57 protein-coding genes, 2 tRNA genes, 2 rRNA genes and 1 pseudogene (2 of these 62 running past the window's edge) are annotated in these 57,671 nt (G+C 41.3%); 59 read left to right on the forward strand and 3 right to left on the reverse strand.

Annotation, left to right across the window (positions count from 1 at the left end; genetic code table 11):
• The 13 genes from ABIE66_RS00020 to rsmI all read left to right on the forward strand — a co-directional run.
• Positions 1-2,468, forward strand: a 23S ribosomal RNA gene (locus ABIE66_RS00020); it begins 465 nt to the left of the window's first position.
• Positions 2,469-2,532: 64 nt separating this feature from the next.
• Positions 2,533-2,648: ribosomal RNA gene (rrf, locus tag ABIE66_RS00025) — 5S ribosomal RNA — on the forward strand.
• Positions 2,649-2,856: 208 nt separating this feature from the next.
• On the forward strand, positions 2,857-3,075 hold the full coding sequence (locus tag ABIE66_RS00030; RefSeq protein WP_289327205.1) for a sigma factor G inhibitor Gin: 219 nt from the start codon (positions 2,857-2,859) through the stop codon (positions 3,073-3,075).
• Between the two features lie 240 nt (positions 3,076-3,315).
• Positions 3,316-4,770, forward strand: a complete 1,455-nt coding sequence (locus ABIE66_RS00035) for an aminotransferase class I/II-fold pyridoxal phosphate-dependent enzyme (protein ID WP_289323275.1) — start codon at positions 3,316-3,318, stop codon at positions 4,768-4,770.
• A 39-nt stretch (positions 4,771-4,809) separates the two neighbouring features.
• Positions 4,810-5,451, forward strand: coding sequence for a dTMP kinase (tmk, locus tag ABIE66_RS00040; protein WP_370013546.1), 642 nt, complete (start codon positions 4,810-4,812; stop codon positions 5,449-5,451).
• 100 nt (positions 5,452-5,551) lie between these two features.
• On the forward strand, positions 5,552-5,881 hold the full coding sequence (locus tag ABIE66_RS00045) for a cyclic-di-AMP receptor (protein WP_061440312.1): 330 nt from the start codon (positions 5,552-5,554) through the stop codon (positions 5,879-5,881).
• Between the two features lie 24 nt (positions 5,882-5,905).
• Positions 5,906-6,346 (forward strand): YaaR family protein, encoded by a 441-nt coding sequence (locus tag ABIE66_RS00050; RefSeq protein ID WP_289323278.1) that lies wholly within the window; start codon positions 5,906-5,908, stop codon positions 6,344-6,346.
• Between the two features lie 8 nt (positions 6,347-6,354).
• Complete coding sequence (gene holB, locus ABIE66_RS00055; RefSeq protein ID WP_370013548.1) at positions 6,355-7,359, forward strand: DNA polymerase III subunit delta'; 1,005 nt, start codon at positions 6,355-6,357, stop codon at positions 7,357-7,359.
• Between the two features lies 1 nt (position 7,360).
• Positions 7,361-8,191, forward strand: coding sequence for a PSP1 domain-containing protein (locus ABIE66_RS00060; protein WP_289323280.1), 831 nt, complete (start codon positions 7,361-7,363; stop codon positions 8,189-8,191).
• A 14-nt stretch (positions 8,192-8,205) separates the two neighbouring features.
• Positions 8,206-8,580, forward strand: coding sequence for a DNA replication initiation control protein YabA (gene yabA / locus ABIE66_RS00065; protein ID WP_289323281.1), 375 nt, complete (start codon positions 8,206-8,208; stop codon positions 8,578-8,580).
• 177 nt (positions 8,581-8,757) lie between these two features.
• Complete coding sequence (locus ABIE66_RS00070; RefSeq protein WP_289323282.1) at positions 8,758-9,501, forward strand: tRNA1(Val) (adenine(37)-N6)-methyltransferase; 744 nt, start codon at positions 8,758-8,760, stop codon at positions 9,499-9,501.
• Positions 9,488-9,748, forward strand: a complete 261-nt coding sequence (locus ABIE66_RS00075) for a GIY-YIG nuclease family protein (protein WP_289323283.1) — start codon at positions 9,488-9,490, stop codon at positions 9,746-9,748. The genes ABIE66_RS00070 and ABIE66_RS00075 overlap by 14 nt, the downstream gene beginning before the upstream one ends.
• Before the next feature lies 1 nt (position 9,749).
• The gene (gene rsmI / locus ABIE66_RS00080) at positions 9,750-10,628 is read left to right on the forward strand and encodes a 16S rRNA (cytidine(1402)-2'-O)-methyltransferase (RefSeq protein ID WP_370013549.1); all 879 of its coding nucleotides are present in this window, start codon (positions 9,750-9,752) and stop codon (positions 10,626-10,628) included.
• Between the two features lie 55 nt (positions 10,629-10,683).
• Here rsmI and ABIE66_RS00085 read toward each other — a convergent pair whose 3' ends face one another.
• The gene (locus ABIE66_RS00085; RefSeq protein ID WP_057915383.1) at positions 10,684-10,968 is read right to left on the reverse strand and encodes a transition state genes transcriptional regulator AbrB; all 285 of its coding nucleotides are present in this window, start codon (positions 10,966-10,968) and stop codon (positions 10,684-10,686) included.
• A 637-nt stretch (positions 10,969-11,605) separates the two neighbouring features.
• Here ABIE66_RS00085 and metG point away from each other — a divergent pair.
• The 31 genes from metG to ABIE66_RS00240 all read left to right on the forward strand — a co-directional run bounded on the left by metG (position 11,606) and on the right by ABIE66_RS00240 (position 42,167).
• On the forward strand, positions 11,606-13,567 hold the full coding sequence (gene metG / locus ABIE66_RS00090; RefSeq protein ID WP_289323285.1) for a methionine--tRNA ligase: 1,962 nt from the start codon (positions 11,606-11,608) through the stop codon (positions 13,565-13,567).
• A gap of 205 nt (positions 13,568-13,772) precedes the next feature.
• The gene (locus ABIE66_RS00095) at positions 13,773-14,540 is read left to right on the forward strand and encodes a TatD family hydrolase (protein WP_370013550.1); all 768 of its coding nucleotides are present in this window, start codon (positions 13,773-13,775) and stop codon (positions 14,538-14,540) included.
• A 239-nt stretch (positions 14,541-14,779) separates the two neighbouring features.
• On the forward strand, positions 14,780-15,973 hold the full coding sequence (locus ABIE66_RS00100; protein WP_289323287.1) for a resuscitation-promoting factor: 1,194 nt from the start codon (positions 14,780-14,782) through the stop codon (positions 15,971-15,973).
• Between the two features lie 257 nt (positions 15,974-16,230).
• Positions 16,231-16,794, forward strand: coding sequence for a ribonuclease M5 (gene rnmV, locus ABIE66_RS00105; protein ID WP_289323288.1), 564 nt, complete (start codon positions 16,231-16,233; stop codon positions 16,792-16,794).
• Positions 16,787-17,665 (forward strand): 16S rRNA (adenine(1518)-N(6)/adenine(1519)-N(6))-dimethyltransferase RsmA, encoded by an 879-nt coding sequence (rsmA, locus tag ABIE66_RS00110; RefSeq protein WP_289314099.1) that lies wholly within the window; start codon positions 16,787-16,789, stop codon positions 17,663-17,665. Before rnmV ends, rsmA begins: the two co-directional genes overlap by 8 nt.
• A 199-nt stretch (positions 17,666-17,864) precedes the next feature.
• Positions 17,865-18,743: a sporulation peptidase YabG gene (gene yabG / locus ABIE66_RS00115; protein WP_289314098.1), complete on the forward strand. Its 879-nt coding sequence runs from the start codon at positions 17,865-17,867 to the stop codon at positions 18,741-18,743.
• Between the two features lie 313 nt (positions 18,744-19,056).
• On the forward strand, positions 19,057-19,308 hold the full coding sequence (gene veg, locus ABIE66_RS00120; protein WP_034316343.1) for a biofilm formation stimulator Veg: 252 nt from the start codon (positions 19,057-19,059) through the stop codon (positions 19,306-19,308).
• Positions 19,309-19,459: 151 nt separating this feature from the next.
• Positions 19,460-19,636 (forward strand): small, acid-soluble spore protein, alpha/beta type, encoded by a 177-nt coding sequence (locus ABIE66_RS00125; RefSeq protein WP_089364277.1) that lies wholly within the window; start codon positions 19,460-19,462, stop codon positions 19,634-19,636.
• A gap of 331 nt (positions 19,637-19,967) precedes the next feature.
• Positions 19,968-20,837, forward strand: a complete 870-nt coding sequence (gene ispE / locus ABIE66_RS00130) for a 4-(cytidine 5'-diphospho)-2-C-methyl-D-erythritol kinase (protein WP_289314097.1) — start codon at positions 19,968-19,970, stop codon at positions 20,835-20,837.
• Between the two features lie 61 nt (positions 20,838-20,898).
• Entirely contained in the window at positions 20,899-21,723 is an 825-nt protein-coding gene (purR, locus tag ABIE66_RS00135) for a pur operon repressor (protein WP_370013551.1), read from the forward strand.
• A 13-nt stretch (positions 21,724-21,736) separates the two neighbouring features.
• Positions 21,737-22,111 (forward strand): RidA family protein, encoded by a 375-nt coding sequence (locus tag ABIE66_RS00140; RefSeq protein WP_289314095.1) that lies wholly within the window; start codon positions 21,737-21,739, stop codon positions 22,109-22,111.
• A gap of 101 nt (positions 22,112-22,212) precedes the next feature.
• Complete coding sequence (locus tag ABIE66_RS00145; RefSeq protein ID WP_289323292.1) at positions 22,213-22,644, forward strand: hypothetical protein; 432 nt, start codon at positions 22,213-22,215, stop codon at positions 22,642-22,644.
• Positions 22,645-22,941: 297 nt separating this feature from the next.
• Entirely contained in the window at positions 22,942-23,238 is a 297-nt protein-coding gene (gene spoVG / locus ABIE66_RS00150; protein WP_034316332.1) for a septation regulator SpoVG, read from the forward strand.
• A 664-nt stretch (positions 23,239-23,902) separates the two neighbouring features.
• Complete coding sequence (glmU, locus tag ABIE66_RS00155; protein WP_370013552.1) at positions 23,903-25,276, forward strand: bifunctional UDP-N-acetylglucosamine diphosphorylase/glucosamine-1-phosphate N-acetyltransferase GlmU; 1,374 nt, start codon at positions 23,903-23,905, stop codon at positions 25,274-25,276.
• A 15-nt stretch (positions 25,277-25,291) separates the two neighbouring features.
• Positions 25,292-26,245, forward strand: coding sequence for a ribose-phosphate diphosphokinase (locus ABIE66_RS00160; RefSeq protein ID WP_289314093.1), 954 nt, complete (start codon positions 25,292-25,294; stop codon positions 26,243-26,245).
• A 314-nt stretch (positions 26,246-26,559) separates the two neighbouring features.
• Complete coding sequence (locus ABIE66_RS00165; protein WP_370013553.1) at positions 26,560-27,540, forward strand: sulfonate ABC transporter substrate-binding protein; 981 nt, start codon at positions 26,560-26,562, stop codon at positions 27,538-27,540.
• Between the two features lie 12 nt (positions 27,541-27,552).
• Positions 27,553-28,725, forward strand: a complete 1,173-nt coding sequence (ssuD, locus tag ABIE66_RS00170; protein ID WP_370013554.1) for an FMNH2-dependent alkanesulfonate monooxygenase — start codon at positions 27,553-27,555, stop codon at positions 28,723-28,725.
• Positions 28,688-29,473, forward strand: a complete 786-nt coding sequence (gene ssuC / locus ABIE66_RS00175; RefSeq protein WP_370013555.1) for an aliphatic sulfonate ABC transporter permease SsuC — start codon at positions 28,688-28,690, stop codon at positions 29,471-29,473. The genes ssuD and ssuC overlap by 38 nt, the downstream gene beginning before the upstream one ends.
• Before the next feature lie 13 nt (positions 29,474-29,486).
• Complete coding sequence (locus ABIE66_RS00180; protein WP_370013556.1) at positions 29,487-30,239, forward strand: ATP-binding cassette domain-containing protein; 753 nt, start codon at positions 29,487-29,489, stop codon at positions 30,237-30,239.
• A gap of 161 nt (positions 30,240-30,400) precedes the next feature.
• A complete protein-coding gene (locus ABIE66_RS00185; RefSeq protein WP_370013557.1) occupies positions 30,401-31,039 on the forward strand; it encodes a 50S ribosomal protein L25/general stress protein Ctc in 639 nt (212 codons plus the stop codon).
• A gap of 260 nt (positions 31,040-31,299) precedes the next feature.
• The gene (gene pth / locus ABIE66_RS00190) at positions 31,300-31,860 is read left to right on the forward strand and encodes an aminoacyl-tRNA hydrolase (RefSeq protein ID WP_370013558.1); all 561 of its coding nucleotides are present in this window, start codon (positions 31,300-31,302) and stop codon (positions 31,858-31,860) included.
• A 103-nt stretch (positions 31,861-31,963) separates the two neighbouring features.
• Entirely contained in the window at positions 31,964-32,194 is a 231-nt protein-coding gene (gene fin / locus ABIE66_RS00195) for an anti-sigma-F factor Fin (protein ID WP_061440335.1), read from the forward strand.
• Positions 32,195-32,364: 170 nt separating this feature from the next.
• Positions 32,365-35,901 (forward strand): transcription-repair coupling factor, encoded by a 3,537-nt coding sequence (mfd, locus tag ABIE66_RS00200; protein WP_370013559.1) that lies wholly within the window; start codon positions 32,365-32,367, stop codon positions 35,899-35,901.
• Between the two features lie 191 nt (positions 35,902-36,092).
• Positions 36,093-36,629 carry a stage V sporulation protein T gene (spoVT, locus tag ABIE66_RS00205; RefSeq protein ID WP_289314085.1) on the forward strand — a complete coding sequence of 179 codons (537 nt, stop codon included), beginning with the start codon at positions 36,093-36,095 and terminating at the stop codon, positions 36,627-36,629.
• A 213-nt stretch (positions 36,630-36,842) separates the two neighbouring features.
• Entirely contained in the window at positions 36,843-38,465 is a 1,623-nt protein-coding gene (locus tag ABIE66_RS00210) for a putative polysaccharide biosynthesis protein (protein WP_370013560.1), read from the forward strand.
• The gene (gene yabN / locus ABIE66_RS00215) at positions 38,458-39,930 is read left to right on the forward strand and encodes a bifunctional methyltransferase/pyrophosphohydrolase YabN (RefSeq protein ID WP_370013561.1); all 1,473 of its coding nucleotides are present in this window, start codon (positions 38,458-38,460) and stop codon (positions 39,928-39,930) included. The genes ABIE66_RS00210 and yabN overlap by 8 nt, the downstream gene beginning before the upstream one ends.
• Positions 39,931-39,953: 23 nt before the next feature.
• On the forward strand, positions 39,954-40,217 hold the full coding sequence (locus ABIE66_RS00220; protein ID WP_034316386.1) for an RNA-binding S4 domain-containing protein: 264 nt from the start codon (positions 39,954-39,956) through the stop codon (positions 40,215-40,217).
• A gap of 76 nt (positions 40,218-40,293) precedes the next feature.
• A complete protein-coding gene (gene yabP, locus ABIE66_RS00225) occupies positions 40,294-40,602 on the forward strand; it encodes a sporulation protein YabP (protein ID WP_289323303.1) in 309 nt (102 codons plus the stop codon).
• Positions 40,599-41,231: a spore cortex biosynthesis protein YabQ gene (gene yabQ / locus ABIE66_RS00230; RefSeq protein WP_289323304.1), complete on the forward strand. Its 633-nt coding sequence runs from the start codon at positions 40,599-40,601 to the stop codon at positions 41,229-41,231. Before yabP ends, yabQ begins: the two co-directional genes overlap by 4 nt.
• Before the next feature lie 13 nt (positions 41,232-41,244).
• Positions 41,245-41,631 carry an FtsB family cell division protein gene (locus tag ABIE66_RS00235; RefSeq protein WP_289323305.1) on the forward strand — a complete coding sequence of 129 codons (387 nt, stop codon included), beginning with the start codon at positions 41,245-41,247 and terminating at the stop codon, positions 41,629-41,631.
• 80 nt (positions 41,632-41,711) lie between these two features.
• A complete protein-coding gene (locus ABIE66_RS00240; protein WP_289314079.1) occupies positions 41,712-42,167 on the forward strand; it encodes a S1 domain-containing RNA-binding protein in 456 nt (151 codons plus the stop codon).
• A gap of 197 nt (positions 42,168-42,364) precedes the next feature.
• Here the strand turns inward: ABIE66_RS00240 and ABIE66_RS00245 are convergent.
• Together ABIE66_RS00245 and ABIE66_RS00250 are read right to left on the reverse strand one after the other, a co-directional pair.
• A tRNA-Glu gene (locus ABIE66_RS00245) sits at positions 42,365-42,436 on the reverse strand.
• Positions 42,437-42,456: 20 nt separating this feature from the next.
• Positions 42,457-42,530, reverse strand: a tRNA-Met gene (locus tag ABIE66_RS00250).
• A 326-nt stretch (positions 42,531-42,856) separates the two neighbouring features.
• On the opposite strand from ABIE66_RS00250, the pseudogene spoIIE reads away from it, so the two are divergent.
• The 15 genes and pseudogenes from spoIIE to dusB form a co-directional block, all read left to right on the forward strand.
• Positions 42,857-45,332 (forward strand): annotated as a pseudogene (spoIIE, locus tag ABIE66_RS00255) (stage II sporulation protein E).
• Positions 45,333-45,515: 183 nt separating this feature from the next.
• Complete coding sequence (locus ABIE66_RS00260; protein ID WP_353957883.1) at positions 45,516-46,253, forward strand: VWA domain-containing protein; 738 nt, start codon at positions 45,516-45,518, stop codon at positions 46,251-46,253.
• Positions 46,219-47,217 carry a protein kinase domain-containing protein gene (locus tag ABIE66_RS00265; RefSeq protein ID WP_370013562.1) on the forward strand — a complete coding sequence of 333 codons (999 nt, stop codon included), beginning with the start codon at positions 46,219-46,221 and terminating at the stop codon, positions 47,215-47,217. The genes ABIE66_RS00260 and ABIE66_RS00265 overlap by 35 nt, the downstream gene beginning before the upstream one ends.
• A gap of 90 nt (positions 47,218-47,307) precedes the next feature.
• Positions 47,308-48,702, forward strand: coding sequence for a tRNA lysidine(34) synthetase TilS (gene tilS, locus ABIE66_RS00270; protein WP_370013563.1), 1,395 nt, complete (start codon positions 47,308-47,310; stop codon positions 48,700-48,702).
• A 32-nt stretch (positions 48,703-48,734) separates the two neighbouring features.
• Positions 48,735-49,274 (forward strand): hypoxanthine phosphoribosyltransferase, encoded by a 540-nt coding sequence (gene hpt / locus ABIE66_RS00275; RefSeq protein WP_137018539.1) that lies wholly within the window; start codon positions 48,735-48,737, stop codon positions 49,272-49,274.
• A 117-nt stretch (positions 49,275-49,391) separates the two neighbouring features.
• Positions 49,392-51,452, forward strand: coding sequence for an ATP-dependent zinc metalloprotease FtsH (ftsH, locus tag ABIE66_RS00280; RefSeq protein WP_289314076.1), 2,061 nt, complete (start codon positions 49,392-49,394; stop codon positions 51,450-51,452).
• Positions 51,453-51,627: 175 nt separating this feature from the next.
• Entirely contained in the window at positions 51,628-52,407 is a 780-nt protein-coding gene (locus tag ABIE66_RS00285) for a type III pantothenate kinase (RefSeq protein ID WP_289314075.1), read from the forward strand.
• A gap of 26 nt (positions 52,408-52,433) precedes the next feature.
• Positions 52,434-53,315, forward strand: coding sequence for an Hsp33 family molecular chaperone HslO (gene hslO, locus ABIE66_RS00290; RefSeq protein WP_289314074.1), 882 nt, complete (start codon positions 52,434-52,436; stop codon positions 53,313-53,315).
• Positions 53,316-53,334: 19 nt separating this feature from the next.
• Positions 53,335-54,231 carry a peptidyl-prolyl cis-trans isomerase gene (locus ABIE66_RS00295; protein WP_289323309.1) on the forward strand — a complete coding sequence of 299 codons (897 nt, stop codon included), beginning with the start codon at positions 53,335-53,337 and terminating at the stop codon, positions 54,229-54,231.
• A gap of 129 nt (positions 54,232-54,360) precedes the next feature.
• The gene (gene cysK / locus ABIE66_RS00300; protein ID WP_289314072.1) at positions 54,361-55,287 is read left to right on the forward strand and encodes a cysteine synthase A; all 927 of its coding nucleotides are present in this window, start codon (positions 54,361-54,363) and stop codon (positions 55,285-55,287) included.
• Positions 55,288-55,449: 162 nt separating this feature from the next.
• Positions 55,450-56,286, forward strand: a complete 837-nt coding sequence (gene folP, locus ABIE66_RS00305; RefSeq protein WP_370013564.1) for a dihydropteroate synthase — start codon at positions 55,450-55,452, stop codon at positions 56,284-56,286.
• Position 56,287: 1 nt separating this feature from the next.
• Positions 56,288-56,647 carry a dihydroneopterin aldolase gene (gene folB, locus ABIE66_RS00310; RefSeq protein ID WP_076372983.1) on the forward strand — a complete coding sequence of 120 codons (360 nt, stop codon included), beginning with the start codon at positions 56,288-56,290 and terminating at the stop codon, positions 56,645-56,647.
• Between the two features lie 2 nt (positions 56,648-56,649).
• Entirely contained in the window at positions 56,650-57,177 is a 528-nt protein-coding gene (gene folK, locus ABIE66_RS00315; protein WP_289323311.1) for a 2-amino-4-hydroxy-6-hydroxymethyldihydropteridine diphosphokinase, read from the forward strand.
• Complete coding sequence (locus tag ABIE66_RS00320; RefSeq protein ID WP_289323312.1) at positions 57,129-57,341, forward strand: helix-turn-helix domain-containing protein; 213 nt, start codon at positions 57,129-57,131, stop codon at positions 57,339-57,341. Before folK ends, ABIE66_RS00320 begins: the two co-directional genes overlap by 49 nt.
• A gap of 24 nt (positions 57,342-57,365) precedes the next feature.
• On the forward strand, positions 57,366-57,671 hold the 5' portion of the coding sequence (gene dusB, locus ABIE66_RS00325) for a tRNA dihydrouridine synthase DusB (protein ID WP_370013565.1). Its footprint extends 693 nt past the window's final position; only the first 306 of its 999 coding nucleotides appear in the window; it begins with the start codon at positions 57,366-57,368; its stop codon lies beyond the right edge, outside the window.

Consider the following 57,671-nt stretch of genomic DNA (forward strand, 5'->3'; position numbering starts at 1 on the left):
CCAAGGCTAAATACTCCCTAGTGACCGATAGTGAACCAGTACCGTGAGGGAAAGGTGAAAAGCACCCCGGAAGGGGAGTGAAATAGATCCTGAAACCGTGTGCCTACAAGTAGTCAAAGCCCGTTAATGGGTAATGGCGTGCCTTTTGTAGAATGAACCGGCGAGTTACGATTTCATGCGAGGTTAAGTTGATAAGACGGAGCCGCAGCGAAAGCGAGTCTGAATAGGGCGAATGAGTATGAGGTCGTAGACCCGAAACCAGGTGATCTACCCATGTCCAGGGTGAAGTTCAGGTAACACTGAATGGAGGCCCGAACCCACGCACGTTGAAAAGTGCGGGGATGAGGTGTGGGTAGCGGAGAAATTCCAATCGAACCTGGAGATAGCTGGTTCTCTCCGAAATAGCTTTAGGGCTAGCCTCAAGATGAGAGTATTGGAGGTAGAGCACTGATTGGACTAGGGGCCCCCAACGGGTTACCGAATTCAGTCAAACTCCGAATGCCAAATACTTATTCTTGGGAGTCAGACTGCGAGTGATAAGATCCGTAGTCGAAAGGGAAACAGCCCAGACCACCAGCTAAGGTCCCAAAGTATACGTTAAGTGGAAAAGGATGTGGAGTTGCTTAGACAACCAGGATGTTGGCTCAGAAGCAGCCACCATTTAAAGAGTGCGTAATAGCTCACTGGTCGAGTGACTCCGCGCCGAAAATGTACCGGGGCTAAACGTATCACCGAAGCTGTGGATTGACACCATTAGGTGTCGATGGTAGGAGAGCGTTCTAAGGGCGTTGAAGTCAGACCGGAAGGACTGGTGGAGCGCTTAGAAGTGAGAATGCCGGTATGAGTAGCGAAAGAAGGGTGAGAATCCCTTCCACCGAATGCCTAAGGTTTCCTGAGGAAGGCTCGTCCGCTCAGGGTTAGTCGGGACCTAAGCCGAGGCCGAAAGGCGTAGGCGATGGACAACAGGTTGATATTCCTGTACCACCTATACATCGTTTGAACGATGGGGGGACGCAGAAGGATAGGGTAAGCGCGCTGTTGGATATGCGCGTCCAAGCAGTTAGGCCGGAAACGAGGCAAATCCCGTTTCCATTAAGGCGGAGCTGTGATGGCGAGGGAAATATAGTACCGAAGTTCCTGATTCCACGCTGCCAAGAAAAGCCTCTAGTGAGATGTAAGGTGCCCGTACCGCAAACCGACACAGGTAGGCGAGGAGAGAATCCTAAGGTGTGCGAGAGAACTCTCGTTAAGGAACTCGGCAAAATGACCCCGTAACTTCGGGAGAAGGGGTGCTTTTTAGGGTGAATAGCCCGGAAAAGCCGCAGTGAATAGGCCCAGGCGACTGTTTAGCAAAAACACAGGTCTCTGCGAAGCCGCAAGGCGAAGTATAGGGGCTGACACCTGCCCGGTGCTGGAAGGTTAAGGGGAGAGGTTAGCGCAAGCGAAGCTTTGAACCGAAGCCCCAGTAAACGGCGGCCGTAACTATAACGGTCCTAAGGTAGCGAAATTCCTTGTCGGGTAAGTTCCGACCCGCACGAAAGGTGTAACGATCTGGGCACTGTCTCAACGAGAGACTCGGTGAAATTATAGTACCTGTGAAGATGCAGGTTACCCGCGACAGGACGGAAAGACCCCGTGGAGCTTTACTGCAGCCTGATATTGAATTTTGGTACAGCTTGTACAGGATAGGTAGGAGCCTGAGAAGCCGGAGCGCTAGCTTCGGTGGAGGCGTTGGTGGGATACTACCCTGGCTGTATTGAAATTCTAACCCGCGCCCCTTATCGGGGTGGGAGACAGTGTCAGGTGGGCAGTTTGACTGGGGCGGTCGCCTCCTAAAGAGTAACGGAGGCGCCCAAAGGTTCCCTCAGAATGGTTGGAAATCATTCGTAGAGTGTAAAGGCACAAGGGAGCTTGACTGCGAGACCTACAAGTCGAGCAGGGACGAAAGTCGGGCTTAGTGATCCGGTGGTTCCGCATGGAAGGGCCATCGCTCAACGGATAAAAGCTACCCCGGGGATAACAGGCTTATCTCCCCCAAGAGTCCACATCGACGGGGAGGTTTGGCACCTCGATGTCGGCTCATCGCATCCTGGGGCTGTAGTCGGTCCCAAGGGTTGGGCTGTTCGCCCATTAAAGCGGTACGCGAGCTGGGTTCAGAACGTCGTGAGACAGTTCGGTCCCTATCCGTCGCGGGCGCAGGAAATTTGAGAGGAGCTGTCCTTAGTACGAGAGGACCGGGATGGACGCACCGCTGGTGTACCAGTTGTCTTGCCAAAGGCATAGCTGGGTAGCTACGTGCGGACGGGATAAGTGCTGAAAGCATCTAAGCATGAAGCCCCCCTCAAGATGAGATTTCCCATGGCGCAAGCTAGTAAGATCCCTGAAAGATGATCAGGTTGATAGGTCAGAGGTGGAAGCGTGGCGACATGTGGAGCTGACTGATACTAATAGATCGAGGACTTAACCAACGCTTTTTAAAAAATGAAATACCTTCTTATTATCTAGTTTTGAAGGAACAACGTTCCTGATATGTTTGGTGGCGATAGCGAAGAGGTCACACCCGTTCCCATTCCGAACACGGCAGTTAAGCTCTTCAGCGCCGATGGTAGTTGGGGGTTTCCCCCTGTGAGAGTAGGACGCCGCCAAGCCATTTCTAAGATCAGCCATCTGGCTGGTCTTTTTTTGCTTAATGAAAAGAAAAACCATTGGATATGAAGGGTTTATCAATTATGGAAACTTTTATAAAGACATACACGTAATGAAAATCTTCATCATACATTGTTAAAAGCATCCCGGGTTCTCTTAAACTATTTAAATTAATGTATGCGAACAATGGTTTTTGGGGAGAATGCAGGTATGGAGGTGGAGATGTTGGGAACAACAACAACCAAAACAACGGCAGGGGAATCGTGCGTGGTTTGTGAACAAATAAAAGGGCTGGGAATACATCTATATACGACTTTTATTTGTGAGGAATGCGAAAGGGATATGATCGGGACGGATACGAACGATCCCAAGTACAAATATTACTTAAAGCAATTAAGAAAAATCACTAATCCTGAAATATTTTCATGAAAAAATAGTTTATGGAAAGTTGAAGAGTCAGAGAATAAAGAAATGGATTGTTTTCTTTATTCTCTGACTCTTTTTTTAGTACTTTAGAAGAATGCTTGGCAACAAGCTGCATGTTTCTGTAGGTTCCCTCCAAACAGACTGTTGGGAGATATATAATTGCCTTTCTGTCGAAGCAATATGAGATAAATTTGAACTTATTTGATAAAATGAAGGAATACTATGATTTGAGGGAAGAGATAAATGAATCAATCACAGACACCATTGTTCGATGCAATGAGTGCTTTTTATAAAAAAAGGCCAATATCCCTGCACGTCCCAGGACATAAAAATGGTTGGGTATTTAGTGAAAAGGGCCAAGCGCTGTATAACCCACTGCTTGGTATAGATGCCACGGAGCTAAGCGGTTTAGATGACCTGCATGCTCCAGAGGGAGCGATTTTAAAGTCCGAGCAACTACTCGCTGAATTATATGGAGTAAAGAGGAGTTATTTTCTGATTAACGGGTCAACCGTAGGTAACATAGCGATGATTCTTGCTACTTGCCGCGAAGGTGATAAGGTGCTTGTCCAAAGAAATTGCCATAAATCAATTTTACATGGATTGATGTTAGCGAATGTACAACCGATTTTTTTACAACCGGTTTTTTATGAGAAATGGGGCATAGCTGGCGGTGTAGGATCAAAATTAATTGAAAAAGCCTTGAGTGCCCATCCAGATGTAAAAGCCATCGTTGTAACCTATCCGAATTATTATGGTCTTGGTGAAGACTTGACGGAAATGGTTAGACTTGCACATCAAAAGGGAATCCCGGTGCTGGTGGACGAGGCACATGGCGCTCACTTTCAGTTAGGGAGTCCGTTTCCTAAAACAGCCATCTTGGCAGGGGCAGATGCCGTTGTCCATTCAGCGCATAAAACACTGCCGGCTATGACGATGGGGTCGTATCTTCATGTCAATTCATCCTTAGTTGATGTGGATCAAGTATCATTCTATTTACAAATGCTTCAGTCGAGCAGTCCATCCTACCCGATTATGGGATCGCTCGACTTAGCCAGGGCCTACTTAGCCGCTTTTACATCAGAAGATAAAAAATCCCTTATTAAAAAGATATCAGATTTCAGAGGGGAATTAGGTTCCCTTCAAACAGTAAGGGTGCTGGAGGCACCACTAGGTACTTCAGCAGACCCATTGAAAGTAGTCATTCAATCAACAAGCCGTTTAAGCGGGTTTGAGTTACAGCAGCTATGTGAAACAAAAGGCATTTTTACAGAATTAGCTGATCCTAATAATTTATTGATGATTTTACCCTTATTAAATATGAGTACCGATTTTCCTTTTCATGAAATCGTTCAAAATATAAAAAGTGCCACTAAAGACAGAACCGGAAACGGGGAAGCAGATCTTGGGGTTAGCTGGCCTGAAGGAAGGTCAATGACAGGTCTAGAAATGCCATATTCCGTCATGAAGCATAGTAAGTCGAGACCTGTTTTATTAAGGAAAGCAATAGGAAAGGTCTCAGCGGAGATGGTCATTCCTTATCCGCCGGGAATCCCTTTAATTATGTCCGGGGAAATGATTACTCCGGAGCATATAACCAATTTAAGGAGACTGCTTGAACTGGGATCAAGGTTTCATGGCGGTTCCTCCCTTTCAAACGGAGAGTTGATCGTTTATGAAAGCGGTCAGGCTGGTTAAAATGATATACTACAAACAAAGAACCTTGGAGGTACATCGATGAAACGCGGTATTTTTATAACAATGGAAGGGCCCGAGGGTGCTGGGAAAACAACAATTACCCAAATGCTTGGCAAGGCTCTGCAACAAGAAGGCTACCAAGTGCTATTAACGCGTGAGCCAGGAGGAGTCCCCATTTCAGAACAAATTAGGGAAGTGATCCTTAATAAGGATAATACAGCTATGGATTCGAGAACAGAGGCTTTATTATACGCAGCAGCAAGACGTCAGCATTTAGTGGAAGTGGTCATGCCGGAGTTGGAACGAGGGGGAGTTGTCCTCTGTGATCGATTTATAGATAGTTCTCTAGCCTATCAGGGCCATGCAAGGGGCTTGGATATTGAAGAGGTTTATAATATCAATAAATTCGCAATTGGAGATATGATGCCGGATGCCACGTTCTTTTTTGATATCGACCCAGAAGAAGGATTGAGGCGTATCCAGTCCAATGGAGAACGGGAAGTAAACCGGCTGGATCTTGAAGCCCTGGATTTTCATAAAAAAGTTTGTGACGGCTATCAGTTAATTATAAATAGATGGAAAGACCGTTTCATTATCGTGGATGCAGGCGGGACAATTGATGAAGTTTTTGAAGAAACGAAAGCAGGTTTGTTAGATTTTTTAGAAAAATCCGGAAAATGAATACAGGTTTCCATATTATTCAACCGAATACTATTCCAGGCAAAGACTAGTTGCTATAATGGAGTTAGGAAAAATTCAGAGTAACCGGAGGATGATGAGAATGAAAATGATCATTGCTGTCGTTCAAGACAAGGATAGTCATCGCCTGCTGAATGAATTAGTGGAAAATAATTTCGGAACAACCAAGCTAGCCAGCACTGGCGGGTTTTTAAAATCAGGTAATACGACCTTTATGATTGGCACCGAGGATGAACGTGTTGATCAAGCCATCCAGATCATCAAACAGAATTGTCAGTCACGATCCCAGTTAGTATCACCGGTTTCACCGATGGGCGGGAATGCCGAGTCCTATGTACCTTATCCAGTGGAGATTCAAGTAGGCGGTGCGACCATTTTTGTTCTGCCGGTCGAAAACTTTTTACAATTTTAACGGTTAGTTGCAGGGAGGTTCATTATGAAAATCAACCATGATATCCCTATTAAGCTTGATAAATCCCGACAGGATGCCAAACAGTTTCAAACCGGAAATGGGGGATTTCAGCAAATGGTCCAAACACAGGATCAAAAGATGCAAATCCAAACATTAAACCGTTTGATAAGCGATATTGAAGGTGCGGGCCAGCGTTTGGTAAGGTCACGTACTTTTAGGGAATTGGCAAAATATAAAGCATTGGTGAAACGGTTTGTAAAAGAAGCTGTTGAATATGGACTGGAACTGAAGCAATCCACGAGCTGGAACCAATTTGGACAGAGCCGGCCGTTGAAAACCGTGGAAACGATAGATGCAAGACTAGTTCAGTTAAGCGAGGAAATTCTTAATAAAGAAAAAAGCTCGCTTGAAATATTGGAAATGATAGGTGAAATTAAAGGGCTTCTGATTAATTTATATACTTAAGTGAGTTGATGGTTTTGGATAAAACATGGCAGGACATGAGTCAAATTCAGCCACAGGTAATGACGATGCTGCAAAATAGCATAACGAAGAACAGAGTGGCTCATGCGTATTTATTTGAAGGGGAAAAAGGTACAGGTAAGCAAGATATAAGCAAGACCTTTGCCAAAAGCTTACTATGTGAAGCCCCGACAGCAGGTTATAAGCCATGCGAACTTTGCCGGAATTGCAAACGGATTTCAAGCGGGAATCATCCGGATGTCCATTTGATTGAGAGAGACGGTCTCTCGATAAAGAAAGAACAAATTAAGGGGCTCCAAGAAGAATTTTCGAAAAAAAGCGTAGAGGCCGATCGAAAGGTTTATATGATTGCCGATGCAGACAAAATGTCGGTGGGGGCCGCCAACAGTCTATTGAAATTTTTAGAAGAACCTTCGGCCGATACCGTTGCGATATTGATGACTGAACAGATTCAGAGGATTCTACCGACCATATTATCAAGATGCCAAGTGATTTCATTCAAGCCATTATCCCCGGAGAATGTGAAACGGAAGCTGATGGAACATGATTTAGAACCACAGCTTGCCTCGGTAATCTCGCATATAACACAGAATGTGGAAGCCGGAATCGAGCTTAGCCATGATGAATGGTTTGTACAAGCTCAAAAAATAGTGGTAAAATTATATGAAGTGTTAAAACTTAATTCCTTGAAGGCATTGTTGTACCTTCAGACGGATTGGTTTGCACACTTTAAAGAAAGAGAACAGGTTGACAGAGGTCTTGATTTGTTACTTCTTATATATAAGGATTTATTATACATTCAGTTGGACAAAAAGGACTTCGTTGTTTTCCAAAATAAACTGAAGGAATTTGAAACTCACGCTCTTCATCTTTCCCCAAGACGCCTTGCTGAACATATGGGTTGTATTTTGGAAGCAAAAAGGAAGCTGATGTCCAACACGAATCCACAGCTGTTGATGGAACAGCTTGTGCTGAATTTGCAGGAGGGATCATGATTTGTATGATGTTGTAGGTGTCCGTTTTAAAAAGGCGGGCAAAATATACTACTTTGATCCGGGCGAATTCGCTATTCCTAAGGACGATTTTGTAATAGTGGAGACTGTCCGCGGTGTTGAATTCGGTAAAGTTGTTACAGCCCGTAAACAAGTAGATGAAAACGATGTTGTCCTGCCATTGAAAAAAGTGCTTCGGGTCGCTGATGCAAAAGATAAGATTATAGTTGACGAGAACAAGGCGGCTGCAGAAGAGGCTTACTCTATATGTTGTCAAAAGGTTGTTGAGCATAAGCTGGATATGAAGCTGGTTGATGTGTCATATACTTTCGACAGAAATAAAGTCGTGTTTTATTTTACAGCGGATGGTCGCGTGGATTTCCGTGATTTAGTCAAAGATTTAGCTGCCATATTCAGAACTCGTATAGAACTGCGCCAAATTGGGGTCAGGGATGAGGCAAAGATGCTTGGTGGCATCGGGCCTTGTGGCAGAATGCTTTGTTGCTCCACATTTCTTGGTGATTTTGAACCGGTTTCCATCAAAATGGCGAAGGATCAGAATTTATCACTAAACCCTACAAAAATCTCAGGATTATGCGGTCGATTGATGTGCTGTCTGAAATATGAAAATGATGAGTATGAAAGTGCGAAGGAAATGCTTCCTGATTTAGGTGAAATGATTAATACGCCTGGTGGCAAAGGCAAGGTAGTGGGGCTTAATATTCTAGAACGCGTACTTCAGATTGAACTAATCGAGCAGGAAAGAGTATTAGAGTATACTCTAGATGAGATTCTAAAAGAGGGAGCCGTTTCTATTCAAGCCACAGATTATTAAGGTGGTGGGAGAGCGTGGATAAGAAAGATATTTTTGAGTCGGTGACCAATATGGAAACCCAGATAGGCCAATTATATAAGCAGCTTGGAGAATTGAAGCAGAACTTAGCTGAAATACTAGAGGAAAACCAGTCGCTCAAGCTGGAGAACGAGCACTTGCGCCAACGGTTAGGCCTTGTGGAAGTAGAAAGCGCGCCTGCTGCAGTAAAGGTTAAGCAAAAAGTGAAAAACCGTACTGCTAGTGCGGACAAGGTTATGGATATCGGGGAAGGCTATGATAATTTAGCCCGTATCTATCAAGAAGGCTTTCATATTTGCAATCTGCATTTCGGCAGTTTGCGAAAAGAAGGGGATTGCCTGTTCTGTTTATCTTTTTTAAACAAGAAGTGATAATGGAATAATATAAAAGATGTTCCATCTCTTTTACGTGATAGTGGACCGTTTACAATATATAGTGATTCGGGGTCTGACGCATACTATGAGTCAGGCCCCTTTTTGTTCGATATGAATGTCGTAGCATGGACCCTAAACATGCTTTTTCGCTACATAATTAGGAGGGTAACAGCAATGGTAGAACTTAAAGGAGATGAACGCCTGGATTATCTATTGGCTGAGAATTTAAGGATCATCCAGAGCCCGTCGGTTTTCTCTTTTTCATTAGATGCGGTTTTATTATCAAGGTTCGTAAATGTTCCGATTCAAAAGGGGAAAATCGTAGATCTTTGCTCAGGGAATGGGGTCATACCTTTGCTGCTGAGTACAAGAACTAAGGGGGAAATTACGGGTGTGGAGATTCAAGAGCGGTTATATGACATGGCCCAGAGGAGCATGGACTATAATGGCGTATCCTCCCGGATCGAGATGATTCATGGGGATATAAAAGAGATTCCAAAACAGATAGGGTATAGCAAATATGACGTTGTTACTTGCAATCCACCCTATTTCCCGACGCCATCTATCGAGGAAATAAATAAAAATGAGCATTTTGCAATTGCCCGACATGAAATAATGTGTAATCTTGAGGACGTCATACGTGTTTCAAGTCAGTTGCTGCGTCAAGGTGGGAAAGCGGCATTCGTTCATAGACCGGGCCGTCTTATGGATATCCTCCATTTAATGAGGATGTACAGAATTGAACCGAAGCGGCTGCAGTTCGTTTATCCAAAAAGTTCAAAGGAAGCGAATACGATTCTTATTGAAGGGATAAAGGACGGTAACCCCGATTTGAAGATTCTTCCTCCGCTCGTTGTGTATAATGATCAAAATGATTATAATCCTGAAATCAGAAGGATTTTATATGGAGAGGAATAAGCATTATTTTTATGTTTTAAAATGCAGGGACGGCAGCTATTATGCTGGGTATACAAATAATCTGGATCGCAGGATTGATGCTCATAATCAAGGCAGGGGGGCAAAGTATACGCGAGGGCGGACCCCGGTTGAATTGATTTACCATGAAATTTTTGAAACACAGACAATGGCCATGCAGGCTGAATACCAGTTTAAGCAATTAACAAGAAAACAAAAGCAAAAGTGGATGGCAAAGGAGGATACATGATATGTGGCAGCAAAAGAGTTTTGAAAAAGAAGGGTTGGAGCCAGCTCTTTATCTGGTTCCTACACCGATAGGAAACCTTGAGGATATGAGCTTTCGGGCTCTAAGAATCTTAAAGGAAGCTGATGTCATTGCTGCTGAGGACACGCGAAATACGAAGAAATTATGTAACTACTTTGAAATTTCGACACCTATCGTCAGCTACCATGAACATAATAAGGAATATAGCGGGAAGCAGATGCTTGAGAGGCTTCGAGCAGGAGAGGTCATCGCATTGGTAAGTGATGCTGGATTGCCGACGATATCCGACCCGGGATATGAACTGGTCAAAGATGCCATTGTCGAAAAGTTTAAAGTCATACCGTTGCCGGGGGCCAATGCTGCATTAACTGCATTGATTGCATCTGGACTCATTCCGCAGCCTTTTTACTTTTATGGCTTTTTACAACGGGGAGCAAAAGAAAAAAAGCAGGAGCTGGAAAAATTAAAAAAAATGGAAACGACTTGGATCGTTTATGAATCGCCACATCGATTGAAAGAAACGTTGAAACATATGCATGAAATTTTAGGTGACCGCCGTATAGTTTTATGCCGCGAATTAACTAAGAAATTTGAAGAGTTCATTCGGGGGACGGTGAGTGAAGCGTTGACTTGGGCAATGGAATCCGAGATTCGCGGTGAGTTCTGTTTAATAATAGAAGGTGGGCAATGGTCGGATGATGAACCTGAAGAAGCTTGGTGGATGGCCCTTGATATAGTCGGTCATGTTAATCATTATATGGAAGCCAAGCAGTTCACTTCCAAGGACGCAATCAAGCAGGTCGCAAAAGACCGCAATATACAAAAACGTGATGTATATCAAGCGTATCACATTGATATATAATGATAAATAAGCATAAAAAAACTTCCGAAGATCGGAAGTTTTTTATTTATATCAATTATTTAGAAGTAGTGAAATTTTGTTGAATTTCTTGGATAAGTAATTCTGCACCTTCACGACTAAGAATCAATTTACCATTAGCAAGTGTAAGGTTGTTATCGGAAACTTCACCTGTAACTTGGCAAGTCATGTTTGGTTTGTATTTTTTCAGGATGATGCGCTCGTCATCAACATAGATTTCAAGAGCGTCTTTCTCAGCGATACCCAATGTACGACGAAGTTCGATTGGAATTACCACCCGGCCTAACTCATCAACTTTACGAACAATACCTGTAGATTTCATTTTTAAAAATTCTCCTCTCAGTTACAATCTAGTACCCTATTTCTATTTTTTTCGCCAATATTCGACAAATTTTTTTATAAATTTATAATACCAGCCATTCCCAAATTCGTCAATGATTTATTTTCATTTTTTTGTAAGAAATAGTGTGGCTGCATTCCGCTGAAACAAACGGCTTTAATGAGAAAAAACTGGTTATGTCTTTATAATTCAAGAAATGATAGGCTACAAAGAACTACTCACTTCATCACAATTCGACAAAGTGTGCATATAAGAACATACCTCTCCTCTTTTATTATATGATTAATTACAATTTAGTTTCAAAACAAAAGTTCTGAATTAAGGATAATTTTCCGAAAAAGTTCGAATATGTGAGTTGTTGCACAAAAAAAGAATTTTAGGTATATTTTGTTGAGGTAAGAGGTAATGCTGAAATAAGGGAATTTTACATCATGATCCCTTAGTTTAAAATGACATTTACTTATAATATTTTCTATTCTATTAACATGATGATTTGATTAGTGATTATTGTCGCGTAGAATGGTATATAGCGTTAAAATAGAGATAATAGCTTAAATATAGTCTAATGGCTTTGGCCTAGACCCAAAGCCGGTTTTCCAAAAGATGAGGAGGGAACGAAGTGCAAGATAAATTAAAAACATTCTATATCACGACACCCATATATTATCCGAGTGGTAATTTACATATAGGGCACGCGTATACGACAGTGGCAGGGGATGCCATGGCTCGTTATAAAAGGATGCGTGGCTTTGATGTCATGTATTTAACAGGCACTGATGAACATGGTCAAAAAATTCAGCGTAAAGCGGCTGAAGAAGGAATCACTCCACAGCAATATGTAGATAATATCGTATCAGGGATTAAAGAGCTCTGGGAAAAGCTTGATATATCTTATGATGATTTCATTAGGACGACGGAAGATCGCCATAAAGAGGTTGTAGCCAAGATCTTCAAAAGGCTTTTGGACCAGGGTGATATATACTTGGACCAATATGAAGGGTTATATTGTACACCTTGTGAATCTTTCTTCACGGAACGTCAGGTTGAAGAAAGCAATGGTAACTGTCCAGATTGCGGCAGACCAGTTGAAAAGGTGAAAGAAGAGTCTTATTTCTTCAAGATGAGTAAATATGCGGACCGATTACTGAAGTTTTACGAGGAAAATCCTGATTTCATTCAACCGGAATCCCGAAAAAACGAAATGATCAATAACTTCATCAAACCTGGATTGGAAGATCTGGCCGTTTCACGTACTACTTTCGATTGGGGCATTAAGGTACCTGGAGATCCAAAGCATGTTATTTATGTATGGATTGATGCATTGACCAATTACATAACGGCATTAGGGTATGGAACTGATAATGATTCTAAATACTTGAATTATTGGCCTGCCGATGTACATCTGGTCGGAAAGGAAATTGTTCGTTTCCATACAATCTATTGGCCGATTATGTTAATGGCTCTGGACATACCGCTTCCAAAGAAAGTCTTTGCACACGGCTGGCTTCTAATGAAAGATGGTAAAATGTCCAAATCAAAAGGGAATGTAGTGGATCCCGTTACATTGATTGATCGATACGGTTTGGATTCTTTACGTTACTACTTATTGCGTGAAGTCCCATTTGGTTCTGATGGTGTATTTACACCGGAAGGCTTTGTGGAACGGATCAATTTTGACCTGGCAAATGATTTAGGTAATTTATTAAATCGGACAGTAGCAATGGTCAATAAATATTTTGATGGTGTGATTCCAAGTTACGAAGGATCCAATGGCGAATTTGAAAAGGCTTTGCTTGAAATGAACCAAGACACGGTAGGCAAGTATGAGGAAGCCATGGAAAACATGGAATTTTCAGTTGCACTAACATCCATTTGGCAACTCGTGAGCAGAACTAACAAATTCATTGACGAAACCCAGCCTTGGACTCTTGCTAAAGATGAATCAAGGAAGGAAGACCTTGGTAGTGTCATGGTTCATTTGGCGGAATCATTACGCAGGACGGCCATTCTTTTGAAACCTTTCTTGACGCAAACACCGGAAAAAATCTTTGCTCAACTTAACATCACGGATAGTGTTTTAAAATCCTGGGACAGTTTAGCGGAGTTCGGTCAAATTCCTGCTGAAACAAAAGTTTTGAAGGGTGACCCGATTTTCCCTCGTTTGGATATGGAAGAGGAAGTTTCATATATAAAAGAACAAATGCAGGGTGGAGCCCCTAAGGCCGAGGAAAAAGTGGTGGAGACGATTCCAGAGGTTGATGAAATCACTATTGATGACTTTACAAAAGTGGAACTTCGTGTTGCCCAGGTCTTGGAAGTCGAACCGGTAAAGAAAGCGGATAAGCTTCTTAAACTGCAGCTTGATTTAGGTTATGAGAAACGGCAAGTCGTATCAGGCATTGCACAGCACTATAAACCTGAAGATTTAGTAGGCAAAAAAGTGATATGCGTAACTAATTTGAAACCTGTTAAACTTCGTGGCGAGCTCTCTCAAGGAATGATTTTGGCGGGCAGCCAGGATGGTGTGCTCTCAGTCGCTACAATAGATTCATCGATTCCAAATGGTTCAAAGGTGAAATAAACCCTCGAAAACATAAAGGTGTTTCATATGAAACATTTTTATGTTTTTTTCTTTATGCTTTTGGAAACAGTAAATTATAAAGGTTTTATTAGTTCTATATTTACTTGTTGGGCATATAGGCTCCTTTGTAATCTTTTTGTTACCTAAATGTGAAACATAAAACTTTCATTTTTTAATAAAATAGTGCTAGAAAGGAAGAAAAATAATGTTATTTGATACACACGTACATGTTAATGCGGAACAATTCAACGAGGATCTAGAGGACGTCATAGAAAGAGCTAAGGAAGCAGGAGTGAACAATATGGTAGTCGTTGGTTTTGACCGGCCTACTATTATAAGGGCAATGGAATTAATAGAAGCTTATGATTTCATGTATGCCGCAGTCGGATGGCATCCTGTTGATGCTATCGATATGACCGAGGAGGACTTACTATGGATCGAGGAATTATCCAATCATCCAAAGGTTGTGGCTATAGGTGAGATGGGCCTCGATTATCATTGGGATAAATCACCGAAAGATGTTCAAATGGAGGTGTTCCGGAAGCAAATCCGTTTGGCGAAAAAAGTGGGTCTGCCCATTATCATCCATAATCGGGAAGCGACTGCGGATATCGTGAAGATATTAAAGGAAGAAGAGGCCTCAGAGGTAGGAGGAATCATGCATTGCTTTAGCGGAAGTGCAGAAACTGCCTTGGAATGCATTAATATGAATTTTTATATTTCATTGGGCGGCCCTGTGACCTTCAAGAATGCAAAAAAACCAAAAGAGGTGGCAGCAGCCGTACCTTTAGACCGTTTATTGATTGAAACCGATTGTCCATATTTAGCTCCCCATCCTTATAGAGGGAAGCGTAATGAACCTTCGTATGTGAAGTTTGTTGCTGAACAAATCGCAGAAATCAAACAGCTCACAATAGAGGAAGTTTCCAAGGCAACAACGGAAAATGCCAAGAAATTATTCGGCATTAACTGACAGTTTTTTTTACAATATCTCCCGGGATTCGCTAGCTAAAATCGCATTTTTTTAGGATTCTACAAATCTCACTCCAATTATAGGCTTATTATGTCGAGAATTCGCCCTTTCCTTTTTAATGTGGAATATGCATAATAGGTATTAATTTCCTTAATGAGAAGTGAATGGGTTGACAGCTTGATAACTATGTCTATATAATCACCGGGAGGAAGGAGGAGTTTTTCATTCTATTAAAAACTATGAAAAACCTTATTCCCAAACCTTTTGGGAAGAAGAGAATGGCAATTGCCATATGCAGTGCGATTCTTGTTTCTACAGCATTGGGAATACTTATCTATCAAGGAACAAAGCATACAGTCACAATTATGCTAGATGGAAAAAAAGAGGTAGTGCGGACACACGCGGCTACTGTAAATGATATGTTGAAAGATTTAGAGATTACCGTTCAAGCAGCAGACTATGTCCACCCATCAAGAAACACAGAGGTTGATGGTGATTTAGAGGTGGTTTGGAAGCCTGCACAAAAAATCGTCATGGTACAAGACGGTAAACCGAAGGAAGTTTGGTCCACTGCCGATACGGTAGACGAACTTTTAAAAGAACAAGATCTTAGTGTGAAGGAACATGATAAGATCACGCCTTCAAAAAATACGAAGCTGAAAGCGGATATGGAAGTTGCCATAGACAAAGCCTTTTCACTGAAATTAGTTGTAGGTGGGGAAGAAAAGCAGGTATGGTCAACTTCGACTACTGTCGCTGACTTTTTAAAGCAACAAGGAGTAAAGCTCAATGATTTGGACCGAGTTGAGCCAGAATTAGCCGGAAAAGTTGAAGCTGAGAATACGGTAAACGTAATTCGAATTGAAAAAGTCACCGATGTAGTGGAAGAACCAGTTGACTTTGCTGTCATAACTAAAAAAGATGACTCTTTATCAAAAGGGAAAGAGAAAGTTGTCAAAGCAGGAAAAGACGGACTGATTTCCAAAAAATATGAAGTTATTAAAGAAAATGGCAAAGAGGTCAAAAGAGAATTACTATCAGAAAAAGTAGTTAATAAAAAGCAGGATAAAGTTGTCACGGTTGGAACTCAAACGACGGTTGCCCAGGCATCACGCGGAGTAACTAACGTTAGTTCTTCAAGTGGAAAAGAAATATACGTATCATCAACGGCTTATACTGCCAGTTGTAAGGGCTGTTCCGGTGTCACGTCTACAGGCGTGGATCTAAAAAGTAATCCGGGGGCGAAAATCATAGCTGTCGATCCAAGTGTGATTCCTATGGGATCGAAAGTATATGTAGAGGGCTATGGCTATGCAGTGGCTGCTGACAAAGGCGGAGCAATAAAGGGAAATAGGATTGATGTCTTCTTTTCCTCAAAAGATGATGCCTATCGCTGGGGTGTAAAGAAAGTTAAGATTCGCGTATTGAACTAATAAGGTTTCTCTCGCAGGAGATGAATTCGTCTCCTGTTTTTTGACGTTTTATTTTCCATTTGTTGAAAAACCCTATATAAAACTGTTTTAATAAGATAGACGTCTCAATATTCCATAAGATTTCATAATCGTTTAAACTTTCATAAATGATGTTGACTGGTTTCATTCCTATGAAAATGGGTGGGTGTCTTACGGGGACCAGTTACGTTTATAAAGAGCCAATCAAAGCGCTTGCGCTTTTCTGTATGGAGGAAAACATGAAAAAGATTAAAGAAATTATTGTTGTAGAAGGTAAAGACGATACGGTAGCGATAAAAAGGGCTGTTAATGCTGATACAATAGAAACGAACGGTTCCGCGGTGAATGATTCCTGTATTGAGCAGGTGAGGCTTGCACAAAAGACACGTGGAGCCATCATTTTCACAGACCCTGATTTTCCTGGCCAAAAAATCAGGAATGCAATTTCAGAACAAGTAAAAGGCTGCAAACACGCCTTTTTAACGAAGAAGGAAGCCCTTCCTAAGTCAGGTAGAGGGATAGGAGTTGAACATGCTTCTCCTGAGGCAATTCGTAATGCTTTAAAGGATGCCCAACTAATGGATGAAGAGGCTTCAGAAGAGATTTCACAGCAGGATTTAATAGATGCAGGTTTAATTGGAGGATCCGGTGCCAAGGAACGAAGGGAAAAACTTGGATCCATTTTGAAAATCGGGTTTACCAATGGTAAACAGTTATATAAGAGACTAAAAATGTTCCAAATATCAACTGAGGCTTTTGCTGAAGCGATGGTACAGATAAATCAGGAGGAAAAAAATGAATAAGGATATTGCAACCCCTGTCAGAACGAAAGATATATTAAAGAAGTACGGATTCTCTTTTAAAAAGAGCTTAGGTCAAAACTTTTTAATCGATACGAATATCTTGAAACGTATTGTCGAACATGCAAATTTGACAGAGGAAAGCGGTGCCATTGAAATTGGGCCGGGGATCGGCGCGCTGACGGAACAATTAGCGAAAAGTAGCAAAAAGGTTACGGCCTTTGAGATTGATCAGCGACTACTGCCCATCTTATCGGATACACTGTCTCCTTATAACAATGTAAACATCATTCATGGCGATGTTCTAAAAGCTGATGTTAAGAAGGTCATCGAGGAAGAATTTGCTGGCTTCTCGGACCTGATGGTTGTTGCAAACCTGCCTTACTATGTCACGACGCCCATCATTTTAAAGCTATTGTCCGAGGATCTGCCCATTAGAGGCATCGTGTGCATGCTGCAAAAGGAAGTGGCTGATCGAATTGCCGCTAAACCTGGGACAAAGGAATACGGTTCTTTATCCATTGCCATTCAATATTATACCGAAGCTGAAACAGTGATGATCGTACCCAAAACGGTATTCATGCCTCAACCTAATGTTGATTCAGCTGTAATCCGCCTTACTAGGCGGGTTAAGCCAATCGTCGAGGTCCTGGATGAGGATTTCCTCTTCATTGTGACCAGGGCGAGTTTTGCGCAGCGTCGGAAAACGATTTTAAACAACTTAACCAGTCAGCTGCCAGATGGTAAATCGAAAAAAGAACTTATACTTGCCGCTCTCGAAGCCGCGGAAGTGGATCCTTCCAGACGTGGTGAAACACTGAGCATCAAAGAATTTGGACGCTTGAGTGATGCGTTATTGCCAAATTTTAAATAAAGGATATGTGAAAATTCAAAGTCGGAACGGGGTCACTCCCAGCTTCCGGCTTTTTTATTTTTAAATTGGCCTACCATGAATGGAACGTAACCAAAATGAAGTCAATCCCACCTTTCACCATTCAAGAATGGTTCGCATAACTTAAGAATGAAAATAAACTGAGGCGGGCTGAAAATAAGTCTTCTCATGGGGTGGGGCCATGAATATTCAAATAAACGATATTGTTGGTCGGGTTTCTTATAAATGTGACGTGTTGTTCCGGGTAATCGATATCCATGATATTGACGGAAGACGACAAGCTGTTCTTTATGGGGAAGATATCCGATTGATTGCAGATGCACCTTTTCAGGATTTAATAATCATAAATGATAATGAAAGACATGATCGGCAAAGGTCGAATGAGGTACTTCAAGAACAATCTTACCGCTTATTAACACAAGATTTAGAGTTACAACAACAAAAAAACGGCTATCAATCCAGTAATGGATATCGTTATAGCGGTGAATATTTTCAGATACCAGGCAGGGTCCTCCATGTTGATGGGGATGCATCATACTTAAGGAAATGCATGGATCTATATCAGAAATTCGGTATTCCGGTCAATGGTATCTATTGCAATGAAAAGGAAATGCCCCAAAGAATCGGGGGGTTATTGGACCACTATCGGCCGGATATCCTTGTTGTCACCGGTCATGATGCCTATTCAAAATCAAAAGGACCAATGTCCGATATCAACGCCTACCGTCACTCAAAGGATTTTGTACAGACAGTAAGAGAAGCGAGAAGGAAGGTTTCTCATTTAGACCAACTGATTATATTTGCCGGAGCTTGTCAATCGCATTTTGAATCGCTAATACAAGCGGGGGCAAACTTTGCAAGTTCCCCTTCCCGTGTTAATATACATGCTCTTGATCCAGTGTATATTGTCGGAAAGATAAGCTTTACGCCTTTTTCTGAGCATATTCATGTATGGGATGTCCTTCGGAATACATTAACGGGAGAGAAGGGGTTAGGGGGAATTGAGACAAAAGGAGTGCTCCGGACCGGGTTGCCTTTCAAGCCATTTCAGGAAGAATGAACGAGCTGCATTTTGAAAGAATGCAGCTTGCTTTCATCGTGCTAGAATTCGGATATTATCACAAAATACCAGGGTTTTTGTTAAGAAATGACACTAGGTGAGGATTTAATTACGAAAATTCGGCTTAATGAATAATGAAATAGTTCGTTTACATAATTTTTCATTTCCCAGGATATAATAAAAATGTTCGCGATTTTGCCGAATTTCAGATAAAAATATATTGACTACATTTTTAAGTGCTGATATAATTTATTATTTTGTTTGCGTATATTTATAAATTGTGATATACTTAACTTAGTGAGGTGGACCGAAAATGCCAAAAACTCTAGCTGACATTAAAACTGCACTTGATTCAAACCTAGGTAAAAGATTGCTCTTAAAAGCAAACGGTGGAAGAAGAAAGACTGTAGAACGTTTTGGAACTTTGGCGGAAACTTATCCGGCTGTTTTTGTAATTGAGCTCGACCAAGATGAAAATGCGTTTGAAAGAGTATCTTACAGCTATGCGGATGTTTTAACGGAAACCGTAGAACTAACATTTTTAAACAAACAACAAGAGATGTAACTTAGAGGAGGCGGCGAACAATTATGTTTGCTGCTTTTTGTTTTGTATAAAATATCCTGTGAACTCCAATAAAGGCTTAAAAAGGATGTAATGAAATAGCGTATGATGCAAACACTAGGCATGTGACAGCATGTGAAAGGGGTTGTTTCGCTTGGGCAGGAAAAAAGGGATTATGTCAAATGATCTTAAAGAAGAATTGGCAAAAGAACTTGGATTTTACGATGTTGTCCAGAAAGAAGGCTGGGGAGGAATCCGGGCCAAGGACGCAGGGAACATGGTAAAACTTGCTATCGAAAAAGCACAACGTCAATTGGTGAACAAGGAGTAAGATAAAACACTTAATTGCATCATGCTGTCCTATTGAAGAAGCCAGACTCTTTATACAATGTATAGCTATATTCATTTTTGCTTACATTGTAGATATGGAGTCTGGTTTTTTTATGTATCGGTGATGCTATATGGATATGTAGCAAGTCTTTTGGGAAGCAGGAACGTGCTGCTCACCCATGTGCCTACATGTGCCTACATGTGTCTATTCTCCTCTAAAGGTCAGTCTTAGCTTCATTACATTGAAATTACGATGAAAAAACCTTTAGAATATAAACAAATATGATAGAATAGGACAAGAACTTTTAAGAACGTTAAAGTAGGTGGACATATTGAAGCTTATGGAAAAAGCCCCGGCTAAAATTAATTTGGCTTTGGATGTGCTTTTCAAACGGCCTGATGGGTATCATGAGGTGGAAATGATCATGACGACAGTCGACCTTGCCGATAGAATTGAACTAAAGGAAATAAAGGGAAATCATATACAAATTCTATCCCATAATCGATTTGTTCCGGATGATCATCGGAATTTAGCTTATCAAGCCGCATTTATTCTAAAGGAACGTTTTGGAATCAATAAAGGTGTTTCTATAACTATAGAGAAAAATATCCCTGTAGCCGCAGGACTTGCTGGTGGAAGCAGTGATGCAGCAGCTACGTTGAGAGGATTAAATAGACTGTGGAAGCTTGGTCTTTCCATGGATGAACTTGCGGAAATAGGAGCTGAAATTGGCTCTGATGTTTCATTTTGTGTATATGGAGGTACGGCATTGGCCAGAGGGCGCGGGGAAAAAATCACGCATCTTCCTGCACCGCCAAAATGCTGGGTCATCTTGGCCAAACCGACAATCGGTGTTTCGACTGCTGATATATACAAAAGGCTCCAAATTTCAAAAATGGAGCATCCGGATGTACCTGGAATGATTTCGGCTATCAAGGAAAACAATTATCACGATGTATGTGGGGGATTGGGCAATGTTCTGGAACAAGTGACATTGCAGTTATACCCAGAGGTTGCGAACATTAAAGATCAAATGAAGACATTTGGAGCAGATTCGGTCTTGATGAGCGGAAGTGGTCCGACCGTTTTTGGTTTGGTGGAACATGATTCGCGCATGCAAAGAATTTATAATGGGCTTCGGGGATTTTGTGATCAAGTTTATGCGGTCCGTTTATTGGGTGATCGAAACAATCTTGAATAGAAACGTACATTAGTGGTATAGTTGCTATATAATATTCGGAATTCACAAAGGGGGTGTCTCAATGAAATTTCGTCGCAGCGAGAGGCTAGTCGATATGACCAATTATTTATTAGAACATCCGGGGGAATTGGTTTCACTGACTTATTTTGCTGAAAGGTACAGTTCGGCAAAGTCCTCGATCAGTGAAGATTTGACAATCATCAAGGATACCTTTGAACAACGCGGGATAGGATCTTTAACGACCGTTCCAGGTGCGGCGGGTGGAGTGAAATATATTGTCTCCATCAAGGAAGAAGAAACCAATGTTTTCATTGACGGATTATGCGATACGATCGCTAGTCCCGAAAGGCTACTTCCTGGCGGTTATCTATATATGACAGACATATTAGGACATCCGCAAACCGTGAATAAGGTTGGAAGGATAATCGCTTCAATGTATGCCAAGAAAAATGTCTCAGTCATCATGACAATGGCAACTAAAGGGATATCATTAGCATACGCCGTGGCAAATTATTTGAATGTTCCAGTTGTCATTGTAAGTAGGAATAATAAAGTAACGGAAGGTTCTACAGTGAGCATCAATTATGTTTCAGGCTCTTCAAAGAGGATTCAGACGATGGTACTCTCTAAAAGAAGCTTGGTTGAGGGTTCGAATGTATTGATTGTAGACGATTTCATGAAGGCTGGGGGTACCATTAACGGTATGGTCAGTTTATTGGATGAATTTAAGGCAACAGTTGCCGGAATAGCGGTGCTGGTCGAATCCGAACATACGGAGGAGTGCCTTGTCGAGGACTATGTTTCTTTAATCAAGTTGACACAGGTGGTCGAAAGAGACAAAAAAATCAAGGTCAGCCGTGGGAATTATTTTACGAAAAAGGAATAGGGGGAATCATTTCATGAAAACGATACATACGGATGAAGCACCGGCAGCGATCGGCCCATATTCACAAGGCGTGATCGTGGATAAGTTATTTTTCAGTTCAGGACAAATCCCACTTACTGCATCTGGCGAGATGATAACAGGGAATGTTAAGGAACAAACACACCAGGTCTTTAAGAATCTCCAAGCGGTATTGAAAGAAGCAGGAGCCTCATTGGAAACGGTCATTAAAGCTACTGTATTCATTAAAAGTATGGAAGATTTCGGTTCGATTAATGAAATATACGGAGAATATTTTTCTAACCATAAACCTGCTCGCTCATGTGTAGAGGTTGCCCGGCTTCCTAAAGATGCACTAGTGGAAATAGAAGTGGTTGCGCTCGTTAAATAAACGGGCGTTTTTTTTATTTTTTGGCTCTGTTAATGGCTGTTGTTGATTTCCTCAATCAACACTGTTTATGAATGGTATAATTGGAAAAAAGAGGTGTGAGTATGAGGAAATTATTATGGATTTTCGGTTTGCTTGTTATCATTATGGCGTTAGGAGGATGTTCAAGTTCTTCTAAAACTTCGGGTTCTTCCGAGGTAAAAGCAAAAGTTGTTGGCTATGAAATGGTACAGAAGAACGGTGTATTAAGTGATAGAAAAGGTATATCAGAGAAAGATGATGTGAAAAAGATTGAAAACATTACGGCAGATGTAAAATGGGATAAAACAGCATCAGTTAATAAAGATAGCAAAGAAGATGCTGTTTTTTGGTTTATAGACGAGGATAACAAGGAAGGGCAAAAATATAAGGTGTGGTTCGACGAAAGTGGTTCTGCGGACGTGCAGGATGAAAAGCAGGTATGGGGCGTTTTGGAAGGGAAAGACGGTGAAACATTATCCTCTATTTTCAAACTTCAACTTAATGAACAGAAATAAAGAATAGAAAAATATTAAGCTAACAGGTGCGTTAGTTCCATAGGATGCACTTAAGAAGACCACTTTTGGGTGGTCTCTTTTATTTGTTCAAAAATCAACATTAATCTTTAACAAAGCCTATTTTTTAAGGGGAATTCGTAATGGGTAATTTTCCTATAATATAAGGGGTATTTATAGTATTTTTGAAAACTAGGCTGAATTTTCTAAAAAAATTACAGATAATAGAAGGAGTTCACGTTTTTTTGTTGAATATGTACTTTAAGTTTTAACAACAACAAAAAGGGATGGTGAGCTTAAATGGAAGTAACTGACGTAAGATTACGCCGTGTGAATACGGATGGTCGTATGAGAGCTATCGCATCAATTACACTGGATAATGAATTTGTGGTTCATGATATTCGTGTGATCGACGGAAACAATGGTTTATTTGTAGCAATGCCAAGTAAACGAACTCCAGATGGAGAATTCCGGGATATCGCTCATCCAATCAATTCCTCGACACGCGGGAAAATTCAAGAAGCTGTCTTGACAGAATATCACCGATTGGGAGAACTTGAAACTGAACTAGAGGAAGCTGGAGCAGGAGCTTCTTAATTAACTTACCTTTAAACTTTTATTTTATAATTCGTGCATCTAGAGCCTACTTCATTAGTAGTGCTCTTTTTTATTTTATTCTGAAACGATAAGTTTAGAACTTATTCCCTTTCCAGTTAGTAATTTTACTAAAATGGTATATATTATGATGCCATCTTCAATGATTTAAGTACCCCTCCTTTTTATTTTTCAAACCTTTTTATACATCCTGATATATTAAAATCCCTGTAAGCGGATGGAAGGAATACCATTATGAAAATTATCATAACCTCCAATGACGTGAATATGAGATGAATCGGCAACCTGATATCGGAATGGGAGTTAACAATCGATGCAGTGCTTCCTAATGGCCTGTACATAGGGTGTAGTGCGATCATGGTAGTGTTTTGGGATGATGGGAGTGACTGGTGTTAACAGGGGAAGAAGGCGTAATTTCTGTATTATGCTAATAATGAAAATGACATTGATCAAGCAAATATTATTATTTGAATGATTAAAAAGACTGCTAACAGGTCCAATAATAACGTTTGAAGGAAGTCGGAATTTGAATTATTTCTTACCTTCGCGGTTGACAATTATATGTACTTTTAATTGTTACCTTGAAAAGAATCACTATATGAGATAATATTTTTAGTGGATAAAAAGGTGAAAATGGAGGCCTGTTATGAGTAATCGCTATGCAATAATATTGGCCGCTGGGCAAGGTACTAGGATGAAATCTAAGCTTTATAAGGTTTTGCACCCTGTTTGCGGGAAACCAATGGTACAACATGTTATCGATCAAGTCAATCAACTTCAAATAGAAGATATTGTAACAGTCATTGGTCATGGAGCTGAAAAAGTTCAAGAACAACTTGGTGATTCATGCAAGTATGCCTTACAAGATCAGCAATTAGGTACGGCACATGCTGTAATGCAAGCGGAAAGCGTTTTATCCGTTAAAAGTGGAACGACCCTTGTGATTTGCGGAGATACGCCTTTGATCAAAGCGGAAACGATGAAAGAGCTTATAGCATTGCATGAGCAAAGTCAGGCGAAAGCAACAATCTTAACAGCATATGCAGATAACCCAGCTGGCTATGGAAGGGTCCTTCGAGGTGAAGGCGGACTTGTAGAAAAAATCGTCGAGCATAAGGATGCCACTGATGAAGAAAGATATGTTAAGGAAATAAATACCGGTACATATTGCTTCGATAACCAAGCATTATTTAGCGCGCTGAAAAAGGTTTCAAATGAAAATGTCCAGGGAGAATATTACTTACCGGATGTTATTGAAATTTTAAAAGAAGAAGGGGAAGTGGTGACGGCCTTCCAATCCAGTGATTTCGAAGAGACATTAGGTGTAAATGACCGAGTGGCTTTATCGCAGGCTGAGCATATTTTACGGAAACGCATTAATGAATCGCATATGAGGAATGGCGTAACGATCGTCGATCCGCTTACAACGTTCATTGAAGCGGATGTGCAAATCGGACAGGATACGGTCATTAACCCTGGGTCATTCATAAAAGGAAAAAGTATTATCGGACAGGATTGCTTGATTGGCCCGAATACGGAAATCAGTAATTGTGAAATCGGTGATGGAACGGAAGTCCTACAATCGGTTGTACACGAAAGCAATATTGGAAGTTTGGTTAAAATCGGTCCTTTCGCACATGTTAGACCTCAATCAGATATTAAGGATTCCGTTAAAATCGGTAATTTTGTCGAAATTAAAAAGGCCGTTTTTGGCAAAGGAAGCAAGGCCTCTCATTTGAGTTATATTGGCGATGCAGAGGTTGGGGAGAATGTTAATATAGGCTGCGGATCTATTACCGTGAATTATGATGGGAAAAATAAATATTTGACGAAGATTGAAGACAATGTCTTCATAGGCTGCAATTCTAATCTAGTTGCACCTGTGACGATAGGAAAAGGAGCATATGTGGCTGCTGGGTCAACCATCACGCAAGATGTACCGCAGGAAGCCCTATCCGTTGCTCGGGCTCGTCAAGTTAACAAAGAAGATTATGTCAAGAATTTGAAATTTAATAAATAACCGACGGAGGTCATCATGTCAAATCAGTATTTAGATCCTAATTTAAAAGTATTCTCTTTAAATTCAAACTTCGATTTAGCACAAGAAATCGCTGCTGCAATCGGTGTTGAACTTGGAAAATGTAGCGTAACAAGTTTCAGTGACGGTGAAGTTCAGATTAATATTGAAGAAAGTATTCGTGGCTGTGACGTTTACGTAATCCAATCAACAAGTCAACCAGTCAATGAAAATTTAATGGAACTTTTAATTATGATCGATGCTCTTAAACGTGCTTCAGCTAAAACGATCAATATTGTAATGCCATATTACGGTTATGCCCGACAAGATCGTAAAGCACGTGCGCGTGAACCAATTACAGCTAAACTTGTCGCAAATCTTTTAGAAACTGCTGGTGCCCACCGTGTAATCACATTAGATCTTCACGCGCCACAAATTCAAGGTTTCTTCGATATTCTGATCGATCACCTTGTTGCTGTTCCAATTTTAGCTGATTTCTTCAAGGAAAAAGATTTAAGTGATATCGTCATCGTTTCCCCTGATCATGGTGGGGTTACACGGGCACGTAAAATGGCTGATCGCCTAAAAGCACCGATTGCCATTATCGATAAGCGCCGCCCAAGACCGAACGTGGCTGAAGTCATGAACATCATTGGTAATATTGAAGGGAAGACAGCAATACTGATTGATGACATCATCGATACTGCAGGCACTATTACACTAGCGGCCAATGCCCTTGTAGAGAATGGTGCTAAAGCAGTGTATGCTTGTTGTACACACCCAGTCCTTTCAGGTCCTGCCATCGAAAGGATTCAAAATTCAACGATTAAGGAATTGGTCGTGACTAACACGATTGCCCTATCTGAAGATAAGAAAATCGATAAAATTGTTGGACTCTCTGTAGCACCTTTGATCGCAGAGGCGATTATTCGTGTCCATGAGGAACAATCAGTCAGCACATTATTCGATTGATAATAAAATAAACGAAAACACGGCGGGCCTTCGGGCTCGCCGTGTTTTCGTTTAAAAGTTTCAGAAAATATTTAATTCTTAGTTGACAGATATGAATACTGATAATAAAATGACTATACAAATATTCAATTCATATTTTCTGAAATGAAAAACTGTACTAACGCAAGTGCATACTGGTTAACGCCGATCGGACTACCGAAGGCTCCTTTTCACTTACCATTGAACATTAGGCATCTTTTTGCCCTATTGTCCTATTGGTGAAGGAAAGGAGCCTTTTATTTTTATATAAATAGTTTAAGAAGGGTGTGCAGAATATGAAGAAAAAACGAAATTTGTGGCTGATTTCCATTATTAGCATCTTCATGCTGATATTAAGTGGATGTGGGCAGGAAAAGAACAGTTCCAAAAGTGCTGACGCAAAAGAAACGGATAGGACCATTCGAATCGGTTATCAAAAATTCGGGACATTAAATATTTTAAAATCCAAAGGGGAGCTGGAAACACATTTAAAAGAATTGGGATATACCGTCGATTGGACTGAATTCCCTGCGGGACCTCAGCTACTTGAAGCCTTGAATGTCGGCAGCCTTGATTTTGGGCACACAGGGGAGGCGCCACCGATATTTGCACAGGCAGCCAAGGCTCCGCTTGTCTATATTGCTAATCAGCCCGCAAACCCTTCAGGAGAGGCTATAGTCGTGCAAAAGGATTCGCCCATTAAAAATGTGAAAGATTTAAAGGGAAAGAAGGTTGGTTTGAATAAAGGTTCCAATGTTCATTATCTATTGGTCAAAGCTTTAGAGGAAGCAGGTCTTACTCTTGATGATATTACTCCTGTCTACCTACCGCCGGCAGATGCGAGGGCCGCTTTTGAAGGAAACCAAATCGATGCCTGGGTAATATGGGATCCATTTTTATCAGCGGCCGAATTGGAACTAGAAACGAAAACGATCCGGGATGGAGAAGGACTAGTGGCGAATCGTGAATTCTTTTTGGCAACGGATTCATTTTCCGAGAACAAAGAGGCTTTGAAGATCATCAAAGAAGAACTGATAAAGGTTGATAAATGGATTGAAGAAAACCCAAGCGACGTCGCTGAATTTTTATCTCCAGAAATTGGGATTAGTGTGGAATCATTAGAAAAAACATTAAAAAGAAAAGAATATGGACTTGAGGAGATTTCCAGTACGGTTTTGGATGATCAACAAAAGATTGCCGATACATTTTTTAATCTTAAATTAATTCCAAGCAAGATTAATGTTCTAGATGCATCTGCAGATGTTAAAAAAAATTAAGGGGGAAATAAAATGAAAGTATTTTGGTTTTTGCCATCACATGGAGAAAGTCGCTATTTAGGATCGACAAAGGGAGGGAGGGCGATTACACTTCCTTATTTAAAGCAAATAGCACAGGCAGTCGATCATTTGGGGTTTGAAGGAGCGTTGCTTCCAACGGGGCGGTCTTGTGAGGATGCATGGGTAGTGGGTTCTTCATTGATTTCCGCAACGGAAAGAATGAAATTTTTAGTTGCGGTCAGACCTGGTTTAATGTCGCCGACCTTGGCTGCCAGGATGGCTTCAAGCTTCGACCGACTTTCGAATGGCCGTCTATTAATCAATGTAGTAACTGGAGGGGACCCGGTCGAATTGGCAGGTGATGGCGTATTTCTGAATCATAAGGAACGATATGGACAAACAGATGAATTTCTTGATATCTGGAGAAAAGAAATGACTGGGGACAAAGTGGACTTTGAAGGGGAGCACTTAAAGGTTGAAGGCGGGAACATTCTGTTGCCATCTGTACAAAAACCGTACCCACCACTCTATTTTGGTGGTTCATCCGACCCTGCCATCGATATATCAGGAAAGCATATTGATGTGTACTTGACCTGGGGTGAGCCGCCGGAGCAAGTAGCTGAAAAAATTGAAAAGGTACGTAAAAAAGCAGCAGAGTATGGGCGTGAAGTCAGATTTGGCATTCGCATGCATGTCATTGTGAGGGAAACGGAAGAAGAAGCTTGGCAGGCAGCGGAGGAACTCATTAAATATGTGGATGATGAGATGATTGAAAATTCACAAAAGATTTTTGGGCGATTTGATTCGGTGGGACAGAAGCGGATGTCGCAACTTCATAATGGAAACAGGGATTCACTCGAAATTAGTCCAAACTTATGGGCGGGTGTAGGTCTTGTGCGCGGTGGTGCCGGTACAGCACTAGTCGGAAGTGCAGAAAATGTTGCCGCCAGAATGAAGGAATATGAAGAAATCGGTATAGAATCCTTTGTTTTATCTGGATACCCTCATCTGGAAGAAGCGTATCGTGTTGCGGAATTATTATTTCCTTTGCTACCTGTTGAACGGCTGCAAGTTCCCATTTCAAAAGCTACGAGCCCATTCGGTGAAATACTGGCTAATGACCACTACCCTACAAAAGGAAGTGAAAATGAAGATGCAGAAAAAGTTAAACAAAAAGTTCAATAGGTTCCACCTCATATCATGGCTTGTGCCCATTCTGCTATTGGTAACTTGGCAGCTCCTGTCTTTGTGGGGGATTCTGTCGGAACGGATATTGCCTGCCCCGACTGAAGTCTTTCAAGCTGGCGTCACTTTATTGAAAACAGGGGAACTTATAGATTATATCGGCATCAGTGCCCAGCGTGCCTTCATCGGCTTTTTAATAGGAGGGATTATAGGTTTTGTACTAGGTTTATTAAATGGATTATCGTCCATTGCTGAAACCTTATTCGATACATCGCTTCAGATGTTGCGTAACATTCCGCATTTAGCTTTAATACCACTGGTGATCCTATGGTTTGGTATAGAAGAAGAAGCGAAAATTTTCCTTGTCGCTTTAGGGGTTCTATTTCCTATTTATTTAAATACATTTCATGGAGTTAAATCGGTGGATAAGGATTTAATTGAAGCGGCAAGGGTTTATGGGTTAAGTGGTCTTTCTTTATTCTGGAATGTGATCCTCCCTGCAGCCTTTCCATCCATTTTGGTGGGTATCCGCTTCTCCCTTGGAATCATGTGGGTCACATTAATTGTCGCAGAAACAATATCCGCTAATTCCGGAATAGGATATATGGCTATGAATGCCCGGGAATTCATGAGGATGGATATTGTTGTTCTCAGTATTCTCTTATATGCATTATTAGGAAAAATATCGGACGTTGCGGCCAAATTAATTGAAAAAAGATGCTTAAAGTGGCATCCATCATACCAATGAGGAGGTCATTAATATGATAAATGGAAATTCGTTGGAATTGCAGGGCGTAAGAAAGGGTTTTGGGGAGTTTGAAGTTTTAAAGGGAATGGATCTCACTTTTAAAAAAGGGGAATTCGTAGCCATTGTCGGTAAGAGTGGATGTGGAAAGAGCACCTTGCTGCGTCTTGTGGCAGGACTGGAAAAGCCGACGGGCGGGAAGATACTGGTGAATGGAAAACCATTGAATGGATTGAATAAATCGTCACGTACGATGTTTCAGGATGGAAGGCTTTTTCCTTGGAAAAGAATCCTTCAAAATATTGGTGTCGGCTTAAAAGGGGATTGGAAGTCAAATGCTATGGAATTACTGGAGCAAGTGGGCCTTGCAGATCGAGCAAATGATTGGCCGTCCGTTTTATCTGGTGGGCAGAAGCAAAGGGTAGCCTTAGCGAGGGCATTGGTGAACCAACCTGACATTCTCCTCTTGGATGAGCCGTTAGGGGCATTGGATGCTTTGACGAGAATTGGCATGCAAAGGCTGATTGAAGAATTATGGAGGAAAAGGAATTTTACTGCCTTACTTGTTACACATGATGTTGAAGAAGCCGTACTGCTTGCCGACCGTGTCATATTAATTGAGGAAGGCAAAGTCGCCATGAATAAGGAAATCAATCTGCCGAGACCACGGAAAAAGGATAGCATTCAATATTCCTCACTAGCAGCCCAAATCCTTAACCGAGTCATGCAAGTTGAGGGGGAAAGGGAAAACAAAGCGATTCACGCTTAAATTCAAGAAAAAAGATTATACGGTGAATTCCTATGTTTACCATATGTTTAGCTTCTTGTGGCAGCCTTCAGATTTTACCTTTCATGTTTAATGATTCGCCATTTAGGGAAATGTTAAATATAGAGAGACTTGTAATTCATATTTAGGAAGGCGGAGGATGTATGAGTAATATATTAGCTGCAAAAGAACGTACGGATTCAAAACACTCTAATTTAAGGAATTTGAGGGAAAGCGGCGAAATCCCTGCGATTGTATATGGCAATAAAAATGACAGTACAGCCATTTCAGTCAATAATATTGAGCTTCAAAAGACAATCAAGGAAATAGGCCGTAATGGTATCATTTCTTTGGACTTGGAAGGAACGAGTTATAAAGTCATGCTCTCTGACTATCAAAAGGATCCTATAAAGAACTCCATTTATCATGCAGACTTTTTAATTGTAGATATGTCCGCTCAATTACAGGCACAAGTTCGCATTAACCTTGTCGGAGTTTGTAAAGGCGTGAAAGACGGTGGGGTCCTTCAGCAGTCTCTTCATGAAGTGACGGTTACGGCTAAACCGAATGACATTCCTGACTCCATCGATGTTGACGTTACCGAACTTCAGGTAGGGGATACAATCTACATATCTGATATCCAAACGAATAAGCAAGTTACGATCGACAACGATGGTGAGGAAGTAGTTGCATCTATTTTGGCTCCTCGTCAGGAAGAGGAAATAAGTACAGGTGAACAGCAAGATGGCGGTATACCTGAAAATGAAGAGGGCAGGGAGACCAAGGCATCACCAGAGTCATGATGCAGGGATTAAACAAGTGAATCGTGATATAATAGGCGTAGCTCTTAATGAGTTACGTCTTTTCAATCTCTGGATGCGTCAATTTAAACAGGGCCATTTTCCGGAACTGATTCCTTTAATTAGGATTTTTTTCTAATTAGTTCTCCGGTCGCTTGCAGGCCAGCTTGAAATTAGGGTACTATTTTTCTAAGGTCAATAAGCTTGGAAAAACTTCGTCCCGACGTAACTCCCTAAATAACCGTAATGACGGAGTGTGAATCATGAAAATTATTGTAGGGTTAGGGAACCCAGGTAAACAATATGAAAAAACTCGGCATAACGTCGGCTTTGAAGTAATAGATGAGTTATCCAGAAAATGGTCAATTTCACTTGATCAAGCAAAACACAAGGGTATCTATGGTGTAGGAATGGTAAAGGGAGAAAAAGTTTTATTGCTTAAACCCTTAACTTACATGAATTTATCAGGAGAATCCATTTCGGCTGTTATGCATTTCTTTAAGGTGGAGATCGCGGATGTGGTCATTATATATGATGACCTTGATTTGCCTCCAGGGAAGCTTCGCCTGCGTCAAAAAGGAAGTGCAGGCGGTCATAATGGGATAAAATCTTCAATAGCCCATTTGGGTACGCAAGAATTCAATCGCATCAGAATAGGCATTGGCCGCCCGATTGGCCGTATTCCAGTACCTGATTATGTATTAGGACGTTTTTCGCCTGAAGAATGGGATCATGTAGGGGCAACGATCGAAAAAAGCGCGGCTTCTTGTGAAGCTTGGATGGAAAAACCATTTATACAGGTCATGAACGAATATAACCAATAAGCAAAGAGTAGATATAAGTAAAGAATAATATCTTCCTGTTTCGCTGAATAAATCCCCTCTAATTGTACATACTAACACTATTACAAAAATAGGGGGTTACGAAATGGCTCTCCATTATCGATGCCGACATTGCGGAACTAAGCTGGGCTCAATCGAGGCACACTCACTGAGTACGGAGCAGTTAGGTTTTAATCAACTTACCGATGAAGAGCGACAAGAGATGATCGTTTATGATTCTGAAGGGGATATGCATGTAAGGGCGATATGTGAAGATTGTCATGAATCGCTGCAAAGGAACCCTGAATTATATGAAAACGATTATATTATTCATTAGCGGGAGAGGGCTTTGGACAAAATCCAAAGCATTTTTCCGTTTGTCTGGTTTATAAAGGCACGTAAAATGAAAAATTGCCGTTAATAAAGAGGGCGCTTGGTTGAATTGGCCAAGTTTAAATACAAGGATTACAAATGGTTTTCGCACGTTAAAGAGAGGGGGGAAAGAAAATGAATGGATTGCAAAACTTGTTCTCCAAACAAGATGATGTTCATTCGTTAATCGCCGGCATTGATGAAGGACTTAAGGAACAAATAGTCTCTGGTCTGACAGGTTCCTCGAGATCACTATTGCTGGCTTCCGTATATGAAAAAACGAATAGGCCGATTTTATTAGTTACCCATAATTTATTGCAAGCACAAAAATTCCATGAGGATTTATCCAGTTTCATTCCCGAGGAAGAATTATATATATATCCCGCCAATGAATTGATTGCGGCCGATTTGAGTGTGGCCAGTCCGGAATTAAGGGCCCAACGAGTAGAGGCATTAAACTTTTGGGCTGAGGGAAAGAAAGGGATTGTCATTGCGCCAATTCCCGGGGTCCGTCGTGTGCTTCCTTCTAAAGATATTTGGAAGAGGCATCAGCTTACGTTTAATTTAGGGGAAGACATCGAGCTCGAACCAACACTGAATAAATTCATTGCTATGGGTTATAACCGGTCTGAAATGGTTGCTTCACCAGGTGAATTCAGTATCCGTGGCGGTATAATCGATATTTATCCGATCACGGAACCTAATCCAATACGAATAGAGTTATTCGATACCGAAATAGATTCAATAAGGACTTTTTCAAGCGAAGATCAGCGATCCATCGAAAAACTCAAGAAAGTGATGATTGGTCCCGTCAGTGAGGCCTTGCTAGAGACAGAGCATATCGAAAGAATCATAACAAGGCTCGAGAGCGGATTAAGTAAAAGCTTGAAGAAACTTAAAGATGAGAAAACAAAGGAACAACTGGTTCAAACGATCAGCTATGAACTAGAACAGCTGAAAATGGGAAATAAACCCGACCAAATCTTTAAATACTTAAGTTTGGCTTATGAAGATCCAGCTAGTTTAATAGATTATTTACCGGTAAACGGTTTGGTTTTCTTAGATGAGATCAGTAGAATCCAGGAAATCAATGATTCATTGGAAAAGGAAGAGGCTGGTTGGTACACTGACCTTTTAAGTCAGGGACAGATTATCCATGACGTAAAATTGGCTCATCCCATGCAGGAATTAATAATGAAATCCAGCAGGCCGTTTATATATCTTTCATTGTTTTTACGGCATGTACCGCATACGAATCCTCAGAATATCCTGAATTTTGCCAGTAAACAAATGCAAAATTTCCATGGACAGATGAATGTGTTCAAAGCTGAACTGGAACGTTGGAAAAAAGGGAAATATACAGTCGTCATACTTGGACAGGATGAAGAACGGGTAAAAAAGCTGCATTCGGTTTTAGCCGATTATGATATAGAGGCCACAGAACTGTTTGATGCGAACAGCATTCTTCCAGGTAAAGTACAGATTTTACGAGGCAGCCTTAATAGCGGCTTTGAATTACCCATGCAGAAATTCAGTATCATTACGGAAACGGAATTGTTTAATAAGAAATCAAAGAAATCGATACGGAGACAGAAACTATCGAATGCGGAGCGAATCAAGAGTTATTCCGAACTGAAGATCGGTGACTATGTCGTTCATGTTAACCATGGTATCGGTAAATATTTGGGTATTGAAACCCTTACGATAAATGGGGTCCATAAAGATTACCTACATATTCGTTATCAAGCGGATGACAAATTGTATGTTCCTGTCGACCAAATAGATCTTGTGCAAAAATATGTCGGTTCTGAAGGGAAAGAACCGAAGCTTTATAAGCTAGGTGGAACGGAATGGAAACGTGTCAAAAGTAAAGTTCAATCATCCGTTGAGAACATTGCTGATGATTTAATCAAGTTATACGCAGAAAGGGAAGCGGCCAAGGGCTATGCCTTTTCACCTGATGGTGATATGCAGAGAGATTTCGAAACATCATTCGCTTATAACGAAACGGAGGATCAATTACGTTCTATAGTCGAAATCAAAAAGGATATGGAACGGGAACGGCCGATGGATCGTTTATTATGCGGAGATGTTGGATATGGAAAGACAGAGGTAGCCATCCGTGCCGCTTTTAAAGCCATAATGGATGGCAAGCAGGTTGCATTTCTTGTTCCGACCACCATCCTCGCCCAGCAGCATTATGAAACACTAAGGGAGCGTTTTCAGGATTATCCCATTTCGATTGGTCATATGAGCCGTTTCCGGACGAAAAAACAGCAAACGGAGACGATTAAAGGATTGAAGGCCGGCACGGTGGATATTGTGGTTGGCACGCACAGGATTTTATCCAAAGATATTGTGTACCGCGATTTGGGATTGCTTATCATTGACGAAGAACAGCGTTTTGGCGTTACACATAAGGAAAAGATCAAACGCTTAAAAACTAATGTGGATGTACTGACTTTGACTGCGACACCGATTCCCAGGACCCTTCATATGTCCATGTTGGGCGTGAGGGATCTGTCCGTCATCGAAACACCGCCTGAGAACCGGTTCCCGATCCAAACTTATGTCATGGAGTATAATGGCTCGTTGGTAACGGAAGCGATAGAACGGGAATTGGCCAGGGATGGTCAGGTTTATTTCCTTTACAATCGGGTAGAGGATATAGCAAGAAAAGCAGAAGAAATTTCCATGCTGGTGCCCGATGCCCGAGTCACCTTTGCTCATGGGCAAATGACAGAGCAAGAGCTGGAAGCGGTTATGTTCGGCTTTTTGGAAGGCGAATATGATGTTTTGGTAAGTACAACCATTATAGAGACGGGTGTTGATATCCCGAATGTCAATACGCTTATAGTGAATGAAGCAGATAGAATGGGACTTTCACAGCTCTATCAGCTACGTGGCCGTGTAGGGCGATCCAATCGGGTTGCATATGCATTCTTTACTTATAGGAAAGATAAAGTGTTGACGGAAGTGGCGGAAAAACGTCTTCAATCCATTAAGGAATTTACAGAGTTGGGTTCAGGATTCAAAATCGCGATGCGTGATTTATCCATCAGGGGAGCTGGAAATATTCTAGGGGCTCAACAACATGGCTTCATCGATTCAGTTGGTTTTGATTTGTACTCACAAATGTTGAAAGAAGCAGTGGACGCGAAACGTAATGACCAGCCAACCGAAGAAAAGAACACCCTTGAAATTGACGTTGAAGTGGATGCTTATATCCCTGATGCCTACATAATGGATGGACATCAGAAAATAGAAATGTATAAAAGGTTCAGAGGCATTACTTCTCTTGAAGAAGTGGAAGAATTACAAGATGAAATGCTCGATCGTTTCGGAGAGTATCCAGAAGAAGTAGCCTATTTATTCATGATTGCCGAAATGAAGGTATATGCTGAAAAGGCTGGAATTGAAAGCATTAAACAATTGAAGCAGGAAATCAGCATTCTCCTCAGGGAAAAGGTAAGCAGCGATGTGGATGGACAAAAGGTGTTTGAGCTGGGGTCAAAGTATGGCCGTATGGTCGGCTTCGGCATGGATGGAAATCGAATGAAGCTAGTCCTGCACATAAAAGGTGTAGAACAAAGCAAATGGCTTAACATACTATTTGAGATGGCCAAGGGTTTACAGCATGTAAAAAAAGAGACTCAAGCCACAAAAAACTGAAGTGAATGATTGTCCTCTTGAAGAAATTGTTTTTAAGATACCATGGTAAAAAAATGCAACAAAAAGAAAAATTTTTTCAAAGTGCATAGAACTTACCATTAGAAAAATACTAAGTACAATAGCTGGTGATGATTTTATGCTACAAAAAGAGGATTTATCAAATCAATTAGATGAAAGTGAGGCAACATTAGATGAAAGCAACTGGTATCGTTCGCCGAATTGATGATTTAGGAAGAGTCGTCATCCCGAAAGAAATTCGAAGGACCCTCCGTATTCGTGAAGGGGATCCTTTGGAAATCTTTGTGGATAGAGATGGAGAAGTAATCCTAAAGAAATACTCTCCTATTAGTGAATTAGGCGATTTTGCAAGAGAATATGCAGAAGCACTTTATGATAGCCTTGGAAATCCAGTTATGATTTGTGACAGGGATACTTACATTGCAGTGGCAGGTGGCTCCAAAAAAGAATACTTAAATAAAAGCGTTAGTGAACTAGTGGAAAAAATCATGGAAGAAAGAAATCCTGTCTTGGAATCTCCGAACGGACAAATTTCTTTCGTTGATTCAAATGATGAAGAAGTCCAATCGTATACTGCAGCTCCGATCATTGCGAGTGGCGACCCGATTGGTGCCGTCCTGATTTTCTCTAAAGAAGGTACACTTGGTGAAGTGGAACAGAAATCGGTTGAAACAGCAGCAAGTTTCCTAGCAAGACAAATGGAACAGTAAGCTTGGACATGCCATTATATTTTTAAAGGTGGAAAGGGCAGCAATCGCTGTCCTTTTTGCTCTTTCTTAAAGGTTAAACGGATTGGGAAGGGCAATAAAGAGAATTCTTTGAGAGGAACATGGAAATTAATTAACAGTATGGTTGCAATTGAAAAATAACCACTTGAATTATGCTATAATAACTACCACATATGAGTGAAAAGGGGAAAAAGAATGGCTGAAAAGCCTAATAAAACATCAAATGAACTTTTGCGAGGTGCGCTAATCCTGAGCGCAGCAGCGATTATCGTAAAAGTTTTGAGCGCGGCCTATCGCATACCTTATCAGAACATTGCGGGTGACATCGGGTTTTATATCTATCAGCAGGTATATCCCTTCTACGGTGTAGCCTTTACATTATCCACACTAGGCTTCCCGGTTGTCATATCCAAACTGATCGCAGAACGGGAGTCTTCTAAAAATAATTTTGAGGTCAAGGACATTTTAGTGACATCATTCGTCGTCTTAAGTTCGATAGGAATCATGATGTTTGCGGCACTGTTCCTGGGCGCTGATTGGATTGCCGGATGGATGAAGGATCCGGATTTAGCCAGTCTGCTGAGAATCATTGCCTATTCCTACTTATTAATGCCGATTTCATCTGTTTTAAGAGGCTATTTTCAAGGAATAAACAACATGTTACCCACGGCAAGTTCGCAGGTCGCTGAACAATGCATCCGTGTATTGACGATACTGGTGCTTTCAACGATATTCGTGTCTCTAGGCTACTCTCCTTATGTGGTCGGTAAGGGCGCCGTCTTCGGTTCGATTACCGGCGGCATAACCGGCCTTGTCCTGCTTATTGCTTTCGTTATTTTAAGAGAAGAATGGAAGCTTTTTTCACAAGTGAAAATCAAACCGGTAAATTTCATCAAAATTTCAAAAGTCCTGGTTTTCCAAGGATTGGCGTTTTGCATAACTGGCTTGATCCTTATCTTGTTTCAGTTTGTCGACTCACTACACCTGTATTCTCTACTAAGGGAAACGGGGATGGGGGAAAGTGAAGCTAAAGAGTGGAAAGGGGTATATGACCGTGGACAGCCTTTGCTTCAGCTAGGGACAGTCGTGGCTAATTCTTTTGCTTTGGCGCTTGTACCTGTAATATCCGGATTCGTTCAGAAGAGGAGTGAACAAGAATTAGTCAATAAGATTAAATTGGCGCTGCGTGTAAGTACGACGATTGGAATCGCTGCTGCGATTGGGCTGATAGTGACGATGAAGCCGGTCAATCATATGCTGTTCACGAATTCCAAAGGGACTATTACTTTAGCGATTTTTTCCTTATCGATTTTATTCACATCCCTCATAATGGCAAAAGCGGCAGTGATTCAAAGTTTAGGCTATTCGTTTGTCCCGGTGATCATTACGATTGTGGGGGTGGGCAGCAAGTGGGCTTTGAACCTTGTTCTTGTTCCCCATTACAAAATTGCGGGAGCAGCCTCTGCAACAGTACTTGCATTTATGATCATGACAGTATTATTTTATACGGTTTTGAGAGTACATATCAAAAAGACATTAATTGAAAAGAAGTACCTGTTAATAATCTTGAAGAGTACGATTTACATGGGTACGGTTGTCGTTTTATTCAATGCCATATTCCAATTGGTGTTTTCAGGTGATAGCCGGATGTTAGCTACGATACAAGCGCTGATCGGTGTGGGGATCGGTGCAGCCGTTTTTGTGATGACCGCAATTCGTGCAGGCTTATTTGGTGAAGAAGAACTTTCACTTATCCCAGCAGGTTCAAAGCTTAAACGATTTATAATAACGAATAGGAGTATACGAAATCATGAATGAGATAACTATAATAGGCCTTGGTGCAGGGGATTTAGATCAGTTACCGCTAGGGATTTACAAAAAATTGACACAAATTGAACAATGCTTCGTCAGAACGATGGATCATCCGGTAATCGGGGACTTGAAAAAAGAAGGAGTCAATTTCACGGCTTTTGACGAGATATATGAAAAGCACGACCAATTTGAAGCGGTATATGAAGAAATATCCGGAACATTATTACAAGAGGCTTTAAACCGCTCCGTTCTATACGCGGTTCCAGGGCATCCCATGGTTGCGGAAAAAACGGTTCAGCTTTTGCTCGAAAAGGGGCCGGCCCTTGGAATAGCCATTAAGCTGGAAGGCGGCCAAAGTTTCCTTGACCCCCTGTTTCAGGCTGTTAGAATCGATCCGATTGAAGGGTTCCAGTTGTTGGATGGTACAGATCTTTCACCCGATGATCTGCACATTACCCAGCATATTATAATCGGACAGGTTTATGACGCATTCAGCGCATCGAATGTGAAGTTGACTTTAATGGAAAAGCTTCCGGATGACTACGAGGTATATATCGTTACAGCGGCAGGCAGCAGTCAGGAAAAAGTGACAAAGTGCGCCCTGTTCGAACTCGACCGTCAGATGGAGTTAAGTAACTTGACGAGTGTTTATGTCCCGCCTGTTAGAGAAGAAGCGTTACAGTATCGGGAGTTTTCCAAGCTGCGGCAAATCATCGCAGAACTTAGAGGTCCAGAAGGATGTCCTTGGGATAAGAAACAAACTCATGAAAGCTTGAAGAAATATCTATTAGAAGAGGCATACGAGCTTATTGATTCCATCGATCAAGAGGACGATGAGGGCATGGTTGGTGAACTCGGAGATGTTCTGCTTCAGGTGATGCTTCATTCACAAATCGGTGAAGATGAGGGCATGTTCACGATAGATGATGTAATTGAAGGCATTACGGCAAAAATGGTTCGACGGCACCCTCATGTATTCGGAAATGTTGAAGTGAATGGCGAGGAAGATGTGTTGGTGAATTGGCAGAAAATCAAAGAAGAAGAAAAGGGGAGCGAACCAAAAGCTATGCATTCCATACTGGATGGTATTGAGAAATCGCTGCCAAACTTACTTCGGGCCGAGGAGTACCAAAAAAGGGCTGCGAAGGTTGGATTTGATTGGGATGAGGTTTCCGAAGCCTGGAAAAAGGTCTTGGAAGAGGTGAAGGAATTAGAAGAGGAAGTATTAACCCCAAACAGGGATGTCGAAAGAATCAAATCGGAACTGGGCGACCTCTTTTTTGCGCTTGTCAACATTTCACGTTATTATGACATACAAGCAGAAGAAGCCGTCTACAAAGCAAACCAGAAATTTCACCAGCGTTTTACATATATAGAAGAGTGCATTCAAAGGGCAGACAAGAAGTTTGAGGACTATACATTGGAAGAACTGGATTCATATTGGGATGAGGCAAAAGCTAAAGGACTTTAATTAAGGGAGAGATTTGAATGTCGATGAGATTAGATAAATTCCTAAAAGTTTCAAGATTGATCAAGCGCCGCACGCTTGCGAAAGAAGTCGCGGATAAAGGAAGAATAACGATTAACGGACAACAGGCAAAGGCAAGTTCGAATGTTAAAGATGGTGATGAGTTGACTGTCCGATTCGGTCAAAAGCTGGTTACGGTACGAGTCGATAAAATTCAAGAAACGACGAAAAAAGAAGCGGCTGCAGACATGTATACCATCGTAAAGGAAGAGAAGCTAGCGGAGGAGTAAAGACAGGCTTGGTTCTAATTCCATTCTTACGGACATACACTTGTACAAAATCAGTGGTACTGTGAGGGATGAAAAAATGAGCCAATATAATGATCCGAATGCTAGTTATACAAAGGGAACGATCCAAGAGCATGATGTAATGATGAAAGGCCGCCGTTTACTTGATATTACCGGTGTCAAACAAGTGGAAAGCTTTGATAATGAAGAGTTTCTGCTCGAAACGGTAATGGGGTTCTTATCCATCAGGGGTCAAAACTTGCAAATGAAGAATTTGGACGTTGATAAAGGCATTGTTTCCATTAAGGGAAAAATTTTCGACCTTGTTTATTTAGATGAGCAATCAGGGGAGAAAGCTAAAGGCTTCTTTGGCAAATTGTTCAAATGACCTTAACGATCCAATTTTATACGTTGCTTGCGATGATAGGCATGGGCAGTGGCTTTGGAGCTGCCCTAGATACGTATAGCCGGTTTCTGAAGCGTTCAGAAAGGAAAAGGTGGATTGTTTTCATCCATGACTTCCTTTTCTGGATCATTCAGGGTCTCCTTATTTTTTATGTTTTGTTTTTAGTGAATGAGGGGGAGTTTCGCCTCTATTTATTTTTGGCCTTATTATGCGGTTTTTCAGCTTATCAAGCACTTTTCAAAGGTTTCTATCAACGGTTTTTGGAGTTTTTGATAATACTGGTGATAAAGTTGGCGAGATTTATAACGAATTCGGTTCACATGCTGATATTTCTTCCGATAAAATGGGTAATAGTATCTTTAATAGCCATCATCATCGGGATGGGAAAGTTCGTTTTAGCATTATTAAAATGGGCGGGGAAAATACTTCTCTTTATATTAAATGTTTTCTGGAGGCCAGTAAAATGGATTCTGACCCATATATGGAATTTATTGCCGGTTTTTGTTACGAAAAACGTCGGGAAGTTTTATAATAAAGGAAAAGGGATTTTATTGAAAATAAAGAATTCTATAATTAGAATGCTAAATAGATGGAGAACTAAAAAGAAATGAGGAGCGATAAAAAATGAGTAGCCTTCGTAAAAGGAAAGTGGCAAAAATAGAAAATCCCTACGTCGCTCAAGAAGAGAAAAAAGTGCAAACCGTAGAAAAAAAGAAGCGTGGTCTAATGCGTAGATTAACTCTATACTCAGTTTTCGCCGCTGTCTTTTTGATTTTGGCTATTTCCACCCTCATAACGCAAAATGTTGCACTGGATGAGAAAGTTCAACAGAAGGAAGAATTGAAGGGAAAGTTAGCTAAATTGGAAAAAGACGAGACCCTTCTTAAAGAAGAAATCGTGAAGCTAAATGACGACGACTATATAGCGAAAATAGCCAGACGTGATTATTTCTTATCTGAAAAAGGTGAAATCATTTTTACCCTTCCAAAAGGGAAGGAAGATAGTGACTAATATTGACACTATTTTTTTACTTTCGTTATAATATAGTGTGAAGAGATTTTTTAACATTTCTAAGGAGGAACATTTTTTTTATGTCAATCGAAGTAGGCAGCAAGTTACAAGGTAAAGTAACAGGCATAACTAATTTTGGTGCATTTGTTGAGCTCCCTCAAGGTTCAACCGGTCTTGTCCATATCAGTGAAGTGGCTGATAACTATGTAAAAGATATCAATGATCATTTAAAAGTGGGCGATACGGTTGAGGTGAAAGTCATCAATGTGAAAGATGGCAAGATTGGCTTGTCCATAAAAAAAGCGATAGACCGACCTGAAAGTGAGCAAAAACCTGCATACACACCACGTCCGCGCCAAGGAAGAGGGAATGACAGCCGTTCCAAAGACTTCCGCTCGAAAAGTAATGGTTTCCAACCCAAGGAAAACTTTGAGCAAAAAATGGCTAAATTCTTAAAAGATAGCGAAGACCGCTTAACGACCCTTAAACGTAGCACCGAAACGAAACGGGGAGGTCGAGGAGGAAGACGCGGATAAAACTGCTGCTGAAAAATAATAGTTTAGCAACTTTCCTGTGAAATTATTCATAGTGTAGATAAAGGCAAGCTTGCCGGCTTGTCTTCTTTTAATTTTATAAGGTTTTACTCATCGAATTGAATTCAACTGCAATAAATAGAAAAAGCGCCTCTGTACACTTACTCGGATAAGTGTGCAGAGGCGCTTTTGGTATTTGATGACCCGTACGGGATTCGAACCCGTGTTACCGCCGTGAAAGGGCGGTGTCTTAACCGCTTGACCAACGGGCCGTGATTTTAATAATAAAGGATAGCGGCAGAGGGGATCGAACCCCCGACCTCACGGGTATGAACCGTACGCTCTAGCCAGCTGAGCTACGCCGCCAAAATGGTATGTGCTACTGAAGCACAAGTTATATCTTACATTCGTGAAGAAAAAATGTCAACAAAAAAATAAAATTTGTCGGTTTCCATTTCCTGATTATTTATTCATGTTATTTTCCGCAAAAATAACCTAAAAACTTTGCTTTTCTTCAAAAATAAAAGAACACCTGTTTCTGTATTGGGAAAAAAGGCACAAAAACCTGTATACAAATGATTGTTCAAGAAGAATTTCGTCGAACGTTTTTCTTATCAGCTTATAAAATTCTGACAAAAAAATAAACAAGCCCTCTATATAATAAAAATCACTAATACGAATGGGGTGTTGAAATGGAAAAAGTAGAAAGACCCATGATGGAACCGCTTGGAGATGTTCAGTTAAAAGAAGCGAAGGCAGGAGCCATCAATTGGATCCAACAACTGCAAATGAAGTCGGAAGACATATTCATAAAGAAAGGTATCTCTTTAGCCATTATCGGTTTTTTATTAGGACGAGCATTAATTCTTTCGCAGCTGGCACCATTTGGACTTCCGTTTTTCGCAGCCGTTTTTCTCATGAGGCGTGACAGGGCTCCACTTGCATTATTCGGATTGATTGCAGGTGGGCTGACCGTTCACTATTCCAATAGTTTAGTCATCTTTGCATCGGCGTTCCTGCTTCTGTTATTTCATAAGATCAAGAAGCCCGCCGTAGAAGGACAATTCAAGACGATGTCGATGTACGTCTTTGCTTCACTATTCCTGGTCAACCTGGCCGAGCAATATCTGGTATTTCGAACGATTCAGCTGTACGACCTGATGATGATAGGAGTAGAGGCGGGACTCGCCATGATCTTAACCTTAATCTTCATACAGTCCATCCCGCTGCTAACCGTACGGACAAAAACCCAATCATTAAAGACGGAGGAAATCGTCAGTATCATCATCTTGCTGGCTTCGGTGATGACCGGAACCATAGGCTGGATGATATACGATTTATCACTCGACCATATATTCTCACGATACTTGGTCCTCCTCTTCGGGCTGGCGGGAGGGGCCGCCATAGGCTCCACTGTAGGTGTAGTTACTGGATTGATATTCAGCTTGGCAAGTATCGCAAGTCTTTATCAAATGAGCCTTCTCGCTTTTTCCGGGCTTTTGGGCGGGTTGTTGAAGGAGGGAAGGAAGATAGGGGTCGCAGCAGGCCTCTTAATCGCTACGACACTGATAGGTTTATATGGTGAGGGCACCAATAATATTATGGTGACCCTTTATGAATCACTTGTAGCGGTGGCTTTATTTATATTAACACCGACATCCATAATCAACAAAATAGCGAAACATATACCGGGAACCGTCGAGAATTCCGATGAACAGCAGCAGTATGCCCGGAAAGTGAGGGATGTTACCGCTCAAAGGGTGGAGCAATTCTCGCATGTATTTGAGGCGCTCTCAAATAGCTTTTCCCAAGTGGATGAAAGGGGGAGATTGGAGGGAAGATGAGAAAGAATTCGACTACTTCTTAAGTAATGTAACGGAAAAGACGTGCCAGCTCTGTTTTAAAAAGGAACAATGCTGGTCCAAGAACTTTAATACAACTTATGAAGGTATGCAGGAAATTATGCTTCAGTTAAGTGAAAATGGTGGGCAACTACCCCAAAAGACTTCGAAAGAATGGGGGAAATATTGTAGTCGCGGACCTCAGGTCATTGGGGCGATATCACAGGAGCTTACTTATTTTGAAGCAAACCAAAAGTTAAAAAGGCAGGTGAAAGAAAGCCGGAAACTGGTTGCGGATCAGCTGCGGGGCGTTTCTGCAGTAATGGATGATTTTGCAAAAGAAATTCAAAGGGAAAGGAAGAATCATCATGTACATGAAGAATCCATTATGGAGGCCATCCAGGATTTTGGCCTGCATATAGGCTATGTTGAAATATACAGTCTAGAACAAGGAAATGTTGATATAGAGATGAGTGTCCCATACTGCCAGGGCAGAGGGGAATGTGAAAAGTTAATAGCACCAATGCTTTCGGACATTTTAGGGGAAACGATAGTCGTTCATTCAGAAGAGTGTGCAACGTATCCAAACGGGCAATGTGAGGTGATATTTAGGTCAGCAAAAAAATTCACGGTCGAAACGGGTGTGGCTCATGCTGCCAAGGGGGGAGGGCTTGTTTCAGGAGATAGTTATACGACCATGGAAATTGGTTGCGGAAAATTCGCAATAGCCATTAGTGATGGCATGGGAAATGGGGAAAGGGCCCATTTTGAGAGTACAGAGACATTGAAGCTGCTTCAAAAATTTTTACAATCGGGAATAGAAGAAAAAATAGCCATTAAATCCGTAAACTCCGTATTATCTCTACGCACTACCGATGAAATTTTTTCAACTCTTGATTTGGCAATGATTGATCTTCAGGACGCAAGGGCTAAGTTTTTAAAAATCTGTTCGATACCGAGTTTCATTAAAAGGGGGGATAGGATAATAAAAATTGAATCGAGTAACCTCCCTATGGGAATTATCCAGGATTTCGATGTTGATGTTGTATCAGAAGAGCTAAAGGCAGGGGATATATTAATCATGATGAGCGATGGAGTATTCGATGGTCCCTCCCATGTCGAAAATATCGAGTTCTGGCTTAAACGAAAAATAAAAGAAATGGAGACAGACGATCCACAGGAAATTTCCGATTTAATATTGGAGGAGGTCATCCGAACAAAAGGGATTATAGATGATGATATGACAGTGGTAACATCCAAAATTAAACACAATACACCGAAATGGGCATCGATTCCCGTTTCTCCAAAACGAAAAAAGGCCCAGTAGGGGGCCGTTTATATATATCAAATAAATAAAACGATAAATGAGGTGATTTATTGGAAGACGGATAAAAGGTAAAAAGATGAACACAAGGCCATGAATGTGACTTGATTGCGTATGTCTTTGGCGTATAAATTCCCCCTTTTTAGTCAATTATGGTAACAGATTGAAAGGAAGGGAGAGCAAAACATGAAAGCAGGAACATTAAGACAGATTTTGCTTATAACCGACGGATGTTCAAATCATGGTGAGGAGCCTTCTGCCATGGCCGAATTAGCAAGGAAGCAAGGTATAACCATCAATGTCATAGGTGTTATGGAAAATGATGTGATAGATGAAAAGGGACTTAAGGAAATCGAGAAGATTGCTGGTTCAGGAGGTGGCGTAAGTCAAATAGTCTATGCACAGCAGTTGTCCCAAACCGTCCAAATGGTGACCCAAAAGGCAATGACTCAAACTATACAGGGAGTTATCAATCGTGAACTTCAACAAATACTTGGAGACTCAAGAACGATGGAAGATCTTCCGCCGGAAAAACGAGGGGAAGTGATGGAGGTGGTTGATGAGCTTGGGGAAACAAGCAAGCTCGAAGTACTGATTCTTGTCGATACCAGTGCAAGCATGAAACATAAACTGCCTACCGTAAAAGATTCTTTATTGGATCTTTCCCTGAGTATGAATGCAAGAATGGGTGACAGCCGTTTTTCCGTATTCGTATTTCCTGGGAAAAGAAATGATGTGGAAAAGTTGTTGGATTGGACCCCGAACCTTGAAGCCTTGACGGCAACTTTTCCTAAGCTTAGTACAGGGGGACTCACTCCGACAGGTCCGGCCATTCGTGAAGCTTTAACATTTTTCAATAAAAAACGTTCATTGAGGGGATTGTTATCACATGATGATGAACAATACTTTGAGGAATCAATGTAAACTCCTGCCTGACAGTTTGGTCACTGGAAAATGGAATAAGAACCAGTACAAAATAATTAAGGAATTGGGGTGTGGAGCGAACGGGATCGTCTATTTGGTTGAAAGAGAAAATCGTCATTATGCTTTAAAGCTCAGTGATAATGGGACGTCCATTATTTCGGAGATGAATATCCTAAAATCCTTTTCAAAGGTCCAGGGGTCTACCCTTGGACCTTCCTTTTTGGAAGCGGATGATTTCATGAAAACAGGAAAGCAGCTCCCTTTTTATGTCATGGAATATATCCATGGACACGATTTTTTGCGTTTCATCGATAAGAAAGGGTCATCGTGGATTGGGGTATTGACGCTTCAGCTTTTAACCAGTTTGGCTTCCTTGCATACTAATGGCTGGGTGTTCGGGGATTTAAAACCTGAGAATTTGATAGTGACTTCACCAGCCTATAAAGTCCGGTGCGTGGATGTAGGCGGAACCACCTTGATTGGGCGATCTGTTAAAGAATTCACCGAGTTCTTCGATAGAGGGTACTGGGGACTTGGATCAAGAAAGGCTGATCCGCAATATGACTTGTTCGCTGTGGCGATGATTATAATCAATTCTGCCTATCCTGGACGTTTCCATAAGAAAGGGGAGGGGTATAGACAGCTTAACGACTTGATTAAGCAGAAAAAGGAATTGCACCCATATAGAAAGATGTTGGATAAAGCACTCCACGGGCAGTATGATTCAGCCCTCCAAATGCGGGAGGATTTGATAACTGTGATAAGTAAGCAAAATAACTTGAAGAAAAAGGGCCAGAGTCAGGCAGCGACAGGTCAGCCATCAACAATCCAACCCTCAACGAGGCAAGCTAGAAGGTCCCAAAACTACTCCAATAAGAAAAGGGGAGGTTTTTTTGAAACTTTTTTGCTGGTTGCCATAATATCGATGCTCTATGTTCTTTACATATATGAACAGTTGTTATGATATAGTTAATTGATGAATGCGTGGAATAGTTGAAACCATTTCATGTTTGAATCGTATAAACTAATGCCTGTCATAAAGAAGGAAGATTGTATGTTAAAGGAAAAAGTTCTGAACACCATTTATAGAAACGAATTGATTCAGGAAAACTCGAAGTTGCTCATAGGCGTTTCCGGGGGACCGGACTCGTTGGTGCTTCTCCATATCCTTAAGGAAATTCAATCTATTTTTCATTACGAGATGATTGTTGCAAGTGTTGACCATATGTTCCGTGGTGAAGAATCATATGAGGATTATAAATATGTAGAGCAAATATGTATACGGTGGGGCATCGCATTTGAAGGAAAAAGGATCGATGTTCCTGCCAGGATGGAACAGACGGGGGAAAGTTCCCAAATAACGTCAAGAAAGTTACGTTTTGCTTTCTATGAAGAAATGATGGATAAGCATCAAGCCTCCACCCTTGTCCTGGGACATCATGGAGATGATCAAATTGAAACGATGCTCATGCGTTTAACAAGGGGGGCGACAGGTAAGGCAAGAGCAGGTATTCCTATAAAGAGACGTTTTCATACCGGTCACCTGATCAGGCCTTTTCTTGAAATCACGAAAAGCCAAATTATCGAATATGCGGGTCTTCATAATATTGAACCAAGGCTTGATCCGAGTAACGAAAAAGATGTCTATGTAAGAAATCGTTTTAGACATGAAGTCCTTCCATTTTTAAAGAAAGAAAATAGAAAGGTTCATGAGCATTTTCAAAGATTCAGTGAAGAGCTTTATGAAGATGAAGAGTTTTTTCAGAACCTGGTTTCAAGCAAAATGTCAGAGGTTTGGATACAACAGGATAAAGATCAAGCGGTTATTCAGATTGATAAGGTTCTCGCGATGCCTAAACCTTTACAAAGAAGGGCGATTCAACTAATATTAAACTATCTTTATTTGGAGAGACCTTCATCGCTTTCGGCATTACATATTGACCAACTTTTAGTTTTGTTTTTAAATCCTCAACCATCTGCTGAATTGCATCTTCCGGAGGGCCTTATTGCTGAAAAATCATATCAAACTTGCACGTTTAGATTTTTCCGGCAAAAAAGCCATAAATATTCCCTTAAATTACAAATTCCCGGTGAGACTATTCTTCCGAATGGATATAAGATTAAAGCGCACTATATAAAAGAAGAAATTCCGGCTCTTAGAGGAAACAATTCTTTTATACTTCCCGAATCTGCAGTTCAGTTTCCGCTTACAGTCCGAACCAGGAATGAAGGCGAACGGATGGCAGTCAAGGGATTGGGTGGAACTAAAAAGTTGAAGGAGATTTTTATTAATGAAAAGATCCCGATGCTAGAAAGAAATGTGTGGCCGGTCATCATCGATCAAGCTGGAACGGCCATTTGGCTTCCTGGTTTAAAGAAATCGAATGTTGAACCGGATATAATTTCTGATGAAAAATCTTTAATCTACTTAGAATATAAAAAAGCTTAATTCTTCATGGGGGGCAATTAATTACTATGACCATGCAAAACGACATTGAAAAAGTTTTAATAACTGAGGAAGAACTTCAAAAAAAAATCAGGGAATTGGGTGCGCAGCTTGAAGCTGATTACCAAGGAAAGTTCCCGTTGGCCATCGGAGTGCTGAAAGGCGCCATGCCATTTATGTCAGATTTACTGAAACGTGTGGATACACATCTTGAAATGGACTTTATGGATGTTTCAAGCTATGGTAACTCCACTGTATCTTCCGGTGAAGTGAAAATCATCAAAGATCTTGATACATCTGTAGAAGGCCGGGATATTTTAATCATCGAAGATATTATCGACAGCGGTTTAACCCTTAGCTATCTTGCGGAACTTTTCCGTTATCGAAAAGCAAAATCAATTAAAATCGTTACCCTATTGGATAAACCAACAGGCAGGAAAGCGGATATCACTCCGGACTATGCTGGGTTTATCGTTCCGGATGCATTTGTTGTCGGATATGGTCTTGATTTTGCAGAAAAGTATCGTAATCTCCCGTATATTGGCATATTGAAGCCTGAAATTTACTCGAATTAATCGTACCTGTTTGAAAGAGAAGACCAGATAAAAACAGCGGTGTTAAATTATTGTAATTCATTAATTTTGTATGATAGTATTTACTATAGTTTGTTTACCCGTGGGAGGAGGTAAGGGATGAATCGGATCTTCCGTAATACCATATTTTATTTACTGATCTTTTTGGTCATCATTGGGATTGTAAGCATCTTTAATAATAACAATGAACCAACAGAGAAAATGACCCAAGATGAATTCTATAAGCATTTGGAGAGTGGGGACGTCACAGCACTAACGATGCAGCCCGAAAGCAGTGTATTTGAAATCACAGGGAAGCTCAAAGGTTATGAGGAAAATAAATTCTTTGTTACTTACGTGCCTTTCAGTGAATATTCGCAGAGTCGAATTAATGATGCCGTAACCAAGTTGGATAAAGACATCATCACTGTTGAACCTCCAGAAAAGACAAGTGGTTGGGTGACATTTTTCACTTCCATCATTCCATTTGTAATCATTTTTATCCTCTTCTTCTTTTTACTTAACCAAGCTCAGGGCGGCGGTGGTGGCCGTGTCATGAACTTCGGGAAAAGTAAGGCGAAATTGTATAATGATGATAAGAAAAAAGTACGCTTCAATGATGTTGCCGGAGCGGACGAAGAAAAGCAGGAACTTGTCGAGGTCGTTGAATTCTTAAAAGATCCTCGCAAATATGCCGAGCTCGGAGCCCGTATTCCTAAAGGGGTACTTTTAGTTGGGCCTCCTGGTACAGGTAAAACTTTACTTGCGCGGGCAGTAGCTGGTGAAGCCGGTACTCCTTTCTTCTCAATCAGTGGTTCTGATTTTGTTGAAATGTTTGTGGGTGTCGGTGCATCCCGTGTTCGTGATTTGTTTGAAAATGCTAAGAAGAATGCACCATGTATCATCTTTATCGATGAAATTGATGCAGTAGGACGTCAACGTGGCGCAGGTCTTGGTGGCGGTCATGATGAACGTGAACAAACACTGAACCAACTACTGGTAGAAATGGATGGTTTCGGTGGGAATGAAGGAATCATTATCATTGCTGCAACTAACCGTGCTGATGTATTGGATCCGGCATTATTGCGTCCAGGACGTTTTGACCGTCAAATAACGGTAGGCCGCCCTGATGTTAAGGGCCGTGAAGAAGTCCTGAAAGTGCATGCACGTAATAAACCTTTAGCAGAAACTGTCGATTTGAAAGCAATCGCTCAGCGTACACCAGGGTTTTCTGGTGCAGATCTTGAAAACTTACTGAATGAAGCGGCGCTTGTAGCTGCCCGTCAAGATAAGAAGAAGATCGACATGTCCGATTTGGATGAAGCTTCGGATCGCGTTATCGCGGGGCCTGCCAAGAAAAATCGTGTCATTTCCAAAAAGGAACGGAATATTGTTGCATGGCATGAAGCGGGCCATACCATTATTGGATTGGTTCTGGATGATGCGGAAGTCGTTCATAAAGTTACGATTGTCCCTCGTGGTCAAGCTGGCGGTTATGCAGTTATGCTGCCGAAAGAAGATCGTTTCTTCATGACGGAACCTGAACTTAAAGATAAAATCGTAGGACTTTTGGGTGGCCGCGTATCCGAAGAAGTAACATTCGGAGAAGTGAGTACCGGTGCTCATAATGACTTCCAGCGTGCAACGGGCATAGCTCGAAGCATGGTTATGGAATATGGTATGAGTAAGCTCGGACCTCTTCAATTCGGTAATTCTCAAGGTCAGGTCTTCCTAGGCCGTGATTTCAACAATGATCAAAATTATTCAGATGCAATCGCATATGAAATCGATCTTGAAATTCAACGTATCATCAGGGAAGCTTACGAAAGATGTAAGAAGATTCTTACTGAAAATCGTGAAAAACTTGATTTGGTTGCAAAAACCTTGCTTGAAGTGGAAACACTTGATGCTGAACAAATCAAAAGTTTATTCCATAACGGAAAATTGCCAGAACGGGATTATACCGCTCTAAATGGGAATTTAACCACTGATGAGAATGTCAAGGTGAACATCAATACGAAGAAGGAAGAAAAAGAGGCCCTATTAGATCCATTGGATAAGAGAGGACCTGAGGACCTTGAAATAACGGAGGAAGGATTGAATACTCCTCCAATCAAAGAAGGTACACCTCAAGATCAGCCGCTTTCCTTCCCGAACGAAGATGACAATAAAAAGTCTTAAATCGACTAAATTCAAAAGGGTATTTCCGCCTCGGAAATACCCTTTTCTTAACCCTTAAATGAATTTGGAATATAAGAAAAAGATGCTGGGGTACCATTCGAAAAGTGCGACTGATAGCGTGGGAAATAACAGTGTGGTATGATGTTGGAGAATAATTTACCGGAGTGATGAAACGATGATTTTTGTATTGGATGTTGGGAATACGAATACTGTATTAGGCGTATACGATGAAGATATTTTAAAATATCATTGGCGAATTGAGACTAGCCGTAACAAGACAGAAGATGAGTATGGAATGGTCATAAAGTCTTTGCTGCAACATGAAGGTCTTTCGTTTGATCAATTTGATGGAATCATCATTTCTTCGGTAGTTCCGCCTATTATGTTTGCACTTGAACGTATGTGCAAAAAATACTTTGGAGTTAAACCGCTTATAGTTGGACCTGGAATTAAAACTGGATTGAATATTAAATACGAAAATCCCCGTGAGGTGGGAGCTGACCGAATTGTTAATGCTGTTGCTGGCATTCAGGAATATGGAAGCCCTCTCATTATCGTGGATTTTGGCACGGCAACTACATATTGCTATATAAATGAGGATAAACAATACATGGGAGGAGCAATTGCTCCCGGTATAAACATTTCCACAGAAGCACTTTATTCAAAAGCAGCCAAACTTCCAAGGATAGAAATCAGCCGACCTGAAGGAATCATTGGGAAAAATACGGTATCTGCCATGCAGTCTGGTATTTTATATGGGTATGTTGGACAGGTTGAAGGAATCGTTAATCGAATTAAGGCGCAAAGTAATCTAGAACCAACGGTAATAGCGACAGGCGGACTGGCTACCCTAATTGCTAATGAGTCTACTGTCATTGACGTTGTTGAGCCATTTTTGACCCTAAAGGGGCTGCAGCTGATATATAAACGAAATCGTGAGCAAGTGAAGAAGTAATACACAGCATGGAAGGAGCAAAATAAATGAAGGATTATCTAATAAAGGCGTTAGGCTATGAAGGACAGGTTCGGGCATATGCTGTTTCAACAACTGATACTGTAGGAGAAGCTCAGCGACGCCATTATACATGGCCTACTGCTTCCGCTGCCCTTGGGCGTGCAATGACTGCAGGTGTAATGATGGGCGGAATGTTAAAAGGTGAAGAAAAGCTGACGATTAAAATAGAGGGTGGTGGCCCGATTGGATCCATCCTGGTCGACAGCAATGCCAAAGGAGAAGTCCGTGGATATGTCACTCACCCGCAAACCCATTTTGATTTGAATGAACAAGGGAAGCTTGATGTCAGGAAAGCGGTTGGAACTGATGGATTGTTGACTGTTGTGAAAGATATTGGTCTGCGTGATCACTTTTCAGGGCAAGTACCGCTTGTATCGGGAGAGTTAGGTGAAGACTTCACTTATTACTTTGTTACTTCCGAGCAGGTGCCTTCTTCTGTGGGTGTTGGGGTTCTGGTGAATCCAGATAATTCGATCCTTGCTGCAGGTGGATTTATCATTCAACTGATGCCTGGTACATCCGATGAAACGATATCCAAAATCGAGAGTAGACTTAGCACGATAACTCCTGTCTCTAAGATGATTCAAAATGGCCTGACTCCTGAAGAAATCCTAACCGAGATTTTAGGTGAGGGCAATGTAAATATCTTAGAAAAAATGGATGTCGAGTTCTCCTGTCAATGTTCAAGGGAAAGAATTGCCAATGCATTGATTAGCCTTGGACAAGAAGAGATTCGGGATATCATTGAGACAGAGGGACAAGCAGAGGCGCAATGTCATTTTTGTAATGAGACCTACCAATTCTCGAAGGAAGACCTCGAGGAACTAGAAGCAGAAACCAAAAAATAATTGACGGGGGATAAGGGTTTTGCCTAAACAAAAGCTTCGGGCGATTATTGCCGGCCTTGCCTTGTTGAACCTATTGACAATCATTATCTTTTTCATTAGACCATTAATCATTTCAAAATCCGTCATTGGGGAAGAAACGGCCGCAAAGGTTGGCTCCAAGGATATTTCCCGGGAAGCGTGGATTAATGAGCTTGAAAAAAGATATGGGGAAGATGTACTTGAGGAAATGGTCGATAAAGAGGTAGTCAAACAGGCAGCAGAAAAATATAAAGTGAAAATTACGGATGAAGAGCTCGATCGGGAACTTAAAATGATGAAAACAATGTATGGGACTGCAGGTCAGACTCTTAATAAAAGTAGCGATCAATTGAGGCAGGAGATTCAATCGAGTCTCCTCCTAGAGAAGCTCCTCACCAAGGATGTTTCGGTTTCCGAAACAGCAATGCGGAATTATTATGATAATAATAAGGATATCTACCGGATCCCTACTACTTTTCATATTTCCCATATTACCTCGTCTACAAAAAAACAATCAGACCAAATCATACGTGAACTGGAGAAAGGCGTCTCTTTTGATGTCTTAGCGATGGAAAAGTCCCTTGATGAATTCACTGCCAATCAAGGGGGCGACATGGGTTATATATCACAGGATAACGAGCAAGTCTCCAAGGAATACATTAGTGCTGCCGAAAGATTGAAGGTAAAAAAGTGGAGTGATGCAATCCAAACGGAAGATGGCTGGGCCGTTCTCTATCTGCATGAAAGAATAGAGGGCAAGCAGTATGAATATGCTGAAGTCAAAGACAAGATTCGCCGCCAAATAGCTCTTGAACAGATTCAGGCACCGGTCTCAGGGAAGATTTTCTGGGACGAATTTGATGTAGAATGGTTTTATGGATTGAAAGAACAAAAGTAGGTCAATGGTTGTGTGAGAAAATTTAGAATATAGTATATAATCATTGACAATGAACTATTAAAACTGGTAACTTTAATTTAATAAAACCAATAAACATACTCGGTATTGAAATGATAAGGAGTGGAGAAAATGGCACGTATAGCTAATTCTGTAATCGATTTAATTGGGCAAACACCTATTGTGAAGTTAAACAAGCTTCAAAATGAAAACAGTGCAGATATTTATTTGAAACTTGAGTATTTTAACCCAGGCAGTAGTGTTAAAGACCGCATCGCCCTTGCGATGATCGAAGCAGCAGAAAAAAACGGTAACCTTAAGCCAGGTGATACGATCATTGAACCAACAAGTGGAAATACTGGAATAGGACTAGCGATGGTAGCTGCAGCAAAGGGCTATAAATCAATTCTGGTAATGCCGGAGACGATGAGCTTGGAACGCCGTAACTTGCTTCGCGCTTATGGGGCTGAGTTAGTTCTTACACCTGGACCAGAAGGAATGAAAGGTGCGATCGCTAGAGCAACTGAGCTGTCTAAAGAAAAAGGTTACTTCATCCCGCAGCAATTCGAGAATGAAGCCAACCCTGAAGTTCATCGTAACACTACTGGCCCTGAAATCGTGGAAGCCTTTGGAGATGAAGGCCTGGATGCATTCGTTGCCGGAATCGGTACTGGTGGAACCATAACAGGAGCTGGTGAAGTCCTGCGTGAAAAATACCCTGACATCAAAATTTACGCTGTTGAGCCTGCAGACTCTCCAGTATTATCGGGGGGTACTCCAGGTCCTCATAAAATCCAAGGAATCGGTGCAGGCTTCGTTCCAAGTATTTTGAATACAGATCTCTATGACGAAATCATTCAAGTCAATACAGAGGAATCGTTTGATTATGCCCGCCGCGCAGCAAAAGAGGAAGGAATCCTTGGTGGAATCTCTTCTGGAGGCGCAATTGCAGCTGCCATTAAAGTGGCTGACAAACTGGGAAAAGGCAAAAAGGTACTTGCTATCATACCAAGTAACGGTGAACGTTACTTAAGTACACCATTATATAACTTTGAGTAAAACCAGACACTAAAAATGAGAAGCGAAGTTCCTTAGGGGCTTTGCTTTTCTTTTTGTAGTAAAGTAGCTGAAGTGTTCCAAATCTTCATGGAGCTTGCACTATGCCTATGTAAATGGGTAAACTCGTATATATAGATTTCTTTAGGCGAAGGAGAACGTTGGATGTCATTAGCTGGAGCGTCAAAAATAAAATGCGGTTCATTTGATTTGGATTACAGCAATAAAACCTTAATCATGGGGATTTTGAATGTTACGCCGGACTCCTTTTCGGATGGCGGGAAATATAATCGGATAGATGCTGCTTTGAAGCATGCCGAACGGATGGTCAACGAAGGAGCGGATATATTGGATGTAGGCGGAGAGTCCACCCGTCCTAACTATGAGAGGATATCGGATGAAGAGGAAATAGAGAGAGTCGCCCCAATTATTGAAGCCATATCCCGTAATATTGAGGTTCCAATATCGGTCGATACGTATAAATCAAGAGTAGCGGAAGCGGCGGTAAAAGCAGGAGCCCATATATTAAATGACATTTGGGGAGGTAAAGCCGATTCATTGATGCCAAAGGTTGCTGCGGAATATAAGGTGCCGATCATCTTGATGCATAACCGGGATAATATGGGTTATGGACATTTTGTCCGGGATGTACTTCAAGATTTATTCGAAAGCATCATGTTGGTAAAAGATGCGGGAGTCAAGGATGAAAACATCATTCTCGATCCAGGTATTGGTTTTGCGAAAGATTTAAAGTTAAATTTGGAAATGATGAGGAATCTTGATAAGCTGGTATCATTAGGTTATCCCGTGTTGCTAGCCACATCAAGAAAGTCCATGATTGGACATGTTCTGGACTTGCCGCCTAGTGAGCGGATGGAAGGAACAGCGGCTACAATTTGCCATGGAATTCAACAAGGCTGTCAAATGGTTCGTGTGCATGATGTGAAGGAAATGGCGCGGACTGCAAAGATGATGGATGCTCTATTAGGAAAAGGTGAATGAAATGGATAAGATATATGTGAATAAAATGGAGTTTTACGGTTATCATGGAGTATTTCCAGAAGAAACGAAGCTTGGTCAGCGGTTTAAAGTGGATTTAATCGTCCAGACTGATTTAGCCAAGGCAGGGAAGAGTGACAACCTTGAAGACTCAATCAACTATGGCGAGTTATATGAAGTGTGTAAAAGTGTTGTTGAGGGAGAACCTTTTAAGTTAGTGGAAGCTGTCGCTGAAAAAATTGCCTCTGAACTACTTAATAAATATTCCTCCATCGAGACATGCACCGTGAAGGTTTATAAACCAGATCCCCCAATAGCGGGTCACTATGATTCAGTTGCCATAGAGATTGTAAGGGGACGCTGACTGTGGTAAATATTGCTTACCTTTCAATAGGGTCGAACTTAGGGGATCGCCTTGAAACATTCCTAAGGGCTTTCCAATTATTATCTGAAAATCCACATATCAAGTTGGTGGCCTGCTCTTCTTTATATGAAACGGACCCGATAGGATATGCCGATCAGGACTGTTTTTTAAATGCTGTCCTTAAAGTGATAACCGATTTAGAACCCGAGGAATTACTTCATGCTTGTATGAAAATTGAACAAGATTTAGGGAGAAAAAGGGAAATCAGATGGGGTCCCCGTACTTTAGACCTTGACATTTTGTTATATAATCATGAAAATATTGAGACAGAGATTCTTTCAGTCCCGCACCCTCGTATGCACGAGAGGGCTTTTGTTATCGTGCCCTTAATGGAAGTGGACCCTGATATCTCACTTCCGCAAATGCATGCACCTTTGAGCGACCTGCTTGAACAGATTTCGGATAAAGAAGGAGTTCGATTATGGAAGGTGAAAAATGGGGAAGGCGTATTCGCGCTTTTCGAAAGTTAAAGGGTTATACCCAGGAAGGGTTTGCGAGAGAAATAGGTGTTTCCGTTTCCTTGCTGGGAGAAGTCGAACGAGGGAACCGCAACCCTTCAGAGGCATTTTTACTGGAAGTGGCGGAAATTCTTCATGTTTCCATTGAGGAGCTTCAGCCACCTGAGGATAAATGAACGAATGTTATAGGAGGTGACAACGTGTTAAAAATAGGCGATATAGAAATGAAGAATCCGGTAGTGCTAGCACCGATGGCGGGAGTCTGTAACTCAGCATTCCGCTTGACCGTCAAGGAATTTGGTGCTGGTTTAGTTTGTGCGGAGATGGTTAGTGACAAGGGAATCGTACTTAAAAATGCTAAAACGATGAATATGCTTTATATAGATGAAAGAGAGAAGCCATTGAGTTTGCAAATCTTTGGCGGAGAAAAGAAATCTTTGGTCGAAGCTGCACAGTTTGTAGATAAAAATACAAATGCTGACATCATTGATATCAACATGGGTTGC

It is taken from the genome of Peribacillus sp. B2I2 (assembly GCF_041261685.1).
GTDB lineage: Bacteria > Bacillota > Bacilli > Bacillales > DSM-1321 > Peribacillus.

Coding starts and splice junctions, on each gene's coding strand:
- ABIE66_RS00030 (WP_289327205.1), top strand. CDS start 2,857: ATGGAGGTGGAGATGTTGGGAACAACAACAACCAAAACAACGGCAGGG.
- ABIE66_RS00035 (WP_289323275.1), top strand. CDS start 3,316: ATGAATCAATCACAGACACCATTGTTCGATGCAATGAGTGCTTTTTAT.
- tmk (WP_370013546.1), top strand. CDS start 4,810: ATGAAACGCGGTATTTTTATAACAATGGAAGGGCCCGAGGGTGCTGGG.
- ABIE66_RS00045 (WP_061440312.1), top strand. CDS start 5,552: ATGAAAATGATCATTGCTGTCGTTCAAGACAAGGATAGTCATCGCCTG.
- ABIE66_RS00050 (WP_289323278.1), top strand. CDS start 5,906: ATGAAAATCAACCATGATATCCCTATTAAGCTTGATAAATCCCGACAG.
- holB (WP_370013548.1), top strand. CDS start 6,355: ATGGTTTTGGATAAAACATGGCAGGACATGAGTCAAATTCAGCCACAG.
- ABIE66_RS00070 (WP_289323282.1), top strand. CDS start 8,758: ATGGTAGAACTTAAAGGAGATGAACGCCTGGATTATCTATTGGCTGAG.
- ABIE66_RS00075 (WP_289323283.1), top strand. CDS start 9,488: ATGGAGAGGAATAAGCATTATTTTTATGTTTTAAAATGCAGGGACGGC.
- rsmI (WP_370013549.1), top strand. CDS start 9,750: ATGTGGCAGCAAAAGAGTTTTGAAAAAGAAGGGTTGGAGCCAGCTCTT.
- ABIE66_RS00085 (WP_057915383.1), bottom strand. CDS start 10,968: ATGAAATCTACAGGTATTGTTCGTAAAGTTGATGAGTTAGGCCGGGTG.
- ABIE66_RS00095 (WP_370013550.1), top strand. CDS start 13,773: ATGTTATTTGATACACACGTACATGTTAATGCGGAACAATTCAACGAG.
- ABIE66_RS00100 (WP_289323287.1), top strand. CDS start 14,780: ATGAAAAACCTTATTCCCAAACCTTTTGGGAAGAAGAGAATGGCAATT.
- rnmV (WP_289323288.1), top strand. CDS start 16,231: ATGAAAAAGATTAAAGAAATTATTGTTGTAGAAGGTAAAGACGATACG.
- rsmA (WP_289314099.1), top strand. CDS start 16,787: ATGAATAAGGATATTGCAACCCCTGTCAGAACGAAAGATATATTAAAG.
- yabG (WP_289314098.1), top strand. CDS start 17,865: ATGAATATTCAAATAAACGATATTGTTGGTCGGGTTTCTTATAAATGT.
- veg (WP_034316343.1), top strand. CDS start 19,057: ATGCCAAAAACTCTAGCTGACATTAAAACTGCACTTGATTCAAACCTA.
- purR (WP_370013551.1), top strand. CDS start 20,899: ATGAAATTTCGTCGCAGCGAGAGGCTAGTCGATATGACCAATTATTTA.
- ABIE66_RS00140 (WP_289314095.1), top strand. CDS start 21,737: ATGAAAACGATACATACGGATGAAGCACCGGCAGCGATCGGCCCATAT.
- ABIE66_RS00145 (WP_289323292.1), top strand. CDS start 22,213: ATGAGGAAATTATTATGGATTTTCGGTTTGCTTGTTATCATTATGGCG.
- spoVG (WP_034316332.1), top strand. CDS start 22,942: ATGGAAGTAACTGACGTAAGATTACGCCGTGTGAATACGGATGGTCGT.
- glmU (WP_370013552.1), top strand. CDS start 23,903: ATGAGTAATCGCTATGCAATAATATTGGCCGCTGGGCAAGGTACTAGG.
- ABIE66_RS00160 (WP_289314093.1), top strand. CDS start 25,292: ATGTCAAATCAGTATTTAGATCCTAATTTAAAAGTATTCTCTTTAAAT.
- ABIE66_RS00165 (WP_370013553.1), top strand. CDS start 26,560: ATGAAGAAAAAACGAAATTTGTGGCTGATTTCCATTATTAGCATCTTC.
- ssuD (WP_370013554.1), top strand. CDS start 27,553: ATGAAAGTATTTTGGTTTTTGCCATCACATGGAGAAAGTCGCTATTTA.
- ssuC (WP_370013555.1), top strand. CDS start 28,688: ATGAAGATGCAGAAAAAGTTAAACAAAAAGTTCAATAGGTTCCACCTC.
- ABIE66_RS00180 (WP_370013556.1), top strand. CDS start 29,487: ATGATAAATGGAAATTCGTTGGAATTGCAGGGCGTAAGAAAGGGTTTT.
- ABIE66_RS00185 (WP_370013557.1), top strand. CDS start 30,401: ATGAGTAATATATTAGCTGCAAAAGAACGTACGGATTCAAAACACTCT.
- pth (WP_370013558.1), top strand. CDS start 31,300: ATGAAAATTATTGTAGGGTTAGGGAACCCAGGTAAACAATATGAAAAA.
- fin (WP_061440335.1), top strand. CDS start 31,964: ATGGCTCTCCATTATCGATGCCGACATTGCGGAACTAAGCTGGGCTCA.
- mfd (WP_370013559.1), top strand. CDS start 32,365: ATGAATGGATTGCAAAACTTGTTCTCCAAACAAGATGATGTTCATTCG.
- spoVT (WP_289314085.1), top strand. CDS start 36,093: ATGAAAGCAACTGGTATCGTTCGCCGAATTGATGATTTAGGAAGAGTC.
- ABIE66_RS00210 (WP_370013560.1), top strand. CDS start 36,843: ATGGCTGAAAAGCCTAATAAAACATCAAATGAACTTTTGCGAGGTGCG.
- yabN (WP_370013561.1), top strand. CDS start 38,458: ATGAATGAGATAACTATAATAGGCCTTGGTGCAGGGGATTTAGATCAG.
- ABIE66_RS00220 (WP_034316386.1), top strand. CDS start 39,954: ATGAGATTAGATAAATTCCTAAAAGTTTCAAGATTGATCAAGCGCCGC.
- yabP (WP_289323303.1), top strand. CDS start 40,294: ATGAGCCAATATAATGATCCGAATGCTAGTTATACAAAGGGAACGATC.
- yabQ (WP_289323304.1), top strand. CDS start 40,599: ATGACCTTAACGATCCAATTTTATACGTTGCTTGCGATGATAGGCATG.
- ABIE66_RS00235 (WP_289323305.1), top strand. CDS start 41,245: ATGAGTAGCCTTCGTAAAAGGAAAGTGGCAAAAATAGAAAATCCCTAC.
- ABIE66_RS00240 (WP_289314079.1), top strand. CDS start 41,712: ATGTCAATCGAAGTAGGCAGCAAGTTACAAGGTAAAGTAACAGGCATA.
- ABIE66_RS00260 (WP_353957883.1), top strand. CDS start 45,516: ATGAAAGCAGGAACATTAAGACAGATTTTGCTTATAACCGACGGATGT.
- ABIE66_RS00265 (WP_370013562.1), top strand. CDS start 46,219: ATGATGATGAACAATACTTTGAGGAATCAATGTAAACTCCTGCCTGAC.
- tilS (WP_370013563.1), top strand. CDS start 47,308: ATGTTAAAGGAAAAAGTTCTGAACACCATTTATAGAAACGAATTGATT.
- hpt (WP_137018539.1), top strand. CDS start 48,735: ATGCAAAACGACATTGAAAAAGTTTTAATAACTGAGGAAGAACTTCAA.
- ftsH (WP_289314076.1), top strand. CDS start 49,392: ATGAATCGGATCTTCCGTAATACCATATTTTATTTACTGATCTTTTTG.
- ABIE66_RS00285 (WP_289314075.1), top strand. CDS start 51,628: ATGATTTTTGTATTGGATGTTGGGAATACGAATACTGTATTAGGCGTA.
- hslO (WP_289314074.1), top strand. CDS start 52,434: ATGAAGGATTATCTAATAAAGGCGTTAGGCTATGAAGGACAGGTTCGG.
- cysK (WP_289314072.1), top strand. CDS start 54,361: ATGGCACGTATAGCTAATTCTGTAATCGATTTAATTGGGCAAACACCT.
- folP (WP_370013564.1), top strand. CDS start 55,450: ATGTCATTAGCTGGAGCGTCAAAAATAAAATGCGGTTCATTTGATTTG.
- folB (WP_076372983.1), top strand. CDS start 56,288: ATGGATAAGATATATGTGAATAAAATGGAGTTTTACGGTTATCATGGA.
- ABIE66_RS00320 (WP_289323312.1), top strand. CDS start 57,129: ATGGAAGGTGAAAAATGGGGAAGGCGTATTCGCGCTTTTCGAAAGTTA.